The following is a 54,030-nucleotide window of genomic DNA, read 5'->3' on the forward strand; positions in this document are numbered from 1 at the left end:
GCGCCTCAGAGGTTTCGGTTTGCGGTCCCCGGTTCGGGATCAATCGCCAGCCCACCAGTGAGACAAAGGCAAGCCCGGCAATCGCAGCAATGCCACCCACAGGGGCGAAATCGAACATACGAAAGGGCTCGCCCAGAGTTTCTGCGCGGATTGAGGCGATGATGATGTTCGGTGGCGTGCCAATCAGGGTCGCCATCCCACCCAGAATTGTTGCAAAGCTGAGCGGCATTAGGGTCAGGCCGACGGCTCGTCCGGCTTTTCGTGCGGTCTGAATGTCGACCGGCATCAACAGGGCCAAGGCAGCGACGTTATTCATGAAGGCGGACAGAACAGCCCCGATACCGCCCATCAAGGCGATATGGGCCCCAAGGCCGCGTGACGCGTCAACCAGGGATCGCGTGATCAGGAATACCGCACCGGACCGGACCAGCCCGGCTGAAACGACCAGAACCAGCGCGACGATGATGGTTGCCGAGTGACCAAAACCGGCAAAAGCGTCATCGACGGGTACGACACCCAACACCACTCCGATCAGAAGCGCGGAAAACGCAACAAGATCATAGCGAAACCGCCCCCAAAGCAGCATTCCGAATACAGTGGCAAAGAGAGCGAAAAGTATGATCTGATCTGTCGTCATACCGCCAACATACTCGCAGAAGAAGCCGTCGCAAGCCGGTCTCTTGATCCCATGGCCCGCAAACGTCTATATGGGCGCCAAATACGCAATCACTATCACGAGGACGCACCATGGCAGGCCACTCCAAATGGGCCAATATCCAGCACCGCAAGGGACGTCAGGACGCCGCGCGGTCCAAACTGTTTTCCAAGCTGTCAAAAGAGATCACTGTTGCCGCTAAGATGGGCGACCCCGATCCCGACAAGAACCCGCGTCTGCGTCTGGCGGTGAAAGAGGCCAAGTCAAACTCGGTCCCCAAAGACGTGATCGACCGGGCGATCAAGAAATCGCAGGCGGGCGATGGCGACGAATACGAAGAAATCCGGTATGAGGGCTATGGCCCCAACGGCGTGGCCGTCATCGTCGAGACGATGACCGACAACCGGAACCGGACCGCATCGACCGTGCGCTCGACCTTTTCCAAGAATGGTGGCAATCTTGGCGAGACCGGTTCCGTCGGCTTTATGTTCGAACGCAAGGGTGAAGTGGTCTATCCGGATACGGTTGGTGATGCCGACACCGTGTTCGAAGCGGCCATTGAGGCAGGCGCGGAAGATGTTGAAAGCTCGGACGAAGGTCATATCATCTGGTGCGCCGACACCGATCTGAACGACGTCTCGAACGCGCTCGAGGCCGCGCTGGGTGAAACGGAATCCACCAAACTGGTTTGGAAGCCAAGCACCACGACCGAGCTGGGGCTTGAGGATATGCAAAAGCTGATGAAGTTGGTCGATGCGCTGGAAGATGATGATGACGTTCAGCGCGTCACAACCAATTTCGAAGCATCGGATGAGGTGATGGCGCAGCTTTGATCTGCCCCGCATCCTGAGATTTGGAAACCCGGCCCTCAGGCCGGGTTTTTTTGTTGGTTGGAGGATAGGGCTATTGGCCGATCAGGTTCGAACTCATAGGCTGGGTCGAATAGCTGGAGCAGCGAGTCAAAGTGCAGATGACCGAACCCCAATCTGAATTGGCCAAACGTAATGTGCCCGTCCTGACCGGGCAGAGCATTCTGTCCCAGGTCGCCTGGACCCTTGGCAGCCCGTCCATTGTCTTGCCGTTTCTTGCCGTTTCGCTGGAACTTCCGATGTTCATCGCCGGCGCGCTGGTTTCAATCCGCATGGTCGGCAGCATGATCGCCGACGTGTTTCTGGCCCAGGTCATTGCGCTGCGCGAACAGAAGAAACGCAGCATCGCGATGACCGAAGTATTGATCGGGGCCTGCCTTGTCATGGCTCTGGCGGCGGCCGCGACGGGCAGTCTCGTGTTCACGGCCACAGCCTTTATCACCGCATTTTTTTTGATCGGTCTTGTGGGTGAGATCCAGACATTGCTGCTTACTGACCTGCTGGGCGCGCACGTTCAGTCCAGGTCACGTATGATCATGCGATATCTGCAGTTAGGCGCCGGCGGATTGGGCGCAATCGGTCTTGTTCTGTTGGTCCATCAAATCACGCTGGGCAACCCTCCGTTTGCGCGCCATTCGGTTGTGATCGGAGTTGCAGTGGTGTTTTTTCTGTTGTCTGGCCTATCAATCCTGGCGATGTCCGAAGTTCCGCATCAGAAAATTTCCACAGCGCCTGAGGACGAAAACAAAAGGCATTGGTCCGAATATTTCACCGATATTCTGGCGATGTTCAACCAGACCTGGTTCCGGCGCTATATGGTCATGCGCCTTCCGATTGTGGTTGTCAGTCTATCGGTTCCGTTCTTTGCCCTGATGGCGGCCGAGGTACATCACAGTTCGGCCAAAGGCCTTACCGCAATGATCATTTCGTCGGCCTCTGGATATCTGGTCTCTGCGCCTTTGTGGCAGTTTGTTAACCTGAAATCCCACCGGGCGGTCATGGTATCCGGAACTCTGATGGTGGCCTTGACCGGAGCAGGGCTGCTGGCGGTCCATTACCTCCATATCGGTCATCAGGTGCACACTCATGCGGTTGCCCTGTTTGTGGTGACCGTGGCGGTTACAGGCATCAGCAGTGCCCGAAAGTTGTATTTTCTGGATATCGCCCCGTTTGATCAGCGGGTCAAAGGGGCGGCTGCGGTGAAAAGCATCTCGCGGATTGTTGCGGTCATCGTGTCGGCGGCGCTGGCTGGGCTGGCGCATATGCACGAGGTCTCTGCGGCGGTTTTGATCGTTGTCTTGGTCAGCCTGATCGCAGCTTTTGCCTGTTACCGGGTGGTGACGCCAATTCCTAAAGCGCCCGAGCCATCCTGATCGGCCAATCCTGTCTATCGTTGAATAAGCGCGTCGACAGCCGCGCGCTTTACAGCGGCGGTCAGCGGCGAAAGGGCCGAGGATAAGACACGCCCGACCTGCCAGGTCAGCGGAACATCAAGGGGCTTGTCAGGTATCAAGGGGCACAACAGGCCATCTGCCAAAGGCTTTTGTACCAACTCAATCGGGTTCATTCCCCACCCGATGCCGGCGATCGCTGCATCCACAAACCCGTGTGAGGATGGCAGAAAATGCGATGGCGGGGAAATGTGGTGCCCGAACTCTCTCGCAAACCAGGCTTTCTGAAGACCGTCCTTTTGATTGAAGGTCAGGCACGGTGCCATGGCAAGGCTGCTTTTGGTTACACCGTCCCGGAACCAGTTTTGCATAAAACCTGGGCTGGCCGTTGGAATATACCTGAAATCCCCAAGTGGATGGGCATCGCAGCCAGAGACCGGTTGTCCTCCGGTGGTAACAGCCGCGCTGACCTCACCGCGGCGCAACCAATCGGCCGAATGGTCCTGATCATCAATTACCAGATCGAACAGCAACTCATCTGTTTGGGCCATCGCAGCGATGAACCATGTGGCCAAACTGTCTGCAGGAATTGCAATGCGCACCTGGGTCGGGCCAGAGGTTCCCTCCAACGCCAGTTCACGGGCCAACTGTGCCTCAAGCAGCCCGATATCCTCGGCGTATCTGGCAATGCGCAAGCCGGCGGGTGTCGCTGTGCAGGGCGCACCACGAGTGATCAGGGCGGCGCCTATCCGATCCTCTAATGACTTGATCCTCTGCGATATCGCCGAAGGCGTCACCGACAGCTCTGTGGCGGCGGCGTCAAAGCTTCCGTGGCGTAGAATGGCCGAAAGTGCGGCAAGGTGATTGGGATCCAGCAACATTAGCAGAGCTTAACCAGGTGTAGCTTCTTTAATTTGATAAATCGACTGACTGGCTCTAGTCAATCAAAACGAACACAGGAGGTTTCATGTCCGCATCTCTGATTTCCGGATTCGCTCTGGGCTTTAGTCTGATTTTGGCCATTGGTGCGCAGAACGCCTTTGTCCTGCGTCAAGGGCTGCGCCGCGAACATGTTTTTGCCCTATGCCTAACCTGCGCCGTATCGGATGCCATTCTGATTGCGGCAGGGGTTGCCGGGTTCGGAACGCTTGCTCAGACTGCTCCTTGGTTCGAGCCGGTCATGCGCTATGGCGGGGCTGTGTTTCTGACCTGGTACGGGTTGCGCAGCCTGCTATCGGCCTGGCGCGGCGGGTCTTCCATGGATGTCAGTGAAGGGACACGTTCAAGTCTGAGGTCTGTCCTGCTGACCGTGCTGGCATTCACTTGGTTAAATCCGCATGTCTATCTGGACACGGTGGTTCTGATCGGGTCGATATCTGCACAATATGATGACCGGTTGGCCTTTGCTATTGGAGCGATGCTGTCCAGCTTTGTCTTCTTCTTCTCGTTGGGCTACGGGGCAAGGATTCTGTCGCCGGTCTTTGCCCGCCCAAGGGCATGGCAGGTGCTGGATGTTGTTATCGGTTTTGTCATGCTGGCGATTGCGGCCAAGCTGGTGGCGATCTGAGGTCTTGTTCCCGCCTGTGTTTCGGTGTTGAACCGTTAACATGACAACTCAACCTAACACCTATCGGCCATTGGCGGGAATGTTCTGGATGTTTTCCGCCGGTCTGTCCTTTGTTGTCATGACTGCGCTCGTCAAATCTCTGGGCACCTCCATGGACCCGATACAGGCCGCATTTCTGCGCTTTGTCTTTGGGTTGGTGTTCCTACTGCCAGCGTTACGGCTGATCGTTACGACACCTCTGACACGTAGGCATCTGACACTGTTCGGCATCCGCGGGGTGGTTCACGCCATTGCCGTGATGCTGTGGTTCTTTTCCATGACCCGAATTCCGTTGGCCGAAGTCACGGCCATGAACTACATGACGCCGGTCTATGTCACATTGGGTGCTGTGCTGTTTCTAGGCGAGAAACTAGCCTTCCGCCGGATTGCCGCCATTGGTGTCGCATTGATCGGTGTAGCAATTATTCTCCGACCTGGGTTTCGGGATATCTCGGTTGGTCACGTGACCATGTTGGGCACTTCGTTGACGCTTGGTGCATCCTACCTGCTGGCCAAGATGCTGGTGCGAGATCTGCCGCCCTCGGTCGTGGTTGCACATATGTCCATATGGGTGACGATGGCGCTGATACCTTTCGCCATTGCCGTGTGGTCCCCTCCAAGTCTCCATGATTTGGGTGTGCTGTTTCTGGTTGCCTGTTTTGCCACACTTGGACACTATCTGATGACCTTGGCCCTGCAGGCCGCCCCTGTAGCAGTGACGCAGCCCGTCACATTCTTACAGCTGATCTGGGCCACGCTGGTTGGGGCGTTGGTTTTCCACGAAAGCGTAGATTTGTGGGTGGTCGCCGGGGGCACGCTGATTCTGTTGGCAGTCAGTTTTATTGCCTGGCGCGAGGCCGTGTTGAACCGCAGCAGCCTGACGACCCCCAGTATTGCACCTAAACTTTAGCCGATTTCTGCCGGAAAAACGTTATTAATTGACGAGTCAATAAAAATCTCCTAGCGTTTTTCTATCAAAAGCAGTTGAGGGGTACGGATGCCGAAACTCGGAATGGAGCCAATCCGCCGTGATGCGATCGTAAAGGCAACGATTGCTGAGCTCGGGTCGAAAAAATCCCTCGATGTAACCGTCAGCCAGATCGCTAAGCGGGCTGGCATGTCCAGCGCGCTGGCACATCACTATTTCGGCGGTAAAGATCAGATTTTTCTGGCAGCGATGCGCCGCATCCTGTCGGATTTCGGGGCAGAGGTCCGGTCCGAACTGAAAGCAGCCACGCCAAGTGGGCGCGCGCAGGCAATCATCCGGGCATGCTTTGCCCCATCCTGTTTCACGCCGGATGTGACGGCAGCGTGGATGACATTCTACGTTCTTGCGCAGACCAATGACGACGCCCTGCGATTGTGGCAGATTTATCAGGCCCGAATCCGGTCGAACCTGGTTTATGCGCTGCGCCCGCATTTGGCCGATCCGGTTGAGGCGGCCGGGAACATGATCGCCTTGATCGACGGACTTTATATCCACGCCGCGCTGAGCGCCCCGGAAGAACCGCAACTGGCTGTAAACCACGCGATGCGCGTGCTCAGCACCTTGCTCGAGGCCGAGAAATGACAAAACCTAATATTCTGATCCTGATGGTGGATCAGTTGAACGGGACCCTTTTTCCTGACGGTCCTGTCGACTGGCTGCATGCGCCAAACCTGAAAAAGCTGGCCGAACGATCCACGCGATTTGCGAATGCCTATACGGCGTCGCCCCTGTGTGCGCCGGGTCGGGCCAGTTTTATGTCCGGTCAGTTGCCGTCGCGCACTGGTGTCTATGACAATGCCGCCGAGTTTGGCAGTGATATTCCGACATATGCCCACCATCTGCGCCGTGCAGGGTACTATACCTGTCTGTCGGGCAAGATGCATTTCGTCGGGCCCGATCAGTTGCACGGGTTTGAAGATCGCCTAACCACCGACATCTACCCCGCCGATTTCGGCTGGACCCCGGACTACCGTAAACCAGGCGAGCGGATCGACTGGTGGTATCACAATATGGGTTCGGTCACGGGCGCAGGTGTAGCCGAGATTTCCAACCAAATGGAATATGATGACGAGGTGGCCTATAACGCCAAGTCCAAGCTATACGATCTGGCCCGTGGCAAGGACGACCGTCCATGGTGCCTGACTGTAAGCTTTACCCACCCGCATGATCCCTATGTTGCACGTCGCAAATACTGGGACCTGTACGAAGATTGCGAGCACCTTCTGCCCGAGATTGCCGACCTTGGTTATGATAATCAGGACCCGCATTCGAAACGGATTTTTGACGCCAATGACTGGCGCAGCTTTGACATCACTCAAGAAGATACCCGCAAATCACGCCGCGCCTATTTCGCCAATATCTCTTATCTGGACGACAAGGTCGGAGAAATCCTCGAGGTGTTAGAGACCACGCGGCAAGAGGCGATCATCCTGTTCGTTTCGGATCATGGCGATATGCTTGGTGAACGCGGATTGTGGTTCAAGATGACCTTCTATGAAGGGTCATCCCGCGTCCCGCTGATGATCTGTGCGCCCGATCTGCCAGCGGGTCGGATCGACGCTCCGGTTTCGACCATAGATGTGACGCCGACCTTGGGTGCTCTTGCCGGTGTCGATATGGCAGAGATCGCGCCGTGGACAGATGGCGAAAACCTTGTGCCGCTGGCCATGGGGCACGAGCGCAGTGCGCCGGTCGCGATGGAATATGCAGCCGAGGCCTCTTATGCGCCACTGGTGTCCTTGCGCTATGGCAAATGGAAATACAACCGATGTGCGCTAGACCCTGATCAACTGTTCGACCTCGAGGCGGACCCTTCCGAGTTGGAGAATCTCGCAGACAGGCCAGAGCACGCCGGAACGTTGCAGACCTTGCGTGCCAAGTCCGATGCCCGTTGGGATCTGGATCGGTTCGACGCCGAAGTTCGCGCCAGCCAGGCGCGTCGCTGGGTCGTGTACGAGGCGTTGCGCCAGGGCGGGTATTATCCTTGGGACTACCAGCCCCTGCAGAAAGCATCTGAGCGGTACATGCGTAACCACATGGATCTGAATATCGTCGAGGAAAGCCAACGCTTTCCACGCGGAGAGTAACAACCCGAATTAACAAGACCCTCTCCGGTCAGGCAGAGATCTTTCGATGAAAAATCTTGGCTCCGGTTGAGAATGGAGACCCGAAAATGGAAGCAGATTTCGTCATCGTCGGCGCAGGTTCCGCAGGCTGCGCGATGGCATATCGTTTGAGTGAGGCCGGCGCCTCGGTTCTGGTGATCGAGCATGGCGGTACCGACATGGGCCCGTTTATCCAGATGCCCGCCGCGCTAAGCTATCCGATGAACATGTCGCGCTATGACTGGGGCTATCAATCCGAGCCTGAGCCGCATCTGAACAACCGCCGCCTGGCCTGCCCGCGAGGGAAGGTGATTGGTGGGTCCTCTTCGATCAACGGAATGGTTTATGTGCGCGGCCACGCCCGGGACTTCGATACTTGGGCCGAGATGGGCGCGGATGGCTGGTCTTATGCGGATGTGCTGCCATATTACAAACGGATGGAGACCTGGCATGACGGCGGTCATGGTGGGGATTCCGCGTGGCGGGGCACTGACGGGCCGCTGCATGTGTCGCGGGGCCCGCGTGCGAACCCGCTGTTCCAGGCCTTTGTCGATGCGGGCCAGCAAGCCGGGTATGAAGTCACGGGCGACTATAACGGTGAAAAGCAAGAAGGCTTCGGCCCGATGGAGCAGACCGTCTGGAAAGGGCGGCGCTGGTCGGCGGCAAATGCCTATCTGCGGCCTGCGCTCAAGCGCGAGAACTGCGATATCGTGCGCGGTCTTGCGACCCGGATTGTTCTGGAAAACGGAAGCGCTGTTGGTGTTGAACTGATCCGTGGCGGCAAGACAGAGGTCATCCGCGCCCGCCGCGAAGTGGTCATCGCAGCCTCGTCCATCAACTCGCCGAAGCTGTTGATGCTGTCTGGAATCGGCCCGGCTGCGCATTTGGCTGAGCAGGGGATCGGAGTTGTTGCAGACCGTCCGGGAGTTGGCGCAAATCTACAGGACCATTTGGAGCTGTATATCCAGCAAGCCTCGCTTCAGCCGATCACGCTCTACAAACACTGGAACCTGGTCAGCAAAGGCCTGATCGGAGCGCAATGGCTGTTCACCAAGACCGGCCTTGGTGCCTCGAACCAGTTCGAAAGCGCGGCCTTCATCCGATCAAGGCCGGGTGTCGAATACCCCGACATCCAGTACCACTTCCTGCCGATGGCGGTGCGCTATGACGGGCAGGCTGCGGCCGAGGGGCACGGGTTCCAAGCACATGTGGGTCCGATGCGATCGGAATCACGGGGTGCTGTGACATTGCGCTCGGCTCGACCCGAGGACGCACCTGTCATCCGGTTCAATTACATGAGCCAGGAAAAAGACTGGGAGGAGTTCCGCACCTGTATCCGCCTGACGCGAGAGATTTTCGGGCAAGAGGCGTTCAGACCCTTTGCCGGGAAAGAGATTCAGCCCGGTGCTGCGGTACAAACAGATGAAGAGTTGAACGCCTTTATCGCTGAGCATGCCGAAAGTGCCTATCATCCCTGCGGCACCTGCAGGATGGGACGGGCGGATGACCAGAACGCGGTTGTCGACTCCGAAGGCCGGGTGATCGGCGTGGATCGGCTGCGTGTGGCGGACAGTTCGATCTTTCCGCAAATCACCAACGGCAACCTTAATGCGCCGTCGATCATGGTGGGCGAGAAAGTCTCGGATCATCTGCTGGGCAAAGATCCGTTGCCCAAAGCCAATGATCAGCCTTGGATTCATCCGCAATGGGCCTCGGCGCAGCGCTGATTTGATCCGCGTCAAAGCGGAGGGAGTTGGACCAATATAGACCTGAATCGCAACGCATTTTCTAAGGAGCGAACAGGAATGTCCCACACCCCGCACGAATTGGCCGAAGAGTTTCCCGACAAGGTCGAATTGATCAGTCAGCTTAAACAGTCCGATGCGCATTTTTCTCGGCTGGCCGAAGAGTATCATGAGGTCAATCGTATCGTGCACCGTGCGGAAACCAACGTCGAGCCGATGGAGGATCTTGCCGAAGGCGAGCTGCGCAAGAAACGCGCCGCACTGAAGGATGAGATCTGGGCGATTTTGTCGAACGCTTAAGGGTTGGGCGGGGGCATTGCCCCCGTTTCGGCTGGCCGCGGTTTTAGGCCGGGTAAAGCTCAGGTGACTTCATAGGGTAGGGTTCCGCGGGTATGAGTGTCGATGGACAGGCGACGTTCCAGCGGAGGAACTGACCGTTGGTGGCAGTTCTGGCGTTCGCAAATCCGGCACGAGATACCTATGGGCTCATAGGCACTGGCGTTTGAGATATCCAGATTGTCCGCATACACCAGCGCTTCGGCGTGGCGGACCTCGCATCCCAGCGCAATCGCATAGCGCCGGACAGGCGCTCCGTACGAACCGCCCGATTTCGAAACATCCCGCGCCAGCGAGATATAGCGGACCCCGTCTGGGGTTTCGGCAAGCTGCCGCAGGAAGTGACCCGGAGTTTCAAAGGCGCGGTGCACATTCCACAACGGGCACGCACCGCCAAAGCGCGCAAATTGCAGGCGCGTGGCGGAGTGGCGTTTTGTGATCGTTCCGGCCTGATCCACCCGAACAAAGAAGAATGGTATCCCCTTTGCACCGGGGCGCTGCAGCGTCGAAAGCCTGTGGGCCACCTGTTCGATGGATGCTCCAAAACGATTGCTGAGCAATTCCAAATCATGGCGGTAAAGCTGGGCTGCACTGAGAAATTCGCCATAGGGCATCAGAGAGGCGCCAGCGAAATAATTCGCCAGGCCGATCTTCGCAATCGCGCGCGCCTCATCACTGTGAAATTTGGCGAAATCCAGTGTCGCTTCAAGCAGCTTGTCCTGATTGATTAGGGATACCTGCAAGAGCAGCTGAAACACTTGTGTTTGCGGTGCAATCCGTGATGACAGCAGCAATGTTTTGCTATCCGCATCGTATTTCCGGGTTTCTTCGATATCCGGGAACTGAACGCGAATACCATTTTCACCCAAGCTTTCGATTGCGGCGGCGCGAATTCCGCCTTTGTCCTGGGCGCGGCCAGAAAATCGTTCCGCAGCCCGGTCAACCGCGTCAATGTAGTTGTCGCAATAATGGAAAAAGTCTCGCACTTCTTCCCAGGGGCTGGCCTGAATCTGTGCGTCTTCACGTCCCAGGGCCTCGTCCAGCGAGGCCAGCCTTTCATGCGTCTGGCGATACGTGCGGTGCAGGGCGATAAACGCTCGGGCCATTGCGGGGGCGTTTGAAGCTGTCAGGCGCAGATCAGCGAGCGGTGGCATGGCGTCATCAAACACGGGGTCCGCCAGCGCCTCGCGCAGGTCTGAGACCAGACGTTCGTTGTCGCCAGTGCTAAGTTCGGTCACGTCCATGCCGAATTCCTGCGCCAGAGCCAGAACAACCGTGGTCGAGATCGGGCGGTTGTTATTCTCCATCTGGTTCAAATAGGGAAGCGAAACCCCCAGTTTGGCTGCGAATTCCTTTTGTGTCAGCGTCAGGCGCGTGCGCATTTCACGCAGTTTTGCACCAGCATAGAGCTTTTGGGTCGCCATGGCGTGCCTTTGCAACTTTTCTAATCTTGAACGCTAGCTTTGCAAACCGTCCTGCGCAAGGCGTGTTACAGGCCCAAATACCGTTCGCGCCGGATCACGATGGCAATAGCAACGATGGCAAATGTTGCAGAGGCCAACATCAGCCACAGCAGCGGCATCGCGCCTGTTTCATGGGTTAGTATTGCGCCCGTGAGCGCGCTCAGGCCAGCTCCGCCGCCCAGCATGATGGCCCCGCTCAGCCCAGATGCTGTCGCGGCCAGGTGCGGGCGGACGGACAGTGCGCCTGAAGTTGCGTTTGGAATGGTCATACCATTGCCCACACCAACAATGGTCATGAACCCAAAGAAGCTGAGAACCGAGCCGAAGCCCGTAAGGAACACGATAGTCGACAGTGCAACGCCGGTTGCGTTCATCCAGCACCCCCAAAGAACCATCCGGTTCACGCCAAAGCGGACAGAGAACCTGCCGCTGAAGAAGTTGCCGAAGAAATAACCCACCGCAGGGGCGCCGAAGTAAATGCCCAGTTCTGACGCTGTTAGGCCGAACAGTTCAGTCCCGACGAAAGGCGCGCCGCCCAGATAGGCGAAAAAAGCGCCCGACGACAGGGCTGAGGCCATGGAATAGCCCCAGAACCGAGGGGATCTGAGCAATTCCGGGTATTCACGAAACTGCTGCAGCAAGGTCAGCCCGCTTTTGCGGGATGTTTCTCCGAAGTCGGAATAGGTCAGCATTAGCGCCAGTAGACCCAGCCCGAAAGGAAGCCAGAAATTTGCCTTCCAGCCAAAGCTCTCTTCCAGAAAGCCGCCGATGGCAGGGCCGATCATTGGAACAATGGCCATTCCCATGGTGACATAGCCGATCATCGAAGCGGCCTGATCTGCTTCGTAAAGGTCTCGCACCGCTGCACGGCTAAGGACCATTCCAACTGCGACGACCGCTTGAAACATCCTGAAGGCCAGAAATACTTCGGCGTTCGGGGAGTAGATGCAACCCAGTGTTGCAATCAGAAACAGAACCAATCCCCAGAGAATAACCGGCCTGCGGCCAACCTTATCTGCGATGGGGCCGATCAGAATTTGGATTACTGCGCTGATCATCAGATACAGAGCGATCGACAGCTGCATGACTTTGTAGTCTGCGTCAAAATACGCGGCCATATTGGGCAGGCTGGGAAGGAAAAGATTCAAGCTCAGTGCTGACAGCCCGGATAGCATCACAAGTGTGGCAATAGTGGGGGGCGAACGACGCGCTGGCGAAAAAGTAAACTGCATGGTTCACATGTATAGTGACGGTTTTTGGGATTGCCATCCGTGACCGTGTCTCAGTGCGAAACTTTGCATGTTTACAATTATCCGGAACTATCTTTTCAAAGATTTGCAAATTTGCCGAATGACGCTTTGGTCTGAACGAAACTAAGTATAGTGTCGCGCCAAATTTCAAAGGGGATCATCGTTATGAAAGACATCCTTTCCGAGCTTGAAGGCCGCCGCAACGATGCACGGCTGGGGGGTGGGCAAAAACGTATTGATGCGCAGCATGCGCGGGGCAAGCTGACCGCACGCGAACGCATAGAGCTGTTGGTGGATGAAGGCAGTTTCGAAGAATTCGACATGTTTGTCAGCCATCGCTGCACGGATTTCGGGATGGAAAATCAAAAGCCTGCAGGCGATGGTGTCGTCACCGGATGGGGCACAATCAATGGTCGTATGGTCTATGTCTTCAGCCAGGACTTCACCGTTTTCGGCGGGTCTCTGTCGGAAACCCACGCGCAGAAAATCTGCAAGATCATGGACATGGCAATCCAGAATGGTGCCCCGGTGATCGGCATCAATGATTCGGGTGGTGCGCGAATCCAGGAAGGTGTGGCCTCGCTTGCGGGTTATGCCGAGGTGTTCCAGCGTAACATCATGGCCTCGGGCGTGGTTCCGCAGATCAGTGTGATCATGGGGCCCTGCGCCGGTGGCGCCGTCTACAGTCCGGCGATGACCGACTTTATCTTTATGGTCAAAGACACCTCGTACATGTTTGTGACGGGCCCCGATGTCGTCAAGACAGTCACCAATGAGGTTGTAACCGCCGAAGAGCTGGGCGGTGCATCGACCCACACCAAGAAATCTTCGGTTGCCGACGGTGCATTCGAAAATGATGTCGAAGCACTGGCCGAAGTGCGCCGTCTTGTCGATTTCCTACCGTTGAACAACAAGGAAAAACCGCCCGTTCGTCCCTTCTTTGACGAACCGGGCCGGATTGAGGCTTCGCTGGATACGTTGATCCCGGACAACCCGAACACGCCTTATGACATGAAAGAACTCATTGCCAAAGTGGCGGACGAGGGTGATTTTTACGAAATTCAAGAAGATTACGCCAAGAACATCATCACGGGCTTTATCCGTCTGGAAGGTCAGACCGTAGGTGTTGTAGCCAACCAGCCGATGGTGCTGGCCGGCTGTCTGGATATCGACAGCAGCCGCAAGGCCGCGCGTTTCGTCCGGTTCTGTGATTGCTTTGAAATTCCGATTTTGACACTGGTCGACGTGCCGGGCTTTTTGCCGGGAACCTCGCAGGAATATGGCGGTGTGATCAAACATGGCGCAAAACTGCTGTTTGCCTATGGCGAGGCGACCGTTCCGAAGGTCACAGTGATCACCCGAAAGGCCTATGGCGGTGCCTATGACGTGATGGCATCCAAACATCTGCGTGGCGATTTCAACTATGCTTGGCCAACCGCCGAGATCGCGGTGATGGGGGCCAAGGGCGCGACCGAAATCATCCACCGTGCGGATCTGGGCGATGCCGACAAAATCGCACAGCACGCTCAGGACTATGAGGACCGGTTTGCCAACCCGTTTGTGGCTGCGGAACGTGGATTCATTGATGAGGTGATCATGCCGCATTCGACCCGCCGCCGCGTATCGCGAGCTTTTGCCAGCTTGCGTAACAAGCAACTGAAAAACCCCTGGAAGAAGCACGATAACATTCCGCTGTAAGCTGACGGTCGCGGGGCAGGCGCTCTGGTGTGCCTGCCTCTCGGCACGTTGGTGGAAAGACCCCCAAACGGCGAATTTGACTTTGAGAGCAAAGCTGCTAAATGAAATGCCTTATTGGACATAGAAAAGCGCGGGCCAGTAGGCATGCGCGCGCGATCCCGGAGAGAGGAGCTCACCTTTGGTGGGTCTGGGATCGCGCCTTATGTCTGGCAATTCTCTGTCTTGGTTCGCCTACATTCGCTGAAGCATTGGTGCCGGTTCCCTCTGGGCAGCCTGTACATCTGAACGACGTCCTGCTGGACAACAATCCGGGCGAGTTATGGCTGCGCTTTCGGTTCATCGCGCCAAAGATCGGCTCGGATGTGGGACGCATTGGATATGATGTCGCCACGATCGACATGGAGCACCTGTGTCAGACGCTGGCCGTGGCCTATGTCGCGCACCAAAAGCTGGAACCAGCCAGGGTTGTGATTTCCCTGTCGAACAAGCCGATAGATTTTGGCCATACCGCACCGGATGCCACGCAGTTCTTCGAAGCGTATCTTCTGCAGGATTCCCAATGTGTCTGGGACGGAGGGATTTGAGAATGGTTGTCAATTACCACAATTTCTGTGCATTCCCCTTCGCCTCAAAGGACCTTAGCGAAGAGGCGCTGAAATGTTGAAACATCGCGGATTTCCCGGCCGTCTGACCGGGACGGATTATCAATTCACTATCAGACGGGCCAACCCAAAGGGTGTTACCCCACTGACAACGCGTGAACGGTTCCGGGATCGTAAACCTGCTGATCGTCGCGCGGATGCAGCCTTTATCGAGGCCTTGTGGGAGCATTTCGGCGACCAGCCATTCGAACGTGGCAATCTGGATGCCGGTCGCCTGAGCTGGTTTTTCGGGCGTGAGGTCATTCCGGCGGAGGATCCGTTTGACCCCGCCAGCTATGATGCATTGCTGGTCATTGATCCGAGCGTGGCCAGAGCCTCGTTTCCTGACATTTTCGGCGGGGATAGCTGAAGGTGATCGACGTCGTCGCACATAAACGCCTTGGAAATTCCAACAGGGTTTCTTTGCCCCGGTTGGGCCAAGAAGGATATGTGCGCTGTGCAGATCGGGCGCGTGACAATCGCGCAAAATACCTGAGGGAAACGGCGCAAACCGCTGATTCTATGGCGTGTATCACCCGTGGCTTGGTGGTGGGAGAACCTTCAAGGCTTGGGCAGGAAAAAGGCCAGTCGGCGGGGGGTGGCCGCGGCGACTTAGGATCGAATTCTTCAGGTCATTCGCTCTCAGGTAGCGCTGATAAAACAAAGGTTTGCGTAACTGTCGGGGCGCGAATTTCACCCTGCTCAACCAAAGTTTATGCGAGCGGAATCGGCGCGTTTCTGCGCGATATTTCGCTGAATGGGCAGATTCTGGCCGGAAATTTCACCACTGGCCAATCCCGGTTTGCAGGTGCAACCGGGCCGTGCATGGTGAGCGGGTCGTGCGGCTCTACTTTGCCTGCGTCGCACGCGCACCTACTATTCCGTACCCCTTCCTTCCGCGGGCAGGCTTGTGGTTTTCACAATGTCCTGCCCGCGTTTTTCTTTGTGCAAACTTCAGTCATTGGATGGCATAAAACTGCGCAAATGGGCATTTCGGTACGCTCGTTATTGAATAACAGTGGCGATTTCCCGCATCTGGCTCTGAAATTGTTAAAAAACCAAAAAGGGCAGACATCATGCGAATCTCGAAAGTCATTCTTGCAATGGCGACCTGTGCAGGGCTCGCGGCGTGCGGAGACTCGACCGGCGAGCAGGCGTTGCTTGGCGGCGGAGCCGGCGCCGTTGGCGCGGCAGTCGTCAGTGCCGACCCGCTGTTGGGTGCCGTGGTCGGCGCGGCAGGCAACGTGCTTTACTGCAAGACCCAGAACAACTGTAGATAACGAAATCTTCGGGGCCCCCGTCGCCCCGACCGTCATCGCGCGACACGCCGTCGTGGGGCCATTGCCCCGCGGCGGCGTTTTGCGTTTCCAGAACTTCAAGACAGAGGACGTTCCATGTTCAACAAGATCCTGATCGCCAACCGGGGCGAGATCGCCTGCCGGGTTATCAAAACCGCCCGCAAGATGGGCATCGGCACGGTCGCCATCTATTCTGACGCGGACAAGAACGCCCTGCATGTATCGATGGCGGATGAGGCGGTGCATATTGGCCCACCGCCTGCAAACCAGTCCTATATCGTCATCGACCGCGTGATGGAGGCAATCCGTCAGAGTGGCGCGCAGGCGGTTCACCCGGGGTATGGTTTTCTGTCGGAAAACTCGAGATTCGCCCAAGCGCTGGATGCCGAAGGCGTGGCCTTTATCGGCCCTCCGGTCGGTGCGATTGAAAGCATGGGTGACAAGATCACCTCTAAAAAGATCGCGCAAGAGGCCGGCGTCTCTACGGTTCCGGGCTATATGGGCCTGATTGAAGACGCCGACGAGGCCGTCAAGATTTCGAATGAGATCGGATATCCGGTCATGATCAAGGCCAGTGCTGGTGGCGGTGGTAAGGGTATGCGGATCGCATGGACCGACGACGAGGCGCGCGAAGGGTTCCAGTCCTCCAAGAATGAAGCCGCGAATTCCTTTGGCGATGACCGGATTTTCATTGAGAAGTTCGTGACCCAACCCCGTCACATCGAGATTCAGGTTCTGTGCGACAGCCATGGTAATGGCATCTATCTGGGCGAACGCGAATGCTCGATTCAGCGCCGAAACCAGAAGGTTGTGGAAGAGGCGCCATCGCCTTTCCTGGACGAGGCGACACGCAAGGCGATGGGCGAACAGGCGGTGGCCTTGGCCAAGGCTGTGGATTATGCCAGCGCTGGCACGGTCGAGTTTATCGTTGATGGTGACAAGAACTTCTATTTTCTGGAAATGAACACACGCCTGCAGGTGGAACACCCGGTGACCGAACTGATCACCGGTGTCGATCTGGTCGAACAGATGATCCGCGTCGCGGCCGGTGAGAAGCTGTCGATCTCGCAGGACGATGTCACACTGACCGGCTGGGCGATTGAAAACCGTTTGTATGCCGAAGATCCTTATCGTGGTTTCTTGCCGTCCATTGGTCGTTTGACGCGCTACCGCCCGCCTCAGGAAACTGCCGCTGGTCCGCTGTTGGTAAATGACAAATGGCAGGGTGAGGCCCCCGGCGGAGAGGCCGCCGTTCGCAACGATACCGGCGTCTATGAAGGCGGCGAGATCAGTATGTATTACGATCCAATGATCGCCAAATTGTGCACCTGGGCCCCGACCCGTGATCAAGCGATTGAGGCGATGCGGGTGGCGCTGGACAGTTTCGAGGTCGAAGGCATCGGGCACAATCTGCCGTTCCTGTCGGCAGTGATGGATCACCCGATCTTCATCAAGGGCGAGATGACTACCGCGTTCATCGAAGAACAGTACCCCGATGGGTTCCAGGGCGTAGAGCTGCCCGAGGCTGACCTGCGCCAGATCGCAGCTTCCTGCGCCGCCATGCACCGGGTGGCCGAGATTCGCCGCACCCGTGTATCGGGCCGGATGGACAACCATGAACGCAAGGTCGGCAAACGCTGGGTCGTGACCCTGCAGGGCCAGGAATACGCAGTTCAGGTGAATGCCGATAAAGAGGGCGCGACGGTCAAATTCGAAGACGGCGCGACATTGCGCGTGGCCTCGGAGTGGACGCCGGGCGACCAACTGGCGGTGCTGGACATAGACGGTAGCCCGCTGGTTCTGAAGGCCGACAAAATCTCGGGCGGGTTCCGGATCCGCAACCGGGGCGCGGATATGAAGGTGCATGTGCGCCGTCCGCGTCAGGCGGAACTGGCCAAGCTGATGCCCGAGAAACTGCCGCCGGATACGTCGAAACTGCTGCTCTGCCCGATGCCTGGCCTGATCGTAAAGGTCGATGTCGAAGTGGGCCAAGAAGTGCAGGAAGGTCAGGCGCTGTGCACCATCGAGGCGATGAAGATGGAAAACATCCTGCGCGCCGAGAAAAAAGGCACCGTTGCCAAGATCAACGCAGGCCCCGGCGACAGCCTCGCCGTGGATGATGTGATCATCGAGTTTGAATGATCATGACCACGCGTTTGACATATCCTGCAAGGGAACCGGCGGTCGCCGACGGGGCCGTCGGGTATGGGAAACGCGTTCAGCCGCCCTCACGCCGTTCACGGATTTCGCGTTGGCGCAGGGGGGTCTTGTCGATGGAGCGACCGATTTCACGCACGCTCCAAGGGGAAGGTTTGCGCAGTTTGACCACGCCGTCCTTGTCGACAAACACCATCTGGAACCCGCGCGGGCGTAGTTTTGACCGGATGGGCGAGCGGGCGTCAGGGTCAGTGTCGATCAGAACGACCACATCGCGGTCGCGCATGACGTCCTCCCCTTCCAAAAGCATGTCGACCTGCTGCTGGAATCGCGGGTCAGCAGGTGTATCGGCAAAGACAACAATGGGCCGCTTGATCCACAGATATTCGCTGAGCTCGCTATCCCCCACAGGGCGGACAAATTCATCGTCAGCCGGGGCTGCCCCGTCAGCTGCAAGGGCCGCCAGTGGAAATAGCGCCGAAAAAACAAAGGCTAGCGTTCGTGTCATTGGGCCTCCTGTTGGATTGAATATAGTCCCTGTGCGCACGAATGCGACCAGCGAAATGCACGCAGCCCATAAAATATTGCGTCCCATCCAATTCCAATGGGCGCAACCACGGATGATAACGCGCGGGCCACGCCCTTGCGCGACCCGAATTGAGAAAAGGATATCGCAATGACCAATAGGAAAGACTGGCAGGCGCTGGCCGAGAAAGAGCTGCGCGGTCGCCCGTTGGACGACCTGACCAAAGAGACGCTGGAAGGCATCGCCGTCAAGCCACTCTATACGCAGGAAGATACGGCTGATCTGCCACATATGGGCTCCATGCCCGGGTTTGGGCCGTTCACGCGCGGGGTAAAGGCAACAATGTATGCCGGTCGTCCCTGGACGATCCGCCAATATGCGGGGTTTTCCACCGCCGAAGAATCGAATGCCTTCTACCGTCGCAATCTGGCGGCGGGTCAGCAGGGGGTCTCGGTGGCTTTCGATCTGGCCACGCACCGCGGATATGACAGCGACCACCCACGCGTTGTCGGCGATGTGGGCAAGGCCGGTGTGGCCATCGACAGCGTAGAGGACATGAAGATTCTGTTCGACGGCATCCCGTTGGACAAGGTCTCGGTCTCGATGACCATGAACGGTGCCGTGGTTCCTATCCTGGCAAGTTTCATTGTAGCGGGTGAGGAACAGGGCCACGACAAATCCGTCCTGTCCGGCACTATTCAGAATGACATTCTGAAAGAATTCATGGTGCGTAACACCTATATCTACCCGCCTGAGCCTTCGATGAAGATCATCTCGGACATCATCGAATATACGTCGAATGATATGCCCAAATTCAACTCGATCTCAATCTCGGGCTATCACATGCAAGAGGCCGGCGCGAACCTGGTGCAGGAGCTGGCCTATACGCTGGCTGACGGGCGCGAATACGTTCGTGCAGCGACACAGGCCGGAATGGATGTCGACAAATTCGCTGGTCGCTTGTCGTTCTTTTTTGCCATTGGCATGAATTTCTTCATGGAAATTGCCAAGCTGCGTGCGGCCCGTACCCTTTGGCATCGGGTGATGACCGATTTCGGCGCGAAATCCGAGCGCTCTAAGATGCTGCGGACCCATTGCCAGACCTCGGGCGTGTCGCTGCAAGAACAAGACCCCTATAACAACGTGATCCGCACCGCCTATGAGGCGATGAGCGCGGTTCTGGGCGGCACTCAATCGCTGCATACTAACGCCTTGGACGAGGCGATTGCGCTGCCCACCGATTCCTCTGCTCGCATTGCACGGAACACTCAGTTGGTGCTGCAAGAGGAAACCGGGGTGACCGATGTGGTCGATCCGCTGGCCGGGTCTTACTATATCGAAAGCCTGACCAATGAGCTGGTCGAAAAAGCCTGGGCTCTTATGGAAGAGGTCGAGGAAATGGGCGGCATGACCAAGGCAGTTGCATCCGGCATGCCAAAGCTTCGGATAGAAGAAAGCGCCGCCCGACGGCAGGCGATGATCGACCGGGGTGACGAGGTAATCGTCGGCGTCAACAAGTACCGCAAGGAACGGGAAGACCCGATAGACATTCTGGATGTCGACAACGTGGCTGTCCGCGAGGCGCAGGTAGCACGTCTGGAACGCATCCGTGCCACGCGCGATGAGGCTGCCTGCCAAAAGGCGCTGGACACCCTGACGACCACCGCCCGCGATGGCGGCAACCTGCTGGCCGCTGCTGTCGAAGCCGCCCGTGCCCGCGCATCCGTAGGAGAGATCAGCATGGCAATGGAAAAGGAATTTGGTCGCCACCGCGCCGAGGTCAAAACGCTGGCCGGTGTTTATGGGGCCGCCTATGAGGGCGACGAAGGCTTTGCCGCCATCCAGAAGTCCATTGAGGATTTTGCTGAGGCCGAAGGCCGTCGCCCGCGCCTGCTGGTCGTCAAGATGGGGCAGGACGGGCATGACCGGGGGGCCAAGGTGATCGCCACAGCCTTTGCCGATATCGGCTTTGACGTGGACGTTGGCCCGCTGTTCCAAACGCCGGCCGAGGCAGCACAAGACGCGGTGGACAATGACGTCCATGTCGTCGGCATTTCGTCTCAGGCAGCCGGGCACAAGACGCTGGCCCCGCAGCTTGTCGAAGAACTGAAAAAGGCCGGGGCTGAGGATATCATCGTCATCTGCGGAGGTGTCATCCCACAACAGGATTATAAGTTCCTCTATGATCACGGGGTTAAGGCGATCTTTGGTCCGGGTACGAACATCCCAGAGGCGGCACAAGATATCCTGCGCTTGATCGGCGATTCCAAAGATTGAACCGGCACCAAGATTTTTCGTCGAAAAATCTTGTGATCCAGCGCCTTTGAGGAAAACATACGGCCAGATCCTTGCGGTCTGGTCGTTTGTCTTTTTGGGGGGCTTATTCGTGTTACTTGATCATCTGGCGGTTGCTGGCGAAACGCTTGAAGAGGCCTCGGCACATGTCGAACAGGCGCTGGGCGTCCCCTTGCAGGATGGCGGCAAGCACGAGAAATTCGGAACTCATAACCGGTTGTTGGGCCTGCGGGACGGTTTCTATCTGGAAGCCATCGCGATTGACCCAGATGCACCCAATCCACAAAGAACCCGCTGGTTTGATCTGGATCGGTTTCAGGGCGCTCCCCGCCTGACCAACTGGATTTGCCAGGTTCCGGATATCGAGGCCTCGCTGACGGTCTTTCCGGACGGAGTCGGTCAACCGATCGACCTAAACCGTGGCGCGCTGCGTTGGCGCATGGCGGTGCCTCCCAATGGGCGCCTGCCGTTTGATAATCTTTTCCCGGCGCTCATCCAGTGGCAGGGTGATCTTCACCCGGCAAACATGCTGAACGACTGTGGCTGCCAGCTGCGCCGCCTAGTCGTCTATCACCCTGATGCGCTGGATCTCGCCAAAGCGGTGGGGCCGTTGGGGCAAGTTGAGTTCGACAGCGGTCCGGCGGCGTTGCGTGCCGAAATCGACACACCGCACGGGGTACGGGTATTGGAATGAACATCCGGCAAGCCCAGCCAGAAGATGCACCCGCTGTTGCGGCAATCTGGAATGCGATAATCCGCGATACGCTGATCACATTCACCACTGAATTGCGCAACGATGACGCCGTTGCCTTGGATATCGTCTCCAGGGGGGCGACGTTTCTGGTGGCCGAGCGTGACGGCGTTGTTCTGGGCTTCGCAACCTATGGTGCGTTTCGGTCAGGGCCGGGCTATGCCCATACGCGTGAACACTCGATCCTGTTGGCACCGCAGGCGCGGGGCCAGGGGATAGGCCGCGCATTGTTGCAGGCCTTGGAAGCCCGCGCACAGATGGACAATGTTCATGTTCTGATTGCGGGCATTTCCTCGGCCAACCCTGCGGCCATCGCTTTCCATACGGCTGCCGGATTTACACAAGTGGGCCTGATGTCCGAGGTGGGGTTTAAATGCGGTCAGTGGTTAGATCTTGTGCTGATGCAGAAAATTCTTGCCCCGCAGTGATCTGTCGCACCTGACAGTCGCGACGGAGCGGGTTAGGGTGCGCTCATGTCGATTTGGACCCGTATATCCGATGCGCTAAGCGCGCTTGCACAGGGCGAAAGCCTGACGGCCGTGTTCGAGAAACTGCGCACGCCGCCGGAACGCTCGGTCGCCTTTGCGATTGCGGTCATCGCCCTGGGGGCTAAGATGGCCAAGGCCGACGGGCAGGTCACGCGAGACGAGGTTACTGCCTTTCGGGATGTATTCCAGATCGCGCGCGAAGATGAGGCCGGTGCAGCCCGTGTCTTTGACATGGCGCGCACCGATGTCGCCGGGTATCAGGAATATGCCAGCAAAATTGCCTATATGTTCGCAGAAGACAGCACCACCTTGTGCGACCTGATGGAGGGGTTGTTTCATATCGCAATGGCCGACGGGTTTTATCATCCCAACGAAAATAAGTTTCTGGAAGATGTCAGCCGGATATTCGGTCAGACCGATGCTCAGTTTCTGGCCTTACGCGCACGGTTTGTACCGGATGCACCAAAGGATCCCTATACGGTGCTGGGTGTGCCGCGGAATATGCCGCTGCCCGACATTCGTAAGGTCTGGCGGCAACTTGTACGCGACACTCATCCCGACGCCATGATGTCACGAGGCGTTCCGGAAGAGGCCATTCGTCTGGCCGAAAAAAAGATGATCGACATCAATCGCGCCTGGGATGAAATCAAAGGCGCGCAGGCCTGAACCGATGCGATTGGCAACCTACAATATTGAATGGTTCGCCAATCTCTTCGACCGGCAAGACCGCTTGATCGTAGATGACAGCTGGTCCGGCAGATACAATGTCACCAAAGCTGAACAGATCGAGGCCATTGCAAAAGTGCTGACGGCAATCGATGCGGATGCCGTGCTGATTGTTGAAGCTCCGAATACTGGTAAGACGCAGAACACGGTGCGTGCGCTGCAAGGGTTTGCCGAAGCGTTCGATCTGCGCATAGGAAACGCCATCATGGGGTTTCCGAACGATACCCATCAGGAACTTGCGTTTCTTTTCGATCCTCAGATCCTGTCATTGCGCCATGATCCCAAAGGAAACAAGGAAGGAAAAGGGGCTGCCCCTCGTTTTGATGGCGTTTTCAAGATCGACCTGGATATTGATGCAACCGAGGATCATGTGCGCTTTTCCAAGCCGCCAATGGAGTTGTCAGCGCAGACGTCAGGCGGGGCGACGTTTCGCCTGATCGGAGCGCATCTGAAATCCAAAGCCCCGCATGGGGCAGAAAGCCGCGATGAGGCGATTCGGATATCCATCGCCAATCGACGCAAACAGCTTGCACAGGCTGTCTGGTTGGGGCGGCGAGTACAGGCGCATATTGCGGCTGACGAGCATGTCATCCTTTTGGGCGATCTCAACGACGGGCCGGGCTTGGATGAGTTTGAAAACCTGTTCGGGCGCTCATCTGTCGAAATCCTGTTGCAGACCGGTCTGTTCGATCCGCATGCGGTGATGGCAAATGAGGCTGAATCCGAAATCTTACCCTCGTCCGCGCGCTTTGTGCGCCGCGACAGGGCTGATCATCTTGAGGCGCTGTTGGATTATGTCATGATCAGCGAAGGGCTGCGTGTTAAGCGCCCGAAATGGCGCATATGGCATCCTTTCCAGGACCCTGCATGCTATGCCTCGCGGGACCTGCACGAGGCGCTGCTGACAGCCTCGGATCACTTCCCTGTCACGCTGGATATTGATCTGTGACCTTTCATCGCCGGCGTGGGCGACTTATATCTGAAGCATGAAAAAGTTCATTTCAATATGCGTGGTCACAGCTGCCATGGGCGTTCCGGCACAGGCAGAGGACGACACAGGCAAATCCTTGATGGAACAAGGGGCTGAGTTGTTCTTTGAAGGGCTGCGTCAGGAAATGGAACCCGCGCTTGAGGATTTGTTGGGGCTGGCAGATCAATTCGGCCCCGCGATGCAGTCGTTTTTTGAGGAAATGGGACCGGCCCTGGCGGAACTGGCCGCCGAAGTACAGGACTGGAGTGTTTATGAGGCTCCGGAAATCCTGCCGAACGGGGATATCATTATCCGCAAAAAGCCGCCCGAGCCCGAGGTTGAGCCGGAAAAACCCGAAAATGAGCCCGAAGGCGAGATTGATATCTGAGGGTCAGCCTTTGATGATCAAGCGGGGTTCGGATTTCAGCGTGCTTGCCAATGAGTTCAGTCGTGCTTCGGCCACTTCGCTAAAGAGAGGGGCTGCGGCTTCGGGCAAAATCAGCTCTAGCTGACGTTTTTTAGGGTACAGCCGAAGCGTGCCCATCGTGGCTTCGTTCTGCATCCACAGCATTGCACCAAAGCGCATGGCTTTGCCCAGAATCTCGGCCTGTTCCTGATCTTTTTCACCCAACAAGTCATAGAGAGGGGTAAACCGGTTGCCCTCACGCTTGTTGCGATACCTGTGCTGCAGGGCCAGCCCGATATAGACCCGTTCGGAATGCTTTAAACCGCCCAAGTTGGCGCGAGTTACGTAATCAAAGCAGGTTTCAGCTCGGTAATCCGGATGGGCGCGCCAACTGACATCGTGCAATAGACACGCAGCCTTGATCAGCCTGACCCGCGCGGCCGGCGCGGATTTGAACAGAGGCATGACGAATTCGAACAGATGTTTGCCAAACCCGGGCAGGCGGGCATCTTTGGCTTCGGAAAAATAGCTGGCTTCGATCAGAGGGTCACGATCGCGCAGGATTTGTGGCATCTGTTCGTAAAGCAGGCCTTCGCGGATGCCATAGCTGGAAACGGCAATGTCCTTGGGTTTGAACGTTCGCACCAGTCGCGCAAGCACATCCATAGCATAAGGGATCAGCGCCATCCGAGAACCCGAGACGCCTGCCAGACTGCGCAGTTTTTCCGGGTCACCCTTTTCGATGAATTTGATGGTCTGATGCACCTGCTTTGTCGTCATCCGATATTCATGCAGCACGTTCAGGGGATATCCCCGGCGCAGCATGTCGAGCCTTGCAAAGGCCCGCCAGCTTCCGCCCACCAGAAACAGACGATCGCGCTGAGGGCCCATCTGGTCGCGCAGGTTTTCCATCGTCTCCTTGATTTGCGCCTTGCGCGCGCGACGACCGCCCTTGATATCCCGCAGCTTCAGCGGACCCAGGGCCGATGACAGGCGACGACCAACGTCGCCGCCACCGATCTCGGCCAGCTCCATCGAGGACCCGCCGATATCACAGATCAGACCATATGCACCGGGCCAGCCCAGTAAAACGCCCTGAGCGGACAGGCGTGCCTCTTCCCCGCCGTCGATGACCGAGACCGTCAACCCGGTTAGCGCGTGAACTTCGGCGCAGAAATCCGAGCCATCCTTGGCCTCTCGCACGGCGGCGGTGGCCACGACGTGCAGCCCCGGCAGACCCAGATCGTCTGACAGCCGGGAAAAACGCTTCAACGCAGCCAGGGCACGTATCCTGCCAAGCGGGTTCAGGCGGCCGGTCTCGGACAGGCCCGCGCCAAGCTCGCACATGACTTTTTCATTGTAGAAATAGGCAGGCGATCGCGCCGCACCATCAAAGATCACCATCCTGACCGAGTTCGACCCTACATCAACAACGCCGACGCGCGACAGGGCGCGGGCCTCGGGGTTGTCAAACAACGGCTTTCCGAAAGGTCCCCAGTCGGGAATGTTGGTATCTACGGCTTGATCCATATCTCGTCCAGATATTCCAGGCTTAAGATGCGAAATCACCGGGGACGGGTCAATCGCTGGTTTCGGCATCTTCCAGTTCCGCACTCAGTACCCGTACGGCCAGAGCCCGCGTGATGTCTCGTTTCTCGGACAGCGCCAGTTGATCCAGCAGCGCCACAGTGCTGGCGGCGGTTTCGAAACGGCGATCCATATGTTTGACGAGGTAAGCGATGACCTCGGGTCCGGGGTTCAGCTGTCGGTCTACGAACAGTTTGGCCAGCACGGCGCCCAGTAGCGCGTCATCGGGCGGGTCCAGCGCAACGTGATGTGCGCCTTCGATCCTGCTTTGCAGGTCAGGCAAGGGCAACTGCCAGAAATTTGGCGCCAGGCGCCCGGTCATCAGCAGGGCGTGGCCTTCTGCCAACACAAGATTGTGCAAATGGAATAGGGTTTTCTGCTGGTCCATATCGCCAGCAATCATGGGGACATCTTCCACTGCGATCGGTGTTTGGGCGAGGTCAGGAACCTCGTCGTGCTTGATCTGCGAGGCCTGCACAATTCGACCACCGGTCTCTGCCGCCCACACATGGGCCAGATGTGTCTTGCCCGCACCAGCAGGTCCGCTGAGCACCAGTTTATTCCCCGGCCATGAGGTGGCCGAGATCATGGCCACGGCCAGCGCATTTGCGGGCGAGACGAAAAAATCCTCGCGCCCCAGCGCAGTCTTGGCCGGTAGATCAAAGCTCAGCTGTAGGGCCATTCAATCGTCTTCCTGGTCCAAACCCACAAGGCCAGTATACAGACGGCTATCCAAATAGATCGACGTGGCAAAGCGCGCCAGAACGCCAAGAGCTGCAGCGACCGGCACCGCGATCAGCATCCCGACAAATCCGAACAGGGCGCCAAAGACCGACAATGCCAGCAACAGCCAGACCGGGTGCAACCCGACCGAGCTGCCGACGAGCTTTGGCGTCAGAAAATTGCCCTCGGCCACCTGACCCAATGCAAAGACCGCTGCGACCAGCCCAATTTGCGTCCAGTCTCCCCAGAACTGGAACAGTGCCAAACCAATGGCCAGTGAGCCCCCGATCAGGGCGCCCAGATAAGGGATAAACGTGACTAAGCCGGCGATAAATCCAACGACCAGCCCGAACTGCAGTCCGACGGCCATCAGCGCGACGGCGTAATAGGTGCCCAGGATCAGGCAGACCGTGCCCATTCCACGTACAAATGAGGCCAGAACGCTGTCAATCTCACCAGCCAGCCGCTTGATGGTGGGGGCGTGGTCGCGAGGCAAAAGCTCTGCGATACGAGCAATCATGCGGTCCCAGTCCAACAGCATGTAGACGGTGACCACTGGGACAATCACCAGCAGAACCACCACGTTGATGGCTGATCCAAGCGACGCAGCGACAGATTGCAGGACATCACCAGTTTTGGACTGAAGCGTCTCACCCAAGGACACCAGAAATTGGTGCGTGTTGGATTCGCGGTCCAAAAGCGACGGGAATTGCTGTTCGATAAACCCTCTTAGCTGCTTGAGAAGGCTGGGCATAACCTCGACCAGGTCGATCAACTGGGTGATCAGCGCCGGAACGACCATCAGGATAAGCAGTACGAAACCCAAAACGCCGACAACCGTGATTACCCCCGTAGCGGCCATGCGGGACAGGCCCAGCTTTTCAAGCCTATCCGCAACAGGATCAAGGAAATAGGCAATCGCGCCACCGATTACAAAGGGCAGCAATACATCGCCAAGTGCCCACAACAGCAGTACAATAACCACTGCGGCGATGCCCCAGTACCTGAGTTGATCTCTTACCGGCAAAGCCATGGCTGTCCCCTTGTTTCGGCACGTGCAAATGTTCTTGGCGTATGCGGCCCCACGATGCAAGCGCTTCATGACCCGCCAGAATCGCGCGGGGCTAGTCGCTTAACGTGCCCAGTTCAGGGGTGGCGTCATGGGCTGTTTCGTCGGGCCAGTTGGTGCGCCAGATTTCGGCAGACCAATGGCCGCAATGAACGGATGGACGGTCAAAGCCGGGCAGAGGCGTCAAAAGCGGTTCGACAACCACATCATGCCGCGGCACCGCGAAATACGGGAAGGAATAGCGTTCCTGACCCGATCGGTTGACCACTCTGTGAGGGGTGGATTTCAACCGGCCACCCGACCAAAGCTCTAGCATGTCGCCGATATTGACGACAAATCCACCCGGCGGGCAGTCGGGTGTGATCCAGCCGCCATCGCGGGTCTGAACTTCAAGCCCGCCGACCGGGTCAGGGGCGATGATGGTCAGCGCATCTGTGTCCTTATGCGGGTGGATTCCATAGCCGGTATCGTCCGGGGCCTGAGGGGGATAGTGCAGCAGGGACATATTGGTCATAGGATCATGAAACGCGTCTCGCAGCTGGTTCGCAGGTAGCTTCAAACCCATCTCCAGCGCGCCCAGCAGCATATGCGCGACACCGTCAAGCTTTGACCAGTAATCCAGAATCACCGCCTGTGCCCGTGGGACATGACGGGGCCAGATATTGGGACCATACAGGCCGCAATCTCCGCGGATGGGCGCTTCGATGGCCACTTGAAAGTGCAGCTTATAGCCCTCGTATTTATCCGCTGGCCTGACCCGTCATTCGGGGTGAAAAATCCCATGGGTATGTATCCGCGATAGTTCTCGCGTGTGATCGCCTGATCCCATTTCGCATCATCGTCGATGTCGAAAATCGCCCGGACGCAAGTGCGCATGTTGTTGACGGTGTCCCGCGAAACGCCGGTGCCGGTAATCGACAGGAACCCAATCCGGGTGCAGGCATCCATGACTGCCTGAACGGTTGCGTTGAAATCGGGGTGACTGGAGTCACCCAGCGGAGCAATGTCGATTGTTGGGATGTGGTCCATCAGCGTATCCTCACGCCTTGCCGTGCCAGTTCTTTATGCACCGGGGCAAGGTTCAATTTATCGAGGTCTTGGTTGCTTTTGAGTGAAAGCGCCGCAGCAATCCCCGCGCCCTGACCCATGACCGCACAGCAAGCCATGTTGCGCGTCGCCGCATGGGCAACCCGGTCCGCCCCATGTGACCGGCCCGCGACCAGCAAGCCTCTGATCCCTTTGGGCAGCATCGACCGATAGGGGATATGCATGTACCGACCAGTCGTGGGCAGGATCAAAATGCCATAGCCGTCGATGAATTCGGGATAGATGCCGATGGTGTCTTCGAACCGGCCCTGATGGCGGGCATCATCCTCGGTCATGTTGTACACCGCGTCGATCTTGCGGGTGTCGCGAATGCCGATGGTCATCCCGAAATTCCGCAGCCGGGCGTTCTCACACCCGGGCATGAACCGGCGCAGCGCCTCGATGGCGAGCATTGACTGACGCCGCCCTTCGATCTCACCGCGGGTCATGCTGTCGGGATCGGTGCCATCGATCCCGGCCAGATGAATCAGGTTCATATAGGTCAGCTCACCGGTGTCATGCATCGCACCCCAAGTGCCCGCGATGGTGTTCAGATGTGCCGGGATCAGCCCCTGATCAATCGCCTGCTGGAACGGTTTGTGCACAAAGGGCGAGTACATGTCGTCCTCTTTACCGCTGGTCTCAATGTTCCATTCGCCGCCACCGCCCCAATCCTTATAGGTCTGGGGGTCGGCCTTTACGCCTTCGATAAAGGCGCGCTTGTCGACGCCCGCCAGATGGAACATGACCGAGGCCGCCATCATGTCTTCGCGTGCGGTCTTGTGCGTGGGCGCACGGGCGCGATGGGCGACATCTGCGTCCCCTGTAGCGTCAATGACAACCTTCGCCAGTATCGCCTCGCGCCCGGCTTTGGATTCGGTGATGATGCCGGTGATCCGGTCGCCGTCCATGATCGGAGCCACGAATTGCCGGTGCAGCATCGGATGCACACCGGCCTCTTCAATCAGTTTGTCGGCGACCAATTTGAACCCTTCGCTGTCCAGCTCATAACTCAGCGACTGACTTTCTGGCACCGCCGCACCCATTTCTTTGGCGCGGGTTTCGAACTCCATGCCGATGCCGCCAGCCTCGACCGTTTGTTCGTGGCGATACCAGGCAAAGCCTTCAACGCCGACAGCAGTGATATTGCCGCCCATGCAGCCGAAGCGGTCGACCAGCGACACTTCGGCTCCGGCTCGTGCGGCCGCCAGCGCTGCGGCCAGACCTGCAGGGCCAGAGCCTACGACAAGAACATCTGTGCTGTGCACAACCGGGATCTGACGGGCGGGTTCTTGAATGGTCTGCATGGGCGCCTCGGTGACTTTACATTGCCGCCACATTTGACGCAGCTGACTGGCGGGTCAATCAAAAAACCGACAGGCCCGTGGTCGTAAAATCCCAATGCGTGATTGCCCCCGGCGGGGCTTTGGCATAATCACCTTTGAAGTCGAATTTTACCTCTAAAGGTCAAGCCATGCGCCTCAGCCGTTACTTTCTGCCCGTTCTCAAGGAAAACCCCTCCGAGGCTCAGATCGTCAGCCACCGGCTGATGCTGCGCGCGGGCATGATCAAGCAGGCCGCTGCTGGGATCTATTCCTGGCTCCCGCTGGGGTTCAAAGTTCTGCGCAAGCTGGAAAACATTGTGCATCAGGAGCAGGCCAAAGCCGGCCATATCGCGATCCAGATGCCGATCATCCAATCAGCTGACCTGTGGCGCGAAAGCGGGCGATATGACGATTACGGTCAGGAAATGCTGCGGATGAAAGACCGGCACGACCGCGATATGCTGTTCACCCCCACGGCCGAGGAACTGGTGACCGACATCTTTCGGGGCCACGTCAGCAGCTATAAAGACCTGCCGCTGACGCTCTATCAGATCCAGTGGAAATTCCGCGACGAAATCCGCCCGCGCTTTGGCGTGATGCGGGGGCGCGAGTTCTATATGAAGGACGGCTATAATTTCGACCTGACCAAAGAGGATGCGCTGCACGCCTATAACCGCCATCTGGTCACCTACCTGCGCACCTACGAACGTATGGGGCTGCAGGCGATCCCGATGCGTGCGGACAGCGGTCCTATTGGCGGTGACAACACCCATGAATTCTTGGTGCTGGCCGATACCGGCGAATCCGAGGTGTTCTATGACAGCGCCGTCACCGACCTGACCTTTGGCGACCGTCAGATCGACTATGACGATCACGCGCAGTGCCAGTCTATTCTGGAAGAGTTCACCTCAAAATACGCCCGCACCGATGAGACCCATGACGAGGCGTTGTTCAATCAAGTGCCCGAAGACCGCCGCCGTGTGGCGCGCGGCATTGAGGTTGGTCAGATATTTTACTTTGGCACCAAGTATTCCGAAGCAATGGGCGCAACCGTTCAGGGTCCGGACGGCAAGCCCGTTCCGGTGCATATGGGCAGCCACGGCATCGGCGTCAGCCGACTGGTCGGCGCTATCATCGAGGCCAGCCATGACGACAAGGGCATCATCTGGCCAGAGGGCGTGACCCCGTTCCATTGCGGTATCGTGAACCTGAAACAAGGCGATGACGAAGCGGACGCAGCCTGTGAAAAACTCTATGCCGCGCTGACCGTGCTGGGGTTGGAGCCACTTTATGATGACCGTAACGAACGGGCAGGCGGTAAATTCGCCACGATGGATTTGATCGGCCTGCCTTGGCGGATCACGGTCGGCCCGCGCGGCCTGAAGAACGGTGTGGTGGAACTGACTTGCCGCCGCACAGGCGAAAGCGAAGAGTTGAGCCCCGAAGCTGCCGTCACCAAGATCGCCGAGATCTATGAGCGCATCGCCTGAAACCGACACGCCGCTGATCTCGGTCATCACGGCGACATATAACCTTCTGTCCCAAGGGCGGCAGGACAGTTTCCGCGAAGTCATAGCCTGTATGGCCCGGCAGAGTTGCGACCGGGCCGAACATATCATTCAGGATGGCGCATCGGATGACGGCACGGTGGCGTTTCTGGAAGAGCTGACGGCAGGTGCACGACGAACGCGCGTGATCAGCGCGCCTGATACTGGCCTGTATGATGCCATGAACAAAGGCGCCGAGGCTGCACAGGGTGAATATCTGCTGTTCCTGAACTCGGATGACTCGCTGGCATCGGATGGCATTTTGAACACCCTTGCCGACCTGCTTGCGGAATCTCGACCGGATTTCCTGTATGGCTCGACCCTGCGCAAATACGAGGACGGTTCGGAAAGTCGGGAAAAGCGCATGTCGCTCAAAGCGATCCTACAGCGGATGCCGTTCTGCCATAATTCGGTGTTGCTGCGGCGGGATGTGTTTCAGGCGCTTGGCGGGCATGACACGCAGTTTCGGGTGGCTGCGGATTATGACCTGATGCTGAGGCTTGTCGCTACCGGATATCAGGGAGAGCGTACGGATGAGCCTGTTTCCATGTTCTGGGGCAGGGGCGTAACCAGCGACACTGTCAAAACCGCCGAGGATTATGCCCGCGTCTGGATTCAATTCTATTCAGGTTTCAATGCAGCGCGGACCCTGACCCAACAGGATTTCTTCCGGTTCTACCGCCGCGGACATATGCCCGCCAATCTGATGATCGAATTGCTGCGGCGCCCAGATACTCCGTTCGGGATCAAACTGGCGGCACGCCATAGCCTATGGAAAACGGCCCGCCGATCCGTACAGTTTTGGCGGCGCTATTAGTGGCCTGCCGCAGTCGGTCGGACGGATAGCAGATCACCATCAGCCTCGGATCCGCGTGGAACAACGATCGGACGGCCCAAGCGATTGACCAGGTCCTTAAATTCGAACCCCAGAAAGCGTATTCCGCAAACACGGTCGCCAGTCATGCGATCGGTGATACATAACCGCCCCTGTCGAAACGCCAAATGGTACCCTTTATCTTTCAGGATATCCGTCAGATTGCCCCAGCTTGCGGCACCGGAAAATATCGGGCGTATCGCCGCGCGCAGCAGTGCTGCGGTCTCGCAATCAATTTCTGTAGATAGTTTCCGGGCCGAAATTGCGCCCGGTTGTTCTGTTTCAGTACGAATATTCATGAGCGACCCCCGCTCTGGAAATGAATTCCCCCACGAAGTAGGGTGACAAAGTTTCTTTAAATAATCAAAAAGCGAAATAATATTGCGCCTAAAATGTTGCATTTTGAGTGCAGTTTCACCCTGAATGCTCACATTGACTTCATAGCTGAAACAATGCGGTGCTGTCTGTGAAGGGCTTCACAACCAAGGGTATAATGCCGCATGTGGAAATCATCCGTATTTTGAAAAACCCCGACCTGATTCGCCGATGGTTGAATTTCTTGCGGAATTGGATCACCAGGAATTTGCTGATACACGGGCCGAAAATCACAAAAGGATCCACGGTTTGCTGAGCTTCACAACCGTCGTCTATTCCAAAGACTTCCCCTTGCTTGAATTGCAGGCATTGTCTTTCGCCCGATTTGTTGACCCTGATCAGGTCTGCTCGATCCGGGTGATCATGAACGATGTGGACGAACCGGCACTGCGCGCGATGGTGGAACCGATTTTGGCTTCTTACGGTCCATTGCGACCCAAAGTTGAAGTCCTGAGCGGCGATGACGTATTGCTGGCTCCCGGGCAATGCGCGCGCCGGTCGATCTCGGACAGGATATTGGTCGAAAACCGATACCGCATTCCGGGCGCGCGCAAGGGTGGATGGCGTGGCAACAACGGATACCGGACACAGCAAGTTTTGAAATTGGGATCTGCTCGGGCTGCCTCGACAGAAAACATTGTAATACTGGACACCAAGAACCTGTTTCTGCGCCCCTTTCAGGAGGCCGAGTTTTTCTCGGACAGTGGTGCAGCGCGGATTCCGTTTATCGGTGTGAACAGCGATTATCACAGACGCTGGCTGGAACAGAGCTTTGATGCGCTGGGCGCGTCGATCCCGGAAACGGACGGCCTGCAGACAACAAATTTCGCAACGCCCTATCCTGTGCGCCGGTCACTGATCCTGAATCTGCTGCAAGAGATAAATGCGCGCCACGGATCGGTTCAATCGCTATTTGCCTCTCGCAGGCGCCCGTCTGAGTTTATGTTGTTGAATGCATTTTGTCTGAAATCCGAAGCCGGTTTTGCGTCTTGGTTCGAACCCTCGGGAAACACCAGCATAGGGCTGTGGCCATCCTTCTCGGCGCAGAAACTGACCGATGAGCTTTCCCGGCTGGACGATCCGGAAACTTTGACCCTAGGCTTGCATAACAGAGCGCTTTACAAGCTGCCCGCCGACATTCGAAACCGGGTGTTTCACGAGCTGGAAAGCCGCGGTATCTGCGATCGTTCCATCGCCGAGGCCGCCTTGAACAGAACCGCTGCTTTGACGGGGCAAGTCGAAGTGGGCGGATAACCGGCTTGACCCCCGGTCGAATTGCCGAGAGGGTCGCCACAAAACAAAACCAGCGGAGCAGACATGGCCAAGACACCACCGCCATTTGCGCTTTTTGAGTGGAAAATCGCTTGGCGATACCTGCGCGCGCGCCGTGCTGAAGGCGGCGTCAGCGTGATGACATGGATTTCGCTGATCGGGATTACCCTGGCAGTGTTTGCGCTGATCGCCACATTGGCCGTCAGGTCCGGTTTCCGGTCCGAATTTGTTGGAACCATTCTGGGGGCTAACGCCCATGTGACCGTGTATTCATCGGGTGAGTTCACTGCGCAGGGGCAGGTCGATCGGACCATTGCGGATTATATGGACATGGCCGATCGGGTCGCTCAGGTTCCGGGCGTTCAGCGTGCAGCACCTTTGGTGAAAGGCCAGGTTCTGATCACCAATCGCGACCGCAGCAGCGGGGTTGAGGTATTTGGCATCCAGCCCGAAGATTTGCTGGAGCTGCCCGGTGTCGCCGAAAGCGAACAGGCGGTTGGTGATCTGTCGATGTTTCAGAACGGCCAGGACGTCATTGCCATAGGTTCAGGCGTCGCGCGCAGCATCGGGGCGACGGTGGGCGATACCATCAAGCTGACCTCGCCCAATGGGGTGAAGACCGCGTTTGGCACCTCTCCCCGAGTGAATGCCTACCAGGTGGTTTATGTGTTTTCTGCTGGGCGTTATGACATCGACCGGACGCGGGTCTATATGCCCTTCGAACAGGCGCAGGGTTTTTTCAACCGCGAGGGCGTGGCTGATGAGATCGAAGTTATGGTTGACCGCCCCGAAGAACTGACGCCGATCCTGATCCCGATCCTTGAAGCCGCAGGCGAGCGCAGTCAGATCTGGACATGGCAGGATGCCTCGGGCGGGTTCCTCCGCGCGCTTGAAGTGGAAGACAACGTCATGTTCATCATCTTGTCGATCCTGGTTCTGATCGCGGCGATGAACATCGTCTCGGGTCTGATCATGCTGGTGAAAAACAAGGGCCGAGACATCGGCATCCTACGCACCATCGGGCTGAGCGAAGGCTCGATCCTGCGCGTGTTCTTTATCTGCGGCGTGTTTACCGGGATCATCGGCACTGGGTTGGGCGTGGTGCTGGGCTGTCTTTTTGCGATCTATATCGACCCGATCTTCAGCTTTGTGAACTTTGTAATGGGGGGCGGGGTTTGGGATCCGTCCATCCGCGGCATCTATGCGCTGCCTGCCGAGCTGCATCTGTCGGATGTGCTCAAGGCCGTTGGCCTATCTCTGGGCCTGTCATTTCTGGTCACCTATTTCCCCGCCCGTCGCGCGGCGCGGCTGAACCCTGTCGAGGCGCTGCGCTATGAGTGATGTAATGATGCGATTGGCCGGTCTAACCAAGACTTATCTCAAAGGTAAGCCGGGTGAGGTTCAGGTATTGCGCGGTGTCGATTTGGACCTGCGTGCGGGCGAGGCCGTGGCTCTTGTGGCGCCCTCTGGTGCCGGTAAGTCGACGCTGTTGCATATTGCCGGATTGTTGGACACACCCGACACAGGATCGGTTGAGATTGCAGGCCAGAACGTGACCGGGAAAGGTGATCGCACGCGAACTGCGTTGCGGCGGCAGGATGTCGGCTTTGTCTACCAGTTTCACCATCTGTTGCCAGAATTCACCGCGTTGGAGAATATTACCCTCCCGCAGCTGGCCAATGGCGTGTCCGAAAGGGCAGCCCAGGAACGGGCGATGTCCCTTCTGGATCATGTCGGCGTCGCCGCGCGCGCCGATCACCGGCCGGCCGCCCTGTCTGGCGGTGAGCAGCAACGCGTGGCCTTCTGCCGCGCATTGGCCAACAAACCTCGGGTTCTTCTTGCGGATGAGCCGACAGGTAATTTGGACCCTGAAACCTCGGATCAGGTTTTTGACGCATTGATGGCTTTGGTGCGGGACGAGGGGCTCTCGGCTCTGATCGCCACGCATAACATGCAGCTTGCCGCCCGGATGGACCGAACACTGAGGCTGGACGGAGGCGCGCTTAGGCCAGTTGAGTGATGGCAACGCCTGCAGCCATCACTGCGATGCCGCTTGCGCGAATCCATGTCAGCGGGGTGACCTGCGCGCCAAACAAGCCGAAGTGGTCGATGGCTGCAGTGCTGACGAGTTGCCCAAGAAGGACAAAGAACACCGCGTTGCCGACCCCAAAATGTGGCGCAACATGGGTGATTGACAGAACGTAAAAGGCGACAAGCACACCGGCCAGAAGCAGGTGCTTGGGGGCATCGGCAATTTTTGAAAGGGCTCCAAAGCCGGGAAAAACCACCATCAACGCTGCACTTGATGCAAAGGCTATCGCAAACAGGACCACAGCCGCTGTTGTTGGCGACCCGATCAATTTGCCCAATGCGGCATTCAACGCGGCAAGGATCGGAACCCCAATTCCAGCCACAAGCATAATAGCAGCATATTGTGTCATGCGGTTTTCCTATTGCCTCGTTGATCTGGATCATTGCGCCAAGCCCAGGCACGGGCAAGCCTGAAAATGTCAAATCTGACAGGAGGATGTGATGATCAGACAGGCAATGGGGGCGCTATCGATAGCGGCGTTTGTGACGGCGTCTCAGGTCAGCGCGCAGGATGCAGATACCGGCGCCGAGCTGTACCAGCATTATTGTGCAACCTGCCACGGGATCGACGCGACGGGCTATGGTCCAATGGCAGGCGTCCTTGTTATTCAGCCAACTGACCTGACGCGGCTTGCAAGCAGCGAAGGGGTATTCCCGACCGCTCGTGTTGTGGCGCGCATAGATGGACGAGACCCGCTGGTCAGCCATGGCAGCCCGATGCCAGTCTATGGACCGTATTTCGAAGGGCAGGATACGGCGATGAAAACACCAGATGGGCAGCCGATCCTGACCAGCCAGCCGATCGTGGATCTGGTGGCTTATCTGCAGACGCTGCAGGCCAACTGAACGTTACCGACAGATTCCTTTGATCTCGGCATCGGCCCAGGGGATGACCACTGCGCTTTCACGCTTGTCACCACGTAGCGGAGCCAGATCGAAATGTGCACCCAGCATCTCGTGCAGACGTCTGGTGCGGGGTGCCGAAGGATCCAGCGCCCGGCAACAAATGTATTCCTCGACAATGGCGCCCTGCTGTTCGAACCCGTAGGAAAGGAAATCTGGCGAGCTCTCCAGGTCGAATTGATAGGGGTCGTTATTCCCGCCATGCTCGGCTGCGGCGCGCAGCGGATGATAGCCGGTCTTCTTGCGGTTTTGCCATTGCCACACATGGGTCAGTTCATGACCCAGCAGCATTGCCGCGATCAGGTTCATCCGATCCGGGAATTCGGACATGTAATCGTCCAGATACCAGTCCCGCGTGAAATAGACCTTGTTGAACAGGGCCACTGCCGCGGGTTTTGCGGTAACGATACCTTCCTGCGGGGCGGGCAAAATGCGTTCGCGGCAAGCAAGGCGTGACCGATCTTTACGATAGAAAGTTATTGGCGTAACTGGTGCGCCTTCGACCAACCGCACTTTGTTGAGTTTCAGCGTATCACCCTGAAGTGTGCGGGTAAAAGCAGCCTCCTGATCAGTCAGGGGGCGACCGCAAGCGGTGAATACCAAAAGGGACGTCATCAAAATGAGGCGTAACATGACAAAAAATCTATTCTGGCAGCACACGTGTGCAAATGGTTTTTTTACAGGCTCATTGCTAGGACGCGGCTGATTTCTGTCAGAGATCGCCCGGACTGTTCCATCCATGTGTTGAATGCCGCTTGAACCGAGGCCATCGCCTTTTTCGATGTCGGCGGCTTATCGATCACGCCCTCGGCCACCAGCCGTGCGGTCACATCCTGCGACAGGATGAAACTGTCACGCCCCGCAAATCGCATCGCATATTGCGCCGATGCGCCACCCAGACGCGACCCTCGCTTGCTCAGCATGTTCAGCAAACCGACATAGTCATCCGAAGGCCACCCACCCAGAATCTTTCCGACGCCACCTTCTTGGCGCAGTTCCAGCAAAAAGGCGGCATTTTCGCGGACCGTGGCGATCTTGGTGCCATTGCGCACGACCCGAGTGTCCTGCAGCAGAGCATCGAACTTTTCGTCGTCCATAAAGGCGCAGCGTCCAATGTCGAACCCGTCAAAAGCAGTTTCGAACCCGTCCCATTTGTTTTCGATGACCTTCCAGTTAAACCCGGCCTGAAAGATGCATTTCGTGATAATCGACAGCCAGCGATCTTCGGGCATTTCAGCCAGTTCCGCAGGGCTTTTGGGTTTGGAAAGCTTGTTGCTCAGGGCATCTGTCCCGCCGTGACGGCTGGCGGCTATGGCGAAAATCTCGTCGAAATGGCGCATCTGCAGAATCCTCCAAACCTAGCGTCGCGTTTTGCGGTCGGTGTTGCAAGGTGGCCCGGGACACATGCCTGCCAAGGTAAAAAAACATCCCAAGCCCAAAAGAAATGCTCGACAAAGTGGGTGATTCTGGTTTGTGATTGACTCGTCAATCAATATCCGCACCGCAATGCTGGGGAAATGCAGTGGGCGCGGGCGCCTAGCATGATGCTGAAAGAGGGAAAACACTGGGGCAAAGGGGCGAGTTATTCCGTGCCGCGCCGAACTGTCTGCTTCCCTTCTTCGCCAGTTTTTGTGCATGTTGCGACATGGATTTGTCACATGACAAGCCGACTGGCGCGTAACAACGCGCCGGACCGGGCAAAACGAATATTGCAGGGAGAAAATCAATGAAAAAACTGAGTGTAAGCCTGATGGCGCTGACCGTTGCAGGCTCTGCCTATGCCGCCGAGATGGGGGCCGTGGATCAGCCGATCAAACTGGCGATCAACGAATGGACTGGCCAGCACGTGACCACCCATGTCGCGGGTGAGATGCTGAAAGCTGCCGGGTACAATGTGGAATATGTGACCGCAGGCATGATGAATCAGTTCCAGGCGCTGGCCGATGGTGACATCGACGCGACCCTGGAAATCTGGTCGTCCAACGTATCGGATGAATATGCCAAGAAGATCGACGAAGGCACCGTCGTTGAAATCGGCGATCTGGGCCTCGACGCCAAAGAAGGCATCGCCTATCCCGCGCATGTGGCTGATCTGTGTCCCGGCCTGCCCGCATGGGAAGCGCTGAAGGACTGCGCACAGGTATTTGCGACGGCCGAAACGCTGCCTGGGGGCCGTCTGGTCGATTACCCGGCTGATTGGGGTACGCCCGGCGCTGACCGTATGGTGGGCCTGGATCTGCCGTTCAAAGCGGTTCCCGCAGGTTCCGAGGGGGCTTTGATAGCCGAGCTTCGGGCCTCGACCGAGCGCAACTCGCCGCTGCTGATCACCTTCTGGCAGCCGCATTGGGCCATGTCGGCCTATGATGTGCAATTCGTCGAACTGCCAGCCGGGGAAGACGCCTGTTTCACCGATCCCGCTTGGGGCCCGAACCCGAACGCTGTGAACGATTGCGATTTCTCGCCGTCGCGCATCTTCAAGGCGGGTTGGAGCGGCATGGAAGACAAATGGCCCGCAGCCTATGAAATCCTGACCAACTATCAACTGGCAGTCGAAGATCAGCAGCCGATGATGGGTGCGATCGACGTTGATGGTGGTTCCGTCGAAGAGGTCGTCGCCGCTTGGATGGCTGAAAACGAAGGCAAATGGCGCCCTGTTGTTGACGCGGCAACGCAGTGAGCTGACGTCAGTGACTGACGTAAATTCGCCAGCCATCGCCTGCCAGAATCTCTGGCAGGTGTTTGGCCCCGGCGCTGACAAAGCCCTGACCGACGCGCTGTCTCGGTCAGGGAATGACGCTGACAAAGCCGCTGCCGATCTGCGGGAAAACGGGTTCATCCCCGCCGTTCAGGATGCCAATTTCGAGGTCAAGGAGGGCGAGCTGTTTGTGATCATGGGCCTGTCCGGATCGGGCAAGTCTACTTTGATCCGCTGTATCTCGCAGCTTTTGCCGGGCACGGGTGGCGAAATCCGTGTGGATGGCGAGAACGTCATCGGCGCGTCAAAGAAAGCCATGACCGAGCTGCGCCGCAAAAAGCTGGGCATGGTATTTCAGCATTTCGGCCTGTTCCCGCATATGACCGTTGCCGAAAACGTCGCCTATCCGCTGCGTGTTCAGGGTGTTAGCCGCAAAGAGCGGATGGCCCGCGCGCAGGAGGTGATCTCGTTGGTCGGGCTGGAAGGGCGCGAAGACAGCTTCCCGCGTCAGCTTTCGGGTGGTCAGCGGCAGCGCGTCGGGATTGCTCGGTCTCTGGCCGTGAACCCCGATATCTGGTTTTTGGACGAACCATTCTCGGCCCTCGATCCCTTGATCCGCCGTCAGTTGCAGGATGAATTCCTGCGCATTCAGGCGACGTTGCAGAAATCCATCGTCTTCATCACCCACGATATTCAAGAGGCGCTGAAACTGGCCGACCGGATTGCCATCATGCGCGACGGAAAGATAGTCCAGATCGGTACACCCACCGATATCGTACTGCGCCCGGTGGATGATTACGTGCGAGAGTTTTCAAAGGATGTCGCCAAGGGTCAGCATGCCAAGGTCGCATCGGTCATGCGCCAAGACGGAGAGCGGGGACCAGATGACCCTGGCCTGACAACCTCGATGACATTAGACGCTGCATTGGCGCACTGCATGGAGTTATACGAACCGGTGCCCGTCAGGGATGCCGATGGTAACATCGTCGGAACGGTTCATCCGTCCGATCTGGCCGCCGCCCTGCAGGTTGATGAAACATGACTGTAGCGACGGAAGTTTCTGTGCCGCAGGCGCGCCTGAGCATTGGCGCGCGCGCCGCACTGATCACAGTCATCGTCGGTGCGTTGTGTCTGGCGCTGGAAGGCGTCGCGCCCTGGCTGGTCAAATGGCCCGCAGGCTGGGAACTGCCTGCAACGCAATGGGTCGGCACGTTTCTGGACTGGTCCCTGAACGGGATCAAACCGGCGGCGCGGCTGTTTTCCGATCTCATGGCCTATCCCATGAACTGGGCCAACTTTGTGCTCGGCAATACGCCATGGCCCATCCTGATCGGTCTGGTGACTGCGCTGGGTTGGTATCTGGGCGGTTTGCCGATGGCGGCGCTGGGCTTTGTGGGCCTTAGCTTTGTGTTGGCATCGGGCTATTGGGCCGAAAGTATGAACACCCTGGCGTTAGTGGCCGTTTCCGTGCCGGTTGCGCTGATCATGGGCGGAGCTATCGGCATCCTTGCCAACGAAGTTCCGCGCGTGAAGTCATTTGTGCAGGCCGTGCTGGACGTGATGCAGACCGTGCCGACATTCGCTTACCTGACGCCGCTGCTGCTGCTGTTTGGTTTCGGTCCTGTGGTTGGGCTGATCGCCTCGGCCATCTATGCGGCCCCTCCGATGGCGCGCAACGTGATGTTGGGGCTGGAGCGGGTCGAACCGGAAATCAAAGAGGCTGCCATCATGTCCGGCGGCACGCGGTTTCAACAGCTGTTTCAGGTCGAGATCCCGGCTGCAGCCACGCAGATCATGGTCGGTGTGAACCAGTGCCTAATGGCTGCGCTGTCGATGGTTATCATCGCAGCCGTCATTGGCGGCTTCAACGATATCGGTTGGGAGGTTCTTCTGACCATGCGCAAGGCACAGTTCGGCGAAGCCTTGATGGCCGGTCTGGTGATCGTGGTCTTTGCCGTCGTCATCGACCGGATGAGCGGGACGCTGGCGACCGAACGTAAACGCTATGACCAGCGTGTCGCCTGGGCAGTAATTGGCGTTGCCGTGCTGTTCACCGCTGCCTTTTGGACCAGGCTGCCGAACCCGTCCGAACTGACCATTCTCGACCCGCTGGCCGGGGTGATTGACGGCGGGCTGACGGCGTTTACCCAGGCTAATGGGCCGTGGCTTGACGCGCTCAAGAACAACTCTTTGTTCTATGTGCTGCTGCCGCTTCGGATTGGTTTGGACCAGGCCGTGCTGCCGTTCACATGGGGTTTTCAGTGGACGCCCGTGATGAGCTATGGCCTGTTCGCCGCTGCCGCAGCGGTTGCCGTGCTAATGGCATGGCGTGGACATCTGACCGGCGGGCTGGTGATGCTGATCCTGATCGGGATGCTGGAAACCGGCATTGCCAATCTGCCCTGGCCTTTCGTTCTGACTGCCGCCGCCGCGTTGGGTTGGGTGGCAGGGGGCTGGCGATTGGCGGCGCTTTCGGTCGGATTGCTCTGTACCATTCTTGTCTCGGGCCTGTGGGAACGCGCGCTGTTATCGCTGTATCTGAGCGGTGCTGCGGTGTTTTCTTGTGCCGTAGTCGGTGGTGTGATTGGTCTGGCCAGTGCAGTCTGGTTGCCTGTTTGGAAGGTGGTCCGCCCCGTCTGTGACATGTTGCAGACGATCCCACTGTTCGTGTTCCTGATTCCTGTGCTGATGGTGTTTCAGATCGGCGAGTTTTCGGCCTTTCTGGCAATCTGCGCCTATGCCGTTGTTCCGATGATCCGCTACACACGGCACGGGCTGGTCAATACACCGGATGAGATGATGGAGGCCGCCATCTCTAGTGGCGCGACTGAGTGGCAGATCATGCGTGACGTGCGCGCGCCTTATGCTGCGCCGACTATCTTACTGGGTCTGAACCAGACCATCCTTTACGCCTTTGCCATGCTGGTGATCGCTGCGCTGATCGGAACCACCGGTCTGGGCCAGTCGATCTATCTGGCGCTGGGGCAGGCGGATGTGGGATTGGGGATTTCAGCAGGGGCGGCGATGGCTATCCTTGCGCTGATAGCTGACCGCATCGTGCAGGGCTTTGCCGAGGAACGTCGCAAGGCGCTGGGCCTGTAAACATCGGCAGAAAGGCGGAACAACCGCCTCTCTGCCTCATTTGATTTCGGGCAAGGACGTTCCGGCGCAGGTGATTAAACCTGGCGCAAATGATCGGAGACTACCATGGCAGGCTGGCCCCTATTCTTTGCTGCACTGATAGCGTTTCTGGCGACCCATGCGATACCAGCGCGCCCCGCTGTGCGCGATCGCCTGATCACTACGTTCGGACGGCGCGGGTATTTCGTGGCTTATTCCATCTTGTCTCTGCTGGTTCTGGGTTGGTTGATCATCGCCGCAGCGCAAGCCCCGTATGTCGAGGTGATCCCACCCATTTGGATATTCCGCTGGATTCCCGTTCTGATGATGCCCGTAGTGTGCTGGCTTGCGGTTGCGGGCTTGACGATCCAGAACCCGTTTTCATTTGGTGGCTTGGGCCAGCGCCCGTTCGATCCGGAAAAGCCCGGCATTCTGCGCACCACGCGCCACCCGGTTTTGGTGGCGCTGTTGGTGTGGGCTGTCGCTCATCTGCTGGCCAATGGCAGCCTGTCCCACGTGATTTTGTTCGGTTTGTTTGCGGTATTTGCTGCGATGGGGCTGCCGCTGATTGATCGACGCAAGTCCCGTCAGATGGGTGCTGAATGGGGTCGGCTGTCGCGCAACACTGCAAGGTTTTCTTTGCGTGCGCCACGCCCTTGGCCGCCTGTTTGGATCGGGTTTGTAGCGCTGGCAGCATTTGCAATCCTGCTTCACTTACACGAACCGGTGATCGGATTGTCTCCGCTGCCATAAGCTGAGTGGTGGTCGGGGCGGGTCGTGCGTGCTATTTGATGTTTCGAATTGTTGCGACAAGGGGATTTGCATGTACCTCGCCTATGTTACGACCACCGACCGCGGTGCAACCGACCGTCTGCTGAGCGCGGCTGCGGATCGCCTTTTGGCCGCAGATGCGCAGTTGGCGGGTGTGGTGCAAACCAACACCGAATGCGCCGACAGCAGCAAGTGCGACATGGACGTCCGTGTCCTGCCAGAGGGAGAGACCATCCGGATTTCGCAGTCTTTGGGTACACAGTCGCGCGGCTGCCGTCTGGACCCTGCGGCACTTGAGCGGGCAGTTGGATATGTGACGGCATCGCTGGCAGAGAATCCCCATTTGCTGATCGTTAACAAGTTCGGCAAGCACGAGGCGGATGGGCGCGGTTTTCGCCCGGTCATCGCTGAAGCACTGGCGCAGGACATTCCGGTTCTTGTCGGGGTGAACGGTTTGAACACGGCTAAATTCGAAGAATTCACGGGCGGCGGTGCCGAGCAGATTGAGCCCGACCTTGAGGCGATCTTGGCCTGGTTTGACCGGGTCACTGCGCAACGTGAAGCTGCCGCCTGACAGAGCGGTCATAAGGCGGGGCCATCGGTCCTGCCAATTTCTGCTTGGTACGGTGTGATCAGCCATTCATCACTCGCGCTGGCAAAGCTTGCTGGATGTCTGGAAGAAAATGGTGGGCGACCCTGGAATCGAACCAGGCGTGCGTCTCCGCGAGGGAGTTACAGTCCCCTGCCACACCTTGCGGCCTGTCGCCCACTGTCAGGCGTTGCACCTGACGTGGAGGCGTGATTACTAGCGCTCTAAAGGAGCGTCAACAGGAAAATACTGCTTTGACGCAGGAAACCGAATTCGCGGCCCGGAGGCCAAAGAAATGAAGAAACCCAAGTGGGTCGTCGAAAAAGAACAGGCGCGCAAAGCTGCCGCATCCGAAACTGTTTGGCTGTTTGGTCTGCATGCGGTGCGGGATGCGCTGATGAACCCAAACCGCACAAAATTGCACCTGATTGTGACGCGGAATGCGCGGGACAAGCTGGTGGAAGCCATTGAATTTGCTGGCATTGAGCCCGAGATGGTTGATCCACGCAAATTTACCGCTCCGATCGACCCAGGGTCGGTTCATCAGGGCGCGGCCCTTGAGGTTAAGCCTTTGGAATGGGGTGGTCTGGCGGAAAACTGCATCGGGCGCGAACACCCGCGCGTCATTTTGTTAGACCGCGTGACCGACCCCCATAATGTCGGAGCGATTCTACGGTCAGCTGAGGTTCTTGGAGCCAGCGCAGTAGTCGGTATGCGCCATCACGCGGCGCCGGAAACTGGCGCGCTGGCCAAGACCGCCAGCGGCGCACTGGAACGTCAACCCTATCTGCGGGTGCGTAACCTGGCTGATGCCATTGTCGAGTTGCAGGGAATGGGGTTTCTGGTCCTAGGACTGGACGGCGAGGCGGACGACACGATCGAGGCCGCCTTGGGAGGTAACCCGGACCAGCCAGTGGCATTGGTGTTAGGCGCAGAGGGACCGGGCCTGAGGCAAAAAACCAAAGAAACCGTCGACAAGTTGGTCAAAATTGACGCTGTGGGCGGGTTTGGTTCTCTCAATGTCTCAAATGCGGCGGCGATTGCCCTATATGCTTCTAGGCAAAGATAACGACAGGAGAACGCCATTTCCACGCCATCCAAAATTGCGACCTGCTGTTATTGTGGGACCCGGGCAGCGCTTGTTCTAAAAGGCACGCAGCGCCAAGAGCTCAGTTGTTCAAGCTGCGGTGCCCCGCTGCATAACCTCAAGATGATGCCAAAGCGCAAATTGGAAGATGCCAAGGCGAACCGTCAAACAGCCAAGCAGGATCATCCCTACAAGAGCAAAAAGAAGAAGAAAAAAGGCGTTTTCTCACGGGTGCTGGATGAAGCCTGGGATGTGATCGAGGACATTTTCGACTAAAGGCTGGCGTTGCCGGTTCGAATGTTCACAAGCGCGTTAAAAGGGGTTTCAGTTGCGATAATAAATTGCATCTTGATACCCTGAGTTTCTATTTGTGATCCGATGACCATGAACAGACGTTTCCTTTTTGGCGCGATTGCCGCCAGTGTGATTGCTCTTCCTGCGTTTGCGCAGGATCTGCCCGTCTTCTATCGGACGGACGGTGCAGCCATGGCCGGATATGATGCGGTGTCCTATTTCAATGGCGAAACACCTGTTCGGGGTCAGCCTGAATACGCGGTTATGTGGAAAGGCGCCGAATGGCACTTTGCCACCGCTGAGAATCGGGACGCGTTTGAGATGAATCCGCGTGCCTATGCACCTCAGTTCGGCGGGTACTGCGCCTTCGCAATGGCGCAAGGAGAGCTTGTCAGCACCGATCCGACTATTTGGCAGGTGATTGACGGTCGGCTATATCTGACCCACTCGCCAGAAATCGAGCGCATCTGGCAACGCGATACCGCAGCTTATATCCGCGAGGCCGAGGCGCATTGGCCAAGCGTTCTATATGAATAACAGGGCGGCGGCCGTTTTTTCTGATCTGTCATCACAAAATCGCGCGCTACCTCTTTTTTTCTCTGAACTCATGCTTAAATGTCACAGTGACCGCGGAACGGAACTGCCGCGGGTCATTTCACTGTCCCTCGTTCCAACAACTGGCGCTCAGGTATTCCTGGGCGCTTTTTTCTTTTGAAAACGGCGGCTAGGGTGGTCGAATGACTGAGTATTCCGATGAATTCCTGACCCAGATCCTGAAACATACCAAAACCGTTGCTGTGGTTGGGGTGTCGATGAATCCTGTGCGACCCAGCTATTATGTGGCGCGGTATTTGTCACTCAAAGGATACAAGGTGATCCCTGTTAACCCCGGTCATGCGGGCAAGATCCTGTTTGGCCAGACAATCCGTGCGTCGCTATCCGAGATTTCCGAACCGGTAGACATGGTCGATATCTTTCGCCGATCCGAAGCTGTACCGCCCATAGTGGACGAGGCGCTGGAGGCGTTTCCAAATCTGCGCACAATCTGGATGCAGATTGGGATAGAACATGCCACGGCTGCGGCCACAGCGCAGGCGCGCGGGGTGGATGTCGTGATGAACCGCTGTCCGAAGATCGAATATCAGCGTTTGTTCGGCGAATTGCGCATGGGTGGTTTTGCAACCGGAATGATTTCGTCGAAACTCTGAGCGGTTATTCACCGAGATATGGTTGCAGTTCGCCGAATTGTTCCAAACGTCGCCTTTCCAGAACCACTTCGCGCGGGACCCAGTCATAGCGCGTGTCTTGTGGTAAGGGCGTCCAGTACAGCACGCCGCCATAGCGCCAGGGGTCCAGCACAACACCGTCATACATTGTCTCGCCTTTGCGACTGATGATTGCCGTGCTGTGGTCGATCCGGAACGGGTTGTCGGCATTAGCGATGGCGCGGTGCATTTCCAGCGTCTGGAAGTTTTCTTGATCCAGCCGCCGTTCGATATCCTCGGCCCAGTGCCAACACAGTCCGCGCGGCTTCAGGCCCTTGTTGACTTTGGCATTGTGGATCAGTGGCGGGTCGGTGATCTGATATTCCTGGGCCAGTTGATCGGTGTAGGCATAGGCAATGCGCGCGGCGCGGTTGGCCTCTTCAGGGTCGATGTCAGGCCCGAGGTTGCGGATTTCAGACGCCAAGCGCTGAACTTCATCACTGGTGGACGGCGGGGCAATTGCGCAGGCCCCCAGAACGGCTAGCGCCAGCCCAAATACCAAAGCTCTGATCATCTGCGCGCCCTTTGACCTGCGAACCTGTCAGGATCAGAATAATGGATCGACAACACCTGCGTCACCCCTTGGGTCGCGCGGCCTTTTCCGCGATGCCGCTGGTGCCCTGACGCCGGGCCAGTTCGGCCAGCACATCATCCAGCGCCACATCGCGCGCGGCCAGCATGACCAGCAGGTGATACAGTACATCCGCCGCCTCTGAGGTCAGCTTGGCCTGATCGCCCTTGACCGCCTCGATGATGGCCTCAACCGCCTCTTCGCCGAATTTCTCGGCGCATTTCTCGGGGCCTTTGGCCAACAGCTTGGCGGTCCAGCTGCCTTCAGGATCCGTCCCTTTGCGGGCCTCAATCGTTTGGGCCAGCTCGTGCAGAATGCTCATGTCAGCCTCATCGGGATGCCAGCGGCGGCCATGTGTTCCTTGGCCTCGCGGATGGTGAATTCGCCGAAGTGAAAGATCGATGCGGCAAGGACAGCGCTGGCACCGCCTTCGGTGACGCCTTCGACCAGATGATCCAGAGTTCCAACCCCGCCCGAGGCGATCACTGGTACATTCACAGCATCCGAAATGGCGCGTGTCAGCGGCAAGTTGAACCCGGCTTTGGTACCATCGCGATCCATCGAAGTCAGCAGAATCTCACCCGCGCCCTTGGCGACGACGGTTCTGGCGAATTCGACCGCGTCGATGCCAGTGGGCTTGCGTCCGCCATGAGTGAAAATTTCCCACTTGCCGGGGCTGACGGTCTTGGCGTCGATGGCACAGACGATGCACTGGTTGCCGAATTGATCGGCGGCTTGGGCGATCACATCCGGGTTTGCCACTGCCGCCGAGTTGAAGCTGACCTTGTCTGCACCGGCCAGCAACAGAGCGCGCACGTCTTCCTTGGTCCGCACGCCGCCGCCAACGGTCAGGGGTACAAAGCACTGTTCCGCTGTGCGCTGCACCACATCGAACATGGTCCCGCGGTTTTCATGGGTGGCATGGATGTCCAGAAAGCAAATCTCGTCAGCGCCTGCCGCGTCATAGGCCTTGGCGGATTCCACCGGGTCACCCGCATCGCGCAGGCCAACAAAGTTAACACCTTTGACAACGCGGCCATCGGCGACATCCAGACAGGGTATGATACGGGTTTTCAGCATCTCTCGTCCTTTGTTGGCGCACCTCTAACGGCAAAGCCCCGCCGATGCCAGACTTGTGATTGTCACAACTCTGGAACCTGTGAAAACTGTCCCCAATTCATCAGGAGATCAATGAGATGCGTAGACTCTTTTTAGCAACCACTTTCATTTTCGCAGGAGCAGCTGCCGCAATGGCTGACGATATCATCAAGATGAAGACCGACAAATCGGTGACCCAGGCGCTGGACGCGCTTGAGACGGCGATTGGCAACGCGGGTGCAACGGTTTTTGCGCGGGTTGACCACGCGGCCGGGGCCGAAAAGGTCGGAACGCCGATCCCGCCCAATCAGGTGCTGATTTTCGGCAACCCTGCGCTGGGTACGCCTGCAATGCAGATCGACCCGCGTGCCGGACTGTTCCTGCCCCTCAAGGTGCAAGCGTATGAAGATGCCGACGGTCAGGTTTGGCTGATCTATGAAGATCCAAAAGAGACGATGGATGAGTTCGACGCGGTCGAAAACTCTCCCATCATCGAGAAAATGCGCGGGGCGCTGGCAAAGCTGACTGCGGCTGCCGCGCAGTAAATCAGGTCAGGGCGCGAATGGCCTCTGCCAGGTCAATCGCGCCGTCATACAGCGCCCGGCCGGAAATCGCGCCGTTCAGTTCCACACCGCAATCACGCAGAGCAATCAGATCATCCAATGAGCTGACGCCGCCTGACGCGATCACCGGGATCGATACGGCACGGGCCAAGTCCGCGGTGGCCTCAATGTTAGGGCCCTGCATCGCGCCATCGCGGTTGATATCAGTATAGATGATTGCAGCAACGCCGGCATCCTCGAAGCTGCGCGCCAGATCAGTGACCTGCACATTCGTCTCTTCAGCCCAGCCTTTGGTCGCGACCATGCCGTTGCGGGCATCAATGCCAACGGCAACTTTGCCGGGAAAGGCTTTGGCCGCCTTGCGCACCAGATCCGGGTTCTCGACCGCGATTGTGCCCAGAATCACTCGGGCCAGACCTTTGTCGATCCAGGTTTCAATGGTGGCCATGTCGCGGATACCGCCGCCAAGCTGGGCGGGAACGTTGCATTCCTTCAGAATTGCCTCGACTGGGGCGGCGTTGACCGGCTCACCGGCAAAGGCACCGTTCAGGTCAACCAGATGTAGCCATTCGCACCCCGCGTCGACAAAGGCACGGGCCTGGGCGGCGGGGTCTTCATTGAACACGGTCGCTTTGTCCATTTCTCCGCGCAGCAGGCGCACGGCCTGTCCGTCTTTGAGGTCGATGGCAGGATAGAGGATCATGTTGTCAGGCCTTGAATCGCTGTTTTCCCGGCGGGATATCGCACAGGCAGGGCAGGGGATGCAACGCGACGCAAAGTCAATCTTGCCCCACGTCCACCAGCGCGCCAGACTGCTGGTCAAATAGGGAGGATTTTATGAAGAAAACAACTTTTGCAGCAGCCTTGGGGCTGGGATCTCTGATTTCGGGAGCGGCGATGGCCGACCCGGTTGACGGTCTTTGGAAAACCCAGCCCGGAGACACCGGCGGATATCTGCATGTTTCGATCGCCGAATGCGGCAGCGCGATTTGCGGTACCATCGATACCGCTTTTGACAAAGACGGGAATGAACAGCTGGAATATGAAAATCTCGGCAAGCAGATCATCTGGGATATGGTGCCTGATGGCGACGGCACCTATGGCGGGGGCAAGATCTGGGCTCCGGACAGAGACAAGACCTACAGCTCGAAAATGACCCTGGACAGCCAGAACAAGCTGACCGTCAAAGGTTGTGTTGCGGGTGGATTGGTGTGTCGCGGGCAGGATTGGACACGGGTTCAGTAACCGCTCAGGGCGTCCAGGTCAGGAAATTCCCGATCATGCGCAGGCCCACATCCTGGCTTTTCTCAGGATGGAACTGCATCCCGACCATAGTGTCACGGCCAATTACGGCCGTGACGTCCTGACCGTAATCCACATAGGCCAGACGCTGTGCGGGATCGCTGACCCGGAAATGGTATGAGTGGACGAAATAGGCGTGATCGCCTGATGTGACCCCGGCAAAGACAGGGTGTTCGCTTTCCAACACCAGATCGTTCCAACCCATATGCGGCACTTTCAGCGACCGGTCTGACGGCGCAATTTGCACCACATCCCCGGCAATCCAGTCCAACCCATCGGTGTCAGTGTACTCATGACCTTTCGAGGCCATCAGCTGCATACCCACGCAGATACCCAGAAATGGGCGGGCTTTCTGCTCGACCGCTTCGACCATCGCGTCATAGATACCCTTGTGCCCGCGCAGCTCGGCCGCGCAGGCAGGGAAAGCGCCGTCACCGGGCAGCACCAGCCGGTCGGCGCGTGCAACGACATCCGCGTCTGAAGTTACTACGACCTCGCCGGCGTCCAGTTCCCGCGCCATGCGCTGAAACGCCTTTTCAGCGGAATGCAAATTGCCGCTTTCATAGTCGATAATGGCGGTGAGCATTTACAACGCGCCCTTGGTCGACGGAATCGCATCTGCTTTGCGCGCATCGGTCTCAACCGCGTCGCGCAATGCGCGCGCGACAGCTTTGAACGCCGCTTCTGCGATGTGGTGGCTGTTGAACCCGTGCAACTGGTCGATATGCAGCGTGATGCCGCCATGAGTGGCCAGCGCCTGAAAGAACTCGCGCACCAGTTCAGTGTCGAAGGTGCCTATCTTGGGTGTCGGCAGGTCTACGTTCCAGATCAGAAACGGTCGTCCTGACAGATCCAGCGCACAGCGCACCTGTGCATCGTCCATCGGCAGGTGACATTCGCCATACCGCCGGATGCCCTTTTTGTCGCCCAAGGCCAGTGTCAACGCTTGCCCCAGTGCGATTCCGGTATCCTCGACCGTGTGGTGGTCGTCGATGTGGTAATCGCCCTTGGCGCGGATCGTCATGTCGATCAGAGAATGGCGCGCTAACTGATCCAGCATGTGGTCAAAGAAACCGACGCCGGTCTGATTGTCATACTGGCCAGTCCCATCCAGATTGACCTTGACCGTGATCTCGGTTTCGGCGGTCTGACGGCTGATCTTTGCGCTGCGCATGGGCGAATTCCTTTTACTACAGGCGTGCTTATAGACGGGGTAGGGCGGGTTGATCCAGACCATCCGTCGCAATCGCCGCAAACTGTTGCAGGGGATTGCGCCCGGGCGCAGCCCATGTCAGCCTGCGGCCAACTCAACCAACAAGGCTCGGCCCATGTCCACTTGTGTTTTCATCCAGATCCGCTGCAAACCTGGCACCACTTACAAGGTGGCTGAAGAGATCGCGTTGCGCGAAATCCACTCGGAGCTCTACTCTACCAGCGGCGAATATGACCTGCTGCTGAAGCTTTACATCCCCGAGGCCGAGGATGTGGGACATTTCATCAATGAAAATCTGCTGGTGATCTCGGGTATAGAACGCTCGCTGACCACAATGACGTTCAAGGCCTTCTAGCCCTGCTCAAACGTGGTCACGCGGAAGATTCGGTCCGGGTCGTGATTGGAGTACTTCGGCGCGGTGTCAAAGACGTTCTTACGCGCCGTCCGCGCGGCCAATGTGAAGGCGGCTTTGTTCGGTTGCGGCATATGAACATATACGCGGGTCATGCTTTTCAGCAGGCCGCGCCATAAGAAAACAGCGTTGAGTGAGAGGGTTTGTATCTGGAGCGGGCGAGGCGATTCGAACGCCCGACCCTAACCTTGGCAAGGTTATGCTCTACCCCTGAGCTACGCCCGCATCAGATACATATTTGGTCCGGAGACCTCTCAATGGAGCGGGCGAGGCGATTCGAACGCCCGACCCTAACCTTGGCAAGGTTATGCTCTACCCCTGAGCTACGCCCGCGCCGTTGAGTGAGGCGTGAAGTATTAATTCTGGCGGAAAGCTGCAAGGGGAAAAACGCGACTTTTGCAAAAAATCTTCTCGTGCGGAGGAAATCCAGACAGACTTGACCTCGCGTAGCAGCAGCCCGGTTCAACTGGACCGGTCGAGATTCCGCGTTAAGCTTTGCCCAGAGCTTAGGAATATTAATAGACGGAGCCACCCATGCTGACAATTACACCGGTTTATGCGGCATTAGCCGCCTTTTTGTATCTGGCGCTGAGCCTTCGGGTCATTGGCCACCGACGGGGCGAAAAGGTTTCCTACGGGGATGGTGGCAAGGGGCAAATGATCAAGGCGATCCGAACTCATGGCAATTTCGCCGAATACGCGCCGTTTGCGCTGTTATTGATGGCAATGGTTGAATTGCAGGGCGCCAGCGGGTTGCTGTTGAACCTGTTGGGATTGGCCTTGCTGGGTGGTCGCCTGCTTCATGCATATGGGTTTGGCAGGTCTCCGCAGATCGTTATCCTCAGGCAAATCGGAATGCTGTTGACATTTGGTTCAATCCTCGTAGCTGCAATAGCCAATATTGTGCTGGCGGTGTGAGCGCGGTGGGTCGCTCACGCCGAAAAAGGCCACCGTTTTACCCAAATTCAATTATTAACTAACTGTCAACGTTATCTCAGGTGCTTGATTTTGTGGTATCTGCTGCCACTGCTCAAGAAGGACAGGTGAATAATATGAAGCGGTTCTTGTTACTTTCGCGTGTAGTTGCACCTCATTTCTGCTGCTTGGCGCTGTAAGCTTTGTGGCAGTTGTTGCCGCACCTGATATGGCCATCGCCAAAAATGGCGGCGGCAATGGCGGTGGCAAAGGCAATGGTGGTGGAAATGGGAACGGCGCGGATAAGTCTGGCGACAAGTCCTCACAGGTGAAAGGTGGCAAGTCCTTGGGTAAAAAGGGGACGGGCAAAGGGTTGCTCGCCAGTCTTGGCCTGAAAAAGCAAAAAACTGCCAAAACGGGCGCTACGACTCAAAAGAAAAACGGGCTGGTCGCTTCGATTGGTAATCTGGTCAAGGGCAATAAGAAACCTGCCAAGATGACCAAAGTTACCACTGCTGTCGTTGATGAGAAGCCGGTTCACCCCAACAAGCACGGCAAAATTGCATCGGAGCTTAAAGGTCTGAACGCGGCCCATGCCAGCCAAACGGCTCTTATGAATGCGTCCCCGAACAGTATGCCAGGAAAGCTGTACTCTTATCAGCAGAACATCCTTGGTCATACCGACGCGACGACAGATCTGCAGGATAAGAACGACGATCTGGAAGACCTGCAGGAACTGACCGCAGAAGAGATCGAAGAGGCCTATGAGCCGACCGAGGACGAGCTTGCCGAGGGCATCACCGCTCAGGACAAGTACGACGAAGCGGTCGAAGAGGCTGAGCTGGCTGTAGAGGAGGCCGAGACAAACCTGGCCGGATCTTCTGACCCGCAAGAGGCTCTGGATACTCTGACCGGCGGT

61 protein-coding genes and 3 tRNA genes (2 of these 64 only partly in view) are annotated in these 54,030 nt (G+C 57.5%); 39 read left to right on the top strand and 25 right to left on the bottom strand.

The genetic code is table 11. From position 1 onward, the window contains the following. A protein-coding gene (locus AC2FLE_RS00865; protein WP_142636773.1) for an SLC13 family permease crosses the window boundary here: on the bottom strand, positions 1-637 show its 5' end (the start). Its footprint begins 1,136 nt before the window's first position; only the first 637 of its 1,773 coding nucleotides appear in the window; the start codon lies at positions 635-637; its stop codon lies beyond the left edge, outside the window. Positions 638-747: 110 nt separating this feature from the next. Here AC2FLE_RS00865 and AC2FLE_RS00870 point away from each other — a divergent pair, with 110 nt between their 5' ends. Continuing rightward, a complete protein-coding gene (locus AC2FLE_RS00870) occupies positions 748-1,488 on the top strand; it encodes a YebC/PmpR family DNA-binding transcriptional regulator (RefSeq protein WP_142636775.1) in 741 nt (246 codons plus the stop codon). Between the two features lie 137 nt (positions 1,489-1,625). Further along, entirely contained in the window at positions 1,626-2,897 is a 1,272-nt protein-coding gene (locus AC2FLE_RS00875; RefSeq protein ID WP_496694780.1) for a permease, read from the top strand. Positions 2,898-2,911: 14 nt separating this feature from the next. On the opposite strand, the gene AC2FLE_RS00880 is transcribed toward AC2FLE_RS00875, so the two are convergent. Beyond that, complete coding sequence (locus tag AC2FLE_RS00880) at positions 2,912-3,796, bottom strand: LysR family transcriptional regulator ArgP (protein WP_496694781.1); 885 nt, start codon at positions 3,794-3,796, stop codon at positions 2,912-2,914. Positions 3,797-3,882: 86 nt separating this feature from the next. Between AC2FLE_RS00880 and AC2FLE_RS00885 the strand changes: the two genes are divergently transcribed. The 6 genes from AC2FLE_RS00885 (at position 3,883) to AC2FLE_RS00910 (ending at position 9,659) form a co-directional block, all read left to right on the top strand. Beyond that, entirely contained in the window at positions 3,883-4,482 is a 600-nt protein-coding gene (locus AC2FLE_RS00885; RefSeq protein ID WP_281972730.1) for a LysE/ArgO family amino acid transporter, read from the top strand. Between the two features lie 40 nt (positions 4,483-4,522). After that, on the top strand, positions 4,523-5,431 hold the full coding sequence (locus AC2FLE_RS00890; protein WP_496689676.1) for a DMT family transporter: 909 nt from the start codon (positions 4,523-4,525) through the stop codon (positions 5,429-5,431). Between the two features lie 87 nt (positions 5,432-5,518). After that, positions 5,519-6,091 carry a choline-binding transcriptional repressor BetI gene (gene betI / locus AC2FLE_RS00895; RefSeq protein ID WP_271949443.1) on the top strand — a complete coding sequence of 191 codons (573 nt, stop codon included), beginning with the start codon at positions 5,519-5,521 and terminating at the stop codon, positions 6,089-6,091. Next, the gene (gene betC / locus AC2FLE_RS00900; RefSeq protein ID WP_142636786.1) at positions 6,088-7,596 is read left to right on the top strand and encodes a choline-sulfatase; all 1,509 of its coding nucleotides are present in this window, start codon (positions 6,088-6,090) and stop codon (positions 7,594-7,596) included. Before betI ends, betC begins: the two co-directional genes overlap by 4 nt. Before the next feature lie 86 nt (positions 7,597-7,682). Then, entirely contained in the window at positions 7,683-9,341 is a 1,659-nt protein-coding gene (betA, locus tag AC2FLE_RS00905) for a choline dehydrogenase (RefSeq protein ID WP_496694782.1), read from the top strand. A 78-nt stretch (positions 9,342-9,419) separates the two neighbouring features. Next, a complete protein-coding gene (locus tag AC2FLE_RS00910; protein WP_142636790.1) occupies positions 9,420-9,659 on the top strand; it encodes an HP1242/YdcH family protein in 240 nt (79 codons plus the stop codon). Between the two features lie 59 nt (positions 9,660-9,718). On the opposite strand, the gene AC2FLE_RS00915 is transcribed toward AC2FLE_RS00910, so the two are convergent. Next, positions 9,719-11,119, bottom strand: coding sequence for a helix-turn-helix domain-containing protein (locus AC2FLE_RS00915; RefSeq protein WP_496694783.1), 1,401 nt, complete (start codon positions 11,117-11,119; stop codon positions 9,719-9,721). Positions 11,120-11,184: 65 nt separating this feature from the next. Beyond that, complete coding sequence (locus tag AC2FLE_RS00920; RefSeq protein ID WP_281972733.1) at positions 11,185-12,390, bottom strand: multidrug effflux MFS transporter; 1,206 nt, start codon at positions 12,388-12,390, stop codon at positions 11,185-11,187. A gap of 183 nt (positions 12,391-12,573) precedes the next feature. Between AC2FLE_RS00920 and AC2FLE_RS00925 the strand changes: the two genes are divergently transcribed. From AC2FLE_RS00925 to AC2FLE_RS00945, 5 genes are all read left to right on the top strand, one after another. Next, positions 12,574-14,106: an acyl-CoA carboxylase subunit beta gene (locus AC2FLE_RS00925; protein WP_496677724.1), complete on the top strand. Its 1,533-nt coding sequence runs from the start codon at positions 12,574-12,576 to the stop codon at positions 14,104-14,106. A gap of 251 nt (positions 14,107-14,357) precedes the next feature. Beyond that, positions 14,358-14,690 carry a DUF6497 family protein gene (locus AC2FLE_RS00930; protein ID WP_496694784.1) on the top strand — a complete coding sequence of 111 codons (333 nt, stop codon included), beginning with the start codon at positions 14,358-14,360 and terminating at the stop codon, positions 14,688-14,690. Positions 14,691-14,763: 73 nt separating this feature from the next. Then, on the top strand, positions 14,764-15,117 hold the full coding sequence (locus AC2FLE_RS00935) for a hypothetical protein (RefSeq protein ID WP_142636799.1): 354 nt from the start codon (positions 14,764-14,766) through the stop codon (positions 15,115-15,117). 706 nt (positions 15,118-15,823) lie between these two features. Continuing rightward, on the top strand, positions 15,824-16,027 hold the full coding sequence (locus AC2FLE_RS00940; RefSeq protein WP_142636801.1) for a hypothetical protein: 204 nt from the start codon (positions 15,824-15,826) through the stop codon (positions 16,025-16,027). Between the two features lie 114 nt (positions 16,028-16,141). Next, positions 16,142-18,187, top strand: a complete 2,046-nt coding sequence (locus AC2FLE_RS00945; protein ID WP_496694785.1) for an ATP-binding protein — start codon at positions 16,142-16,144, stop codon at positions 18,185-18,187. 76 nt (positions 18,188-18,263) lie between these two features. On the opposite strand, the gene AC2FLE_RS00950 is transcribed toward AC2FLE_RS00945, so the two are convergent. Continuing rightward, positions 18,264-18,710, bottom strand: coding sequence for a DUF4174 domain-containing protein (locus AC2FLE_RS00950; RefSeq protein WP_496690937.1), 447 nt, complete (start codon positions 18,708-18,710; stop codon positions 18,264-18,266). 168 nt (positions 18,711-18,878) lie between these two features. Between AC2FLE_RS00950 and scpA the strand changes: the two genes are divergently transcribed. The 6 genes from scpA (at position 18,879) to AC2FLE_RS00980 (ending at position 24,346) form a co-directional block, all read left to right on the top strand. Continuing rightward, positions 18,879-21,005: a methylmalonyl-CoA mutase gene (gene scpA, locus AC2FLE_RS00955; RefSeq protein ID WP_496694786.1), complete on the top strand. Its 2,127-nt coding sequence runs from the start codon at positions 18,879-18,881 to the stop codon at positions 21,003-21,005. A 109-nt stretch (positions 21,006-21,114) separates the two neighbouring features. After that, positions 21,115-21,717, top strand: a complete 603-nt coding sequence (locus AC2FLE_RS00960) for a VOC family protein (RefSeq protein ID WP_496694787.1) — start codon at positions 21,115-21,117, stop codon at positions 21,715-21,717. Then, the gene (locus AC2FLE_RS00965) at positions 21,714-22,202 is read left to right on the top strand and encodes a GNAT family N-acetyltransferase (protein ID WP_496694788.1); all 489 of its coding nucleotides are present in this window, start codon (positions 21,714-21,716) and stop codon (positions 22,200-22,202) included. Before AC2FLE_RS00960 ends, AC2FLE_RS00965 begins: the two co-directional genes overlap by 4 nt. Before the next feature lie 45 nt (positions 22,203-22,247). Continuing rightward, positions 22,248-22,928 (top strand): molecular chaperone DjiA, encoded by a 681-nt coding sequence (locus AC2FLE_RS00970; RefSeq protein ID WP_142636813.1) that lies wholly within the window; start codon positions 22,248-22,250, stop codon positions 22,926-22,928. 4 nt (positions 22,929-22,932) lie between these two features. Beyond that, the gene (locus AC2FLE_RS00975; RefSeq protein WP_496694789.1) at positions 22,933-23,937 is read left to right on the top strand and encodes an endonuclease/exonuclease/phosphatase family protein; all 1,005 of its coding nucleotides are present in this window, start codon (positions 22,933-22,935) and stop codon (positions 23,935-23,937) included. Between the two features lie 37 nt (positions 23,938-23,974). Further along, a complete protein-coding gene (locus tag AC2FLE_RS00980; RefSeq protein WP_496689681.1) occupies positions 23,975-24,346 on the top strand; it encodes a hypothetical protein in 372 nt (123 codons plus the stop codon). Positions 24,347-24,349: 3 nt separating this feature from the next. On the opposite strand, the gene AC2FLE_RS00985 is transcribed toward AC2FLE_RS00980, so the two are convergent. The 6 genes from AC2FLE_RS00985 to AC2FLE_RS01010 all read right to left on the bottom strand — a co-directional run bounded on the left by AC2FLE_RS00985 (position 24,350) and on the right by AC2FLE_RS01010 (position 30,136). Beyond that, positions 24,350-25,894: a Ppx/GppA family phosphatase gene (locus tag AC2FLE_RS00985; RefSeq protein WP_496694790.1), complete on the bottom strand. Its 1,545-nt coding sequence runs from the start codon at positions 25,892-25,894 to the stop codon at positions 24,350-24,352. A 49-nt stretch (positions 25,895-25,943) separates the two neighbouring features. Beyond that, positions 25,944-26,633 (bottom strand): P-loop NTPase family protein, encoded by a 690-nt coding sequence (locus tag AC2FLE_RS00990; RefSeq protein ID WP_142636820.1) that lies wholly within the window; start codon positions 26,631-26,633, stop codon positions 25,944-25,946. Next, complete coding sequence (locus tag AC2FLE_RS00995) at positions 26,634-27,707, bottom strand: AI-2E family transporter (protein WP_142636822.1); 1,074 nt, start codon at positions 27,705-27,707, stop codon at positions 26,634-26,636. A gap of 91 nt (positions 27,708-27,798) precedes the next feature. After that, on the bottom strand, positions 27,799-28,371 hold the full coding sequence (locus tag AC2FLE_RS01000) for a 2OG-Fe(II) oxygenase family protein (protein WP_496694791.1): 573 nt from the start codon (positions 28,369-28,371) through the stop codon (positions 27,799-27,801). Next, a complete protein-coding gene (locus AC2FLE_RS01005; protein ID WP_496694792.1) occupies positions 28,368-28,772 on the bottom strand; it encodes a 2-oxoglutarate and iron-dependent oxygenase domain-containing protein in 405 nt (134 codons plus the stop codon). Before AC2FLE_RS01005 ends, AC2FLE_RS01000 begins: the two co-directional genes overlap by 4 nt. Continuing rightward, positions 28,772-30,136 (bottom strand): FAD-dependent oxidoreductase, encoded by a 1,365-nt coding sequence (locus tag AC2FLE_RS01010; protein WP_496694793.1) that lies wholly within the window; start codon positions 30,134-30,136, stop codon positions 28,772-28,774. Before AC2FLE_RS01010 ends, AC2FLE_RS01005 begins: the two co-directional genes overlap by 1 nt. A gap of 167 nt (positions 30,137-30,303) precedes the next feature. Between AC2FLE_RS01010 and proS the strand changes: the two genes are divergently transcribed. Both proS and AC2FLE_RS01020 read left to right on the top strand, forming a co-directional pair. Beyond that, positions 30,304-31,644, top strand: coding sequence for a proline--tRNA ligase (proS, locus tag AC2FLE_RS01015; protein ID WP_496694794.1), 1,341 nt, complete (start codon positions 30,304-30,306; stop codon positions 31,642-31,644). Beyond that, positions 31,628-32,518, top strand: coding sequence for a glycosyltransferase family 2 protein (locus AC2FLE_RS01020; protein ID WP_496694795.1), 891 nt, complete (start codon positions 31,628-31,630; stop codon positions 32,516-32,518). Before proS ends, AC2FLE_RS01020 begins: the two co-directional genes overlap by 17 nt. Here the strand turns inward: AC2FLE_RS01020 and AC2FLE_RS01025 are convergent. Beyond that, on the bottom strand, positions 32,515-32,874 hold the full coding sequence (locus AC2FLE_RS01025; protein ID WP_281972745.1) for a hypothetical protein: 360 nt from the start codon (positions 32,872-32,874) through the stop codon (positions 32,515-32,517). The genes AC2FLE_RS01020 and AC2FLE_RS01025 overlap by 4 nt on opposite strands. A 247-nt stretch (positions 32,875-33,121) precedes the next feature. On the opposite strand from AC2FLE_RS01025, the gene AC2FLE_RS01030 reads away from it, so the two are divergent. From AC2FLE_RS01030 to AC2FLE_RS01040, 3 genes are all read left to right on the top strand, one after another. Next, positions 33,122-34,204 carry a DUF6492 family protein gene (locus AC2FLE_RS01030; protein ID WP_496694796.1) on the top strand — a complete coding sequence of 361 codons (1,083 nt, stop codon included), beginning with the start codon at positions 33,122-33,124 and terminating at the stop codon, positions 34,202-34,204. 63 nt (positions 34,205-34,267) lie between these two features. After that, on the top strand, positions 34,268-35,563 hold the full coding sequence (locus AC2FLE_RS01035; protein WP_496694797.1) for a lipoprotein-releasing ABC transporter permease subunit: 1,296 nt from the start codon (positions 34,268-34,270) through the stop codon (positions 35,561-35,563). After that, positions 35,556-36,242, top strand: a complete 687-nt coding sequence (locus tag AC2FLE_RS01040) for an ABC transporter ATP-binding protein (protein WP_281972747.1) — start codon at positions 35,556-35,558, stop codon at positions 36,240-36,242. The genes AC2FLE_RS01035 and AC2FLE_RS01040 overlap by 8 nt, the downstream gene beginning before the upstream one ends. Here the strand turns inward: AC2FLE_RS01040 and AC2FLE_RS01045 are convergent. Then, positions 36,226-36,663 (bottom strand): DMT family transporter, encoded by a 438-nt coding sequence (locus tag AC2FLE_RS01045; RefSeq protein ID WP_142636840.1) that lies wholly within the window; start codon positions 36,661-36,663, stop codon positions 36,226-36,228. The two genes, AC2FLE_RS01040 and AC2FLE_RS01045, sit on opposite strands and share 17 nt — an antisense overlap. A gap of 91 nt (positions 36,664-36,754) precedes the next feature. Here AC2FLE_RS01045 and AC2FLE_RS01050 point away from each other — a divergent pair, with 91 nt between their 5' ends. Next, positions 36,755-37,159 carry a c-type cytochrome gene (locus tag AC2FLE_RS01050; protein ID WP_496690926.1) on the top strand — a complete coding sequence of 135 codons (405 nt, stop codon included), beginning with the start codon at positions 36,755-36,757 and terminating at the stop codon, positions 37,157-37,159. 3 nt (positions 37,160-37,162) lie between these two features. On the opposite strand, the gene AC2FLE_RS01055 is transcribed toward AC2FLE_RS01050, so the two are convergent. Beyond that, positions 37,163-37,849, bottom strand: coding sequence for a hypothetical protein (locus tag AC2FLE_RS01055; protein ID WP_496694798.1), 687 nt, complete (start codon positions 37,847-37,849; stop codon positions 37,163-37,165). Between the two features lie 44 nt (positions 37,850-37,893). Further along, positions 37,894-38,556, bottom strand: a complete 663-nt coding sequence (locus AC2FLE_RS01060; protein ID WP_496694799.1) for a DNA-3-methyladenine glycosylase I — start codon at positions 38,554-38,556, stop codon at positions 37,894-37,896. Positions 38,557-38,942: 386 nt separating this feature from the next. Between AC2FLE_RS01060 and AC2FLE_RS01065 the strand changes: the two genes are divergently transcribed. The 5 genes from AC2FLE_RS01065 (at position 38,943) to AC2FLE_RS01085 (ending at position 44,376) form a co-directional block, all read left to right on the top strand. After that, positions 38,943-39,893 carry an ABC transporter substrate-binding protein gene (locus AC2FLE_RS01065; RefSeq protein ID WP_142636848.1) on the top strand — a complete coding sequence of 317 codons (951 nt, stop codon included), beginning with the start codon at positions 38,943-38,945 and terminating at the stop codon, positions 39,891-39,893. A 10-nt stretch (positions 39,894-39,903) separates the two neighbouring features. Next, positions 39,904-40,953: a quaternary amine ABC transporter ATP-binding protein gene (locus AC2FLE_RS01070; RefSeq protein WP_496689692.1), complete on the top strand. Its 1,050-nt coding sequence runs from the start codon at positions 39,904-39,906 to the stop codon at positions 40,951-40,953. Beyond that, positions 40,950-43,013 (top strand): ABC transporter permease, encoded by a 2,064-nt coding sequence (locus tag AC2FLE_RS01075; RefSeq protein WP_496694800.1) that lies wholly within the window; start codon positions 40,950-40,952, stop codon positions 43,011-43,013. The genes AC2FLE_RS01070 and AC2FLE_RS01075 overlap by 4 nt, the downstream gene beginning before the upstream one ends. A 105-nt stretch (positions 43,014-43,118) precedes the next feature. Beyond that, the gene (locus AC2FLE_RS01080; protein ID WP_142636854.1) at positions 43,119-43,784 is read left to right on the top strand and encodes an NnrU family protein; all 666 of its coding nucleotides are present in this window, start codon (positions 43,119-43,121) and stop codon (positions 43,782-43,784) included. A 70-nt stretch (positions 43,785-43,854) separates the two neighbouring features. Beyond that, the gene (locus AC2FLE_RS01085; protein ID WP_496694801.1) at positions 43,855-44,376 is read left to right on the top strand and encodes a DUF2478 domain-containing protein; all 522 of its coding nucleotides are present in this window, start codon (positions 43,855-43,857) and stop codon (positions 44,374-44,376) included. A 110-nt stretch (positions 44,377-44,486) separates the two neighbouring features. On the opposite strand, the gene AC2FLE_RS01090 is transcribed toward AC2FLE_RS01085, so the two are convergent. Continuing rightward, positions 44,487-44,570: transfer RNA gene (locus tag AC2FLE_RS01090), tRNA-Tyr, on the bottom strand. Between the two features lie 116 nt (positions 44,571-44,686). Here AC2FLE_RS01090 and rlmB point away from each other — a divergent pair. From rlmB to AC2FLE_RS01110, 4 genes are all read left to right on the top strand, one after another. Beyond that, on the top strand, positions 44,687-45,460 hold the full coding sequence (rlmB, locus tag AC2FLE_RS01095; protein ID WP_142636858.1) for a 23S rRNA (guanosine(2251)-2'-O)-methyltransferase RlmB: 774 nt from the start codon (positions 44,687-44,689) through the stop codon (positions 45,458-45,460). Positions 45,461-45,475: 15 nt separating this feature from the next. Continuing rightward, the gene (locus tag AC2FLE_RS01100) at positions 45,476-45,754 is read left to right on the top strand and encodes a hypothetical protein (protein ID WP_496696061.1); all 279 of its coding nucleotides are present in this window, start codon (positions 45,476-45,478) and stop codon (positions 45,752-45,754) included. Between the two features lie 108 nt (positions 45,755-45,862). After that, on the top strand, positions 45,863-46,309 hold the full coding sequence (locus AC2FLE_RS01105) for a YHS domain-containing (seleno)protein (RefSeq protein WP_496694802.1): 447 nt from the start codon (positions 45,863-45,865) through the stop codon (positions 46,307-46,309). Positions 46,310-46,509: 200 nt separating this feature from the next. Beyond that, positions 46,510-46,980, top strand: coding sequence for a CoA-binding protein (locus AC2FLE_RS01110; protein ID WP_496694803.1), 471 nt, complete (start codon positions 46,510-46,512; stop codon positions 46,978-46,980). A 4-nt stretch (positions 46,981-46,984) separates the two neighbouring features. Here AC2FLE_RS01110 and AC2FLE_RS01115 read toward each other — a convergent pair whose 3' ends face one another. The 3 genes from AC2FLE_RS01115 to hisF form a co-directional block, all read right to left on the bottom strand. Further along, positions 46,985-47,551 (bottom strand): hypothetical protein, encoded by a 567-nt coding sequence (locus AC2FLE_RS01115; protein WP_496694804.1) that lies wholly within the window; start codon positions 47,549-47,551, stop codon positions 46,985-46,987. Between the two features lie 61 nt (positions 47,552-47,612). Beyond that, complete coding sequence (locus tag AC2FLE_RS01120) at positions 47,613-47,930, bottom strand: phosphoribosyl-ATP diphosphatase (protein WP_142636868.1); 318 nt, start codon at positions 47,928-47,930, stop codon at positions 47,613-47,615. Beyond that, a complete protein-coding gene (gene hisF, locus AC2FLE_RS01125; RefSeq protein ID WP_496694805.1) occupies positions 47,927-48,688 on the bottom strand; it encodes an imidazole glycerol phosphate synthase subunit HisF in 762 nt (253 codons plus the stop codon). The genes AC2FLE_RS01120 and hisF overlap by 4 nt, the downstream gene beginning before the upstream one ends. Positions 48,689-48,858: 170 nt before the next feature. Between hisF and AC2FLE_RS01130 the strand changes: the two genes are divergently transcribed. After that, positions 48,859-49,251, top strand: coding sequence for a DUF302 domain-containing protein (locus AC2FLE_RS01130; RefSeq protein ID WP_271949511.1), 393 nt, complete (start codon positions 48,859-48,861; stop codon positions 49,249-49,251). A 1-nt stretch (position 49,252) separates the two neighbouring features. Here AC2FLE_RS01130 and hisA read toward each other — a convergent pair whose 3' ends face one another. Then, a complete protein-coding gene (hisA, locus tag AC2FLE_RS01135; RefSeq protein ID WP_496690915.1) occupies positions 49,253-49,972 on the bottom strand; it encodes a 1-(5-phosphoribosyl)-5-[(5-phosphoribosylamino)methylideneamino]imidazole-4-carboxamide isomerase in 720 nt (239 codons plus the stop codon). 134 nt (positions 49,973-50,106) lie between these two features. Between hisA and AC2FLE_RS01140 the strand changes: the two genes are divergently transcribed. Next, entirely contained in the window at positions 50,107-50,514 is a 408-nt protein-coding gene (locus AC2FLE_RS01140) for a DUF2147 domain-containing protein (RefSeq protein ID WP_496694806.1), read from the top strand. Between the two features lie 4 nt (positions 50,515-50,518). On the opposite strand, the gene hisH is transcribed toward AC2FLE_RS01140, so the two are convergent. Together hisH and hisB are read right to left on the bottom strand one after the other, a co-directional pair. After that, positions 50,519-51,157 carry an imidazole glycerol phosphate synthase subunit HisH gene (hisH, locus tag AC2FLE_RS01145; RefSeq protein ID WP_496690913.1) on the bottom strand — a complete coding sequence of 213 codons (639 nt, stop codon included), beginning with the start codon at positions 51,155-51,157 and terminating at the stop codon, positions 50,519-50,521. After that, positions 51,158-51,745, bottom strand: a complete 588-nt coding sequence (gene hisB / locus AC2FLE_RS01150; protein WP_496694807.1) for an imidazoleglycerol-phosphate dehydratase HisB — start codon at positions 51,743-51,745, stop codon at positions 51,158-51,160. 154 nt (positions 51,746-51,899) lie between these two features. Between hisB and AC2FLE_RS01155 the strand changes: the two genes are divergently transcribed. Then, positions 51,900-52,139, top strand: a complete 240-nt coding sequence (locus AC2FLE_RS01155) for an Lrp/AsnC family transcriptional regulator (protein WP_142636899.1) — start codon at positions 51,900-51,902, stop codon at positions 52,137-52,139. On the opposite strand, the gene AC2FLE_RS01160 is transcribed toward AC2FLE_RS01155, so the two are convergent. The 3 genes from AC2FLE_RS01160 to AC2FLE_RS01170 form a co-directional block, all read right to left on the bottom strand. Then, positions 52,136-52,291 (bottom strand): hypothetical protein, encoded by a 156-nt coding sequence (locus tag AC2FLE_RS01160; RefSeq protein ID WP_496690911.1) that lies wholly within the window; start codon positions 52,289-52,291, stop codon positions 52,136-52,138. The two genes, AC2FLE_RS01155 and AC2FLE_RS01160, sit on opposite strands and share 4 nt — an antisense overlap. Before the next feature lie 55 nt (positions 52,292-52,346). Beyond that, positions 52,347-52,421: transfer RNA gene (locus AC2FLE_RS01165), tRNA-Gly, on the bottom strand. Positions 52,422-52,454: 33 nt separating this feature from the next. Further along, a tRNA-Gly gene (locus AC2FLE_RS01170) sits at positions 52,455-52,529 on the bottom strand. Positions 52,530-52,730: 201 nt separating this feature from the next. On the opposite strand from AC2FLE_RS01170, the gene AC2FLE_RS01175 reads away from it, so the two are divergent. Together AC2FLE_RS01175 and AC2FLE_RS01180 are read left to right on the top strand one after the other, a co-directional pair. Beyond that, a complete protein-coding gene (locus AC2FLE_RS01175; RefSeq protein WP_496690910.1) occupies positions 52,731-53,114 on the top strand; it encodes an MAPEG family protein in 384 nt (127 codons plus the stop codon). Between the two features lie 226 nt (positions 53,115-53,340). Beyond that, positions 53,341-54,030 carry the 5' portion of a hypothetical protein gene (locus AC2FLE_RS01180; RefSeq protein ID WP_496694808.1) on the top strand. 141 nt of this gene lie beyond the right edge of the window, so the window shows 690 of its 831 coding nt (coding positions 1-690); its start codon is at positions 53,341-53,343; its stop codon lies beyond the right edge, outside the window.

The sequence above is a fragment of the Ruegeria sp. CDSA077 genome (assembly GCF_059612265.1).

Excerpts from the sequence above, each read along its gene's own strand:
- AC2FLE_RS00870 (WP_142636775.1), top strand. The coding sequence starts at position 748 with ATGGCAGGCCACTCCAAATGGGCCAATATCCAGCACCGCAAGGGACGT.
- AC2FLE_RS00875 (WP_496694780.1), top strand. The coding sequence starts at position 1,626 with ATGACCGAACCCCAATCTGAATTGGCCAAACGTAATGTGCCCGTCCTG.
- AC2FLE_RS00880 (WP_496694781.1), bottom strand. The coding sequence starts at position 3,796 with ATGTTGCTGGATCCCAATCACCTTGCCGCACTTTCGGCCATTCTACGC.
- AC2FLE_RS00885 (WP_281972730.1), top strand. The coding sequence starts at position 3,883 with ATGTCCGCATCTCTGATTTCCGGATTCGCTCTGGGCTTTAGTCTGATT.
- AC2FLE_RS00890 (WP_496689676.1), top strand. The coding sequence starts at position 4,523 with ATGACAACTCAACCTAACACCTATCGGCCATTGGCGGGAATGTTCTGG.
- betI (WP_271949443.1), top strand. The coding sequence starts at position 5,519 with ATGCCGAAACTCGGAATGGAGCCAATCCGCCGTGATGCGATCGTAAAG.
- betC (WP_142636786.1), top strand. The coding sequence starts at position 6,088 with ATGACAAAACCTAATATTCTGATCCTGATGGTGGATCAGTTGAACGGG.
- betA (WP_496694782.1), top strand. The coding sequence starts at position 7,683 with ATGGAAGCAGATTTCGTCATCGTCGGCGCAGGTTCCGCAGGCTGCGCG.
- AC2FLE_RS00910 (WP_142636790.1), top strand. The coding sequence starts at position 9,420 with ATGTCCCACACCCCGCACGAATTGGCCGAAGAGTTTCCCGACAAGGTC.
- AC2FLE_RS00915 (WP_496694783.1), bottom strand. The coding sequence starts at position 11,119 with ATGGCGACCCAAAAGCTCTATGCTGGTGCAAAACTGCGTGAAATGCGC.
- AC2FLE_RS00920 (WP_281972733.1), bottom strand. The coding sequence starts at position 12,390 with ATGCAGTTTACTTTTTCGCCAGCGCGTCGTTCGCCCCCCACTATTGCC.
- AC2FLE_RS00925 (WP_496677724.1), top strand. The coding sequence starts at position 12,574 with ATGAAAGACATCCTTTCCGAGCTTGAAGGCCGCCGCAACGATGCACGG.
- AC2FLE_RS00935 (WP_142636799.1), top strand. The coding sequence starts at position 14,764 with ATGTTGAAACATCGCGGATTTCCCGGCCGTCTGACCGGGACGGATTAT.
- AC2FLE_RS00940 (WP_142636801.1), top strand. The coding sequence starts at position 15,824 with ATGCGAATCTCGAAAGTCATTCTTGCAATGGCGACCTGTGCAGGGCTC.
- AC2FLE_RS00945 (WP_496694785.1), top strand. The coding sequence starts at position 16,142 with ATGTTCAACAAGATCCTGATCGCCAACCGGGGCGAGATCGCCTGCCGG.
- AC2FLE_RS00950 (WP_496690937.1), bottom strand. The coding sequence starts at position 18,710 with ATGACACGAACGCTAGCCTTTGTTTTTTCGGCGCTATTTCCACTGGCG.
- scpA (WP_496694786.1), top strand. The coding sequence starts at position 18,879 with ATGACCAATAGGAAAGACTGGCAGGCGCTGGCCGAGAAAGAGCTGCGC.
- AC2FLE_RS00965 (WP_496694788.1), top strand. The coding sequence starts at position 21,714 with ATGAACATCCGGCAAGCCCAGCCAGAAGATGCACCCGCTGTTGCGGCA.
- AC2FLE_RS00970 (WP_142636813.1), top strand. The coding sequence starts at position 22,248 with ATGTCGATTTGGACCCGTATATCCGATGCGCTAAGCGCGCTTGCACAG.
- AC2FLE_RS00975 (WP_496694789.1), top strand. The coding sequence starts at position 22,933 with ATGCGATTGGCAACCTACAATATTGAATGGTTCGCCAATCTCTTCGAC.
- AC2FLE_RS00980 (WP_496689681.1), top strand. The coding sequence starts at position 23,975 with ATGAAAAAGTTCATTTCAATATGCGTGGTCACAGCTGCCATGGGCGTT.
- AC2FLE_RS00985 (WP_496694790.1), bottom strand. The coding sequence starts at position 25,894 with ATGGATCAAGCCGTAGATACCAACATTCCCGACTGGGGACCTTTCGGA.
- AC2FLE_RS00990 (WP_142636820.1), bottom strand. The coding sequence starts at position 26,633 with ATGGCCCTACAGCTGAGCTTTGATCTACCGGCCAAGACTGCGCTGGGG.
- AC2FLE_RS00995 (WP_142636822.1), bottom strand. The coding sequence starts at position 27,707 with ATGGCTTTGCCGGTAAGAGATCAACTCAGGTACTGGGGCATCGCCGCA.
- AC2FLE_RS01005 (WP_496694792.1), bottom strand. The coding sequence starts at position 28,772 with ATGGACCACATCCCAACAATCGACATTGCTCCGCTGGGTGACTCCAGT.
- AC2FLE_RS01010 (WP_496694793.1), bottom strand. The coding sequence starts at position 30,136 with ATGCAGACCATTCAAGAACCCGCCCGTCAGATCCCGGTTGTGCACAGC.
- proS (WP_496694794.1), top strand. The coding sequence starts at position 30,304 with ATGCGCCTCAGCCGTTACTTTCTGCCCGTTCTCAAGGAAAACCCCTCC.
- AC2FLE_RS01020 (WP_496694795.1), top strand. The coding sequence starts at position 31,628 with ATGAGCGCATCGCCTGAAACCGACACGCCGCTGATCTCGGTCATCACG.
- AC2FLE_RS01025 (WP_281972745.1), bottom strand. The coding sequence starts at position 32,874 with ATGAATATTCGTACTGAAACAGAACAACCGGGCGCAATTTCGGCCCGG.
- AC2FLE_RS01030 (WP_496694796.1), top strand. The coding sequence starts at position 33,122 with ATGGTTGAATTTCTTGCGGAATTGGATCACCAGGAATTTGCTGATACA.
- AC2FLE_RS01035 (WP_496694797.1), top strand. The coding sequence starts at position 34,268 with ATGGCCAAGACACCACCGCCATTTGCGCTTTTTGAGTGGAAAATCGCT.
- AC2FLE_RS01040 (WP_281972747.1), top strand. The coding sequence starts at position 35,556 with ATGAGTGATGTAATGATGCGATTGGCCGGTCTAACCAAGACTTATCTC.
- AC2FLE_RS01045 (WP_142636840.1), bottom strand. The coding sequence starts at position 36,663 with ATGACACAATATGCTGCTATTATGCTTGTGGCTGGAATTGGGGTTCCG.
- AC2FLE_RS01050 (WP_496690926.1), top strand. The coding sequence starts at position 36,755 with ATGATCAGACAGGCAATGGGGGCGCTATCGATAGCGGCGTTTGTGACG.
- AC2FLE_RS01055 (WP_496694798.1), bottom strand. The coding sequence starts at position 37,849 with ATGTTACGCCTCATTTTGATGACGTCCCTTTTGGTATTCACCGCTTGC.
- AC2FLE_RS01060 (WP_496694799.1), bottom strand. The coding sequence starts at position 38,556 with ATGCGCCATTTCGACGAGATTTTCGCCATAGCCGCCAGCCGTCACGGC.
- AC2FLE_RS01065 (WP_142636848.1), top strand. The coding sequence starts at position 38,943 with ATGAAAAAACTGAGTGTAAGCCTGATGGCGCTGACCGTTGCAGGCTCT.
- AC2FLE_RS01075 (WP_496694800.1), top strand. The coding sequence starts at position 40,950 with ATGACTGTAGCGACGGAAGTTTCTGTGCCGCAGGCGCGCCTGAGCATT.
- AC2FLE_RS01080 (WP_142636854.1), top strand. The coding sequence starts at position 43,119 with ATGGCAGGCTGGCCCCTATTCTTTGCTGCACTGATAGCGTTTCTGGCG.
- AC2FLE_RS01085 (WP_496694801.1), top strand. The coding sequence starts at position 43,855 with ATGTACCTCGCCTATGTTACGACCACCGACCGCGGTGCAACCGACCGT.
- rlmB (WP_142636858.1), top strand. The coding sequence starts at position 44,687 with ATGAAGAAACCCAAGTGGGTCGTCGAAAAAGAACAGGCGCGCAAAGCT.
- AC2FLE_RS01105 (WP_496694802.1), top strand. The coding sequence starts at position 45,863 with ATGAACAGACGTTTCCTTTTTGGCGCGATTGCCGCCAGTGTGATTGCT.
- AC2FLE_RS01110 (WP_496694803.1), top strand. The coding sequence starts at position 46,510 with ATGACTGAGTATTCCGATGAATTCCTGACCCAGATCCTGAAACATACC.
- AC2FLE_RS01115 (WP_496694804.1), bottom strand. The coding sequence starts at position 47,551 with ATGATCAGAGCTTTGGTATTTGGGCTGGCGCTAGCCGTTCTGGGGGCC.
- AC2FLE_RS01120 (WP_142636868.1), bottom strand. The coding sequence starts at position 47,930 with ATGAGCATTCTGCACGAGCTGGCCCAAACGATTGAGGCCCGCAAAGGG.
- hisF (WP_496694805.1), bottom strand. The coding sequence starts at position 48,688 with ATGCTGAAAACCCGTATCATACCCTGTCTGGATGTCGCCGATGGCCGC.
- AC2FLE_RS01130 (WP_271949511.1), top strand. The coding sequence starts at position 48,859 with ATGGCTGACGATATCATCAAGATGAAGACCGACAAATCGGTGACCCAG.
- hisA (WP_496690915.1), bottom strand. The coding sequence starts at position 49,972 with ATGATCCTCTATCCTGCCATCGACCTCAAAGACGGACAGGCCGTGCGC.
- AC2FLE_RS01140 (WP_496694806.1), top strand. The coding sequence starts at position 50,107 with ATGAAGAAAACAACTTTTGCAGCAGCCTTGGGGCTGGGATCTCTGATT.
- hisH (WP_496690913.1), bottom strand. The coding sequence starts at position 51,157 with ATGCTCACCGCCATTATCGACTATGAAAGCGGCAATTTGCATTCCGCT.
- hisB (WP_496694807.1), bottom strand. The coding sequence starts at position 51,745 with ATGCGCAGCGCAAAGATCAGCCGTCAGACCGCCGAAACCGAGATCACG.
- AC2FLE_RS01155 (WP_142636899.1), top strand. The coding sequence starts at position 51,900 with ATGTCCACTTGTGTTTTCATCCAGATCCGCTGCAAACCTGGCACCACT.
- AC2FLE_RS01160 (WP_496690911.1), bottom strand. The coding sequence starts at position 52,291 with ATGACCCGCGTATATGTTCATATGCCGCAACCGAACAAAGCCGCCTTC.
- AC2FLE_RS01175 (WP_496690910.1), top strand. The coding sequence starts at position 52,731 with ATGCTGACAATTACACCGGTTTATGCGGCATTAGCCGCCTTTTTGTAT.